The sequence below is a fragment of the Nonomuraea diastatica genome, from assembly GCF_004349015.1.
In the GTDB taxonomy this organism is placed as follows: Bacteria; Actinomycetota; Actinomycetes; order Streptosporangiales; family Streptosporangiaceae; genus Nonomuraea; species Nonomuraea diastatica.
Window position 1 is genome coordinate 1 of sequence record NZ_SMKP01000063.1, and the last position, 50,479, is coordinate 50,479.

At 70.4% G+C, this 50,479-nt stretch carries 51 protein-coding genes, 1 tRNA gene, 1 pseudogene and 2 riboswitches; of the genes and pseudogenes, 29 read left to right on the plus strand and 24 right to left on the minus strand.

The window, feature by feature from the left end; translation table 11 throughout:
* Positions 1 to 562, plus strand: a 562-nt coding sequence (locus E1294_RS52860; protein WP_165977418.1) for a hypothetical protein, incomplete at its 5' end; no start/stop codon positions are given.
* Between the two features lie 115 nt (positions 563 to 677).
* Positions 678 to 2,429 (plus strand): DEAD/DEAH box helicase, encoded by a 1,752-nt coding sequence (locus E1294_RS22255; protein WP_132511080.1) that lies wholly within the window; start codon positions 678 to 680, stop codon positions 2,427 to 2,429.
* 139 nt (positions 2,430 to 2,568) lie between these two features.
* Here E1294_RS22255 and E1294_RS22260 read toward each other — a convergent pair whose 3' ends face one another.
* The 3 genes from E1294_RS22260 to E1294_RS22270 are packed head-to-tail and all read right to left on the minus strand — an operon-like array spanning position 2,569 to position 5,355.
* Positions 2,569 to 3,078, minus strand: coding sequence for a GNAT family N-acetyltransferase (locus E1294_RS22260; RefSeq protein ID WP_165977419.1), 510 nt, complete (start codon positions 3,076 to 3,078; stop codon positions 2,569 to 2,571).
* A gap of 44 nt (positions 3,079 to 3,122) precedes the next feature.
* Positions 3,123 to 4,268: a hypothetical protein gene (locus tag E1294_RS22265; protein WP_132511084.1), complete on the minus strand. Its 1,146-nt coding sequence runs from the start codon at positions 4,266 to 4,268 to the stop codon at positions 3,123 to 3,125.
* Positions 4,258 to 5,355, minus strand: coding sequence for a helix-turn-helix domain-containing protein (locus E1294_RS22270; RefSeq protein WP_132511086.1), 1,098 nt, complete (start codon positions 5,353 to 5,355; stop codon positions 4,258 to 4,260). Before E1294_RS22270 ends, E1294_RS22265 begins: the two co-directional genes overlap by 11 nt.
* A gap of 389 nt (positions 5,356 to 5,744) precedes the next feature.
* On the opposite strand from E1294_RS22270, the gene E1294_RS22275 reads away from it, so the two are divergent.
* From E1294_RS22275 to E1294_RS22290, 4 genes are all read left to right on the plus strand, one after another.
* A complete protein-coding gene (locus E1294_RS22275; RefSeq protein ID WP_132511088.1) occupies positions 5,745 to 5,969 on the plus strand; it encodes a hypothetical protein in 225 nt (74 codons plus the stop codon).
* A gap of 185 nt (positions 5,970 to 6,154) precedes the next feature.
* A complete protein-coding gene (locus tag E1294_RS22280) occupies positions 6,155 to 6,526 on the plus strand; it encodes an STAS domain-containing protein (RefSeq protein WP_132511090.1) in 372 nt (123 codons plus the stop codon).
* A gap of 145 nt (positions 6,527 to 6,671) precedes the next feature.
* Positions 6,672 to 6,917 carry a ribbon-helix-helix domain-containing protein gene (locus tag E1294_RS22285; RefSeq protein ID WP_132511092.1) on the plus strand — a complete coding sequence of 82 codons (246 nt, stop codon included), beginning with the start codon at positions 6,672 to 6,674 and terminating at the stop codon, positions 6,915 to 6,917.
* On the plus strand, positions 6,917 to 7,339 hold the full coding sequence (locus E1294_RS22290) for a type II toxin-antitoxin system VapC family toxin (RefSeq protein ID WP_132511094.1): 423 nt from the start codon (positions 6,917 to 6,919) through the stop codon (positions 7,337 to 7,339). The genes E1294_RS22285 and E1294_RS22290 overlap by 1 nt, the downstream gene beginning before the upstream one ends.
* Positions 7,340 to 7,359: 20 nt before the next feature.
* Here E1294_RS22290 and E1294_RS22295 read toward each other — a convergent pair whose 3' ends face one another.
* On the minus strand, positions 7,360 to 7,929 hold the full coding sequence (locus tag E1294_RS22295; protein WP_132511096.1) for an isochorismatase family protein: 570 nt from the start codon (positions 7,927 to 7,929) through the stop codon (positions 7,360 to 7,362).
* A gap of 15 nt (positions 7,930 to 7,944) precedes the next feature.
* The gene (locus E1294_RS22300) at positions 7,945 to 9,228 is read right to left on the minus strand and encodes a nicotinate phosphoribosyltransferase (RefSeq protein WP_181958537.1); all 1,284 of its coding nucleotides are present in this window, start codon (positions 9,226 to 9,228) and stop codon (positions 7,945 to 7,947) included.
* A 46-nt stretch (positions 9,229 to 9,274) separates the two neighbouring features.
* On the opposite strand from E1294_RS22300, the gene clpS reads away from it, so the two are divergent.
* The 5 genes from clpS (at position 9,275) to E1294_RS22325 (ending at position 11,953) form a co-directional block, all read left to right on the plus strand.
* Complete coding sequence (gene clpS, locus E1294_RS22305; protein WP_132330654.1) at positions 9,275 to 9,568, plus strand: ATP-dependent Clp protease adapter ClpS; 294 nt, start codon at positions 9,275 to 9,277, stop codon at positions 9,566 to 9,568.
* 10 nt (positions 9,569 to 9,578) lie between these two features.
* Entirely contained in the window at positions 9,579 to 10,103 is a 525-nt protein-coding gene (locus E1294_RS22310; RefSeq protein ID WP_132511100.1) for a DUF2017 domain-containing protein, read from the plus strand.
* A gap of 10 nt (positions 10,104 to 10,113) precedes the next feature.
* Positions 10,114 to 10,515 carry a M67 family metallopeptidase gene (locus E1294_RS22315; protein WP_132511102.1) on the plus strand — a complete coding sequence of 134 codons (402 nt, stop codon included), beginning with the start codon at positions 10,114 to 10,116 and terminating at the stop codon, positions 10,513 to 10,515.
* Positions 10,516 to 10,731: 216 nt separating this feature from the next.
* Positions 10,732 to 11,004, plus strand: a complete 273-nt coding sequence (locus E1294_RS22320; protein ID WP_132511104.1) for a MoaD/ThiS family protein — start codon at positions 10,732 to 10,734, stop codon at positions 11,002 to 11,004.
* 1 nt (position 11,005) lies between these two features.
* Positions 11,006 to 11,953, plus strand: a complete 948-nt coding sequence (locus tag E1294_RS22325) for a PLP-dependent cysteine synthase family protein (protein WP_132511106.1) — start codon at positions 11,006 to 11,008, stop codon at positions 11,951 to 11,953.
* A gap of 120 nt (positions 11,954 to 12,073) precedes the next feature.
* Here the strand turns inward: E1294_RS22325 and E1294_RS22330 are convergent, their stop codons facing one another.
* Positions 12,074 to 13,792 carry a DUF3352 domain-containing protein gene (locus tag E1294_RS22330; protein WP_246083193.1) on the minus strand — a complete coding sequence of 573 codons (1,719 nt, stop codon included), beginning with the start codon at positions 13,790 to 13,792 and terminating at the stop codon, positions 12,074 to 12,076.
* A 283-nt stretch (positions 13,793 to 14,075) separates the two neighbouring features.
* On the opposite strand from E1294_RS22330, the gene E1294_RS22335 reads away from it, so the two are divergent.
* Entirely contained in the window at positions 14,076 to 14,867 is a 792-nt protein-coding gene (locus tag E1294_RS22335; RefSeq protein WP_132511108.1) for a thioesterase family protein, read from the plus strand.
* A gap of 123 nt (positions 14,868 to 14,990) precedes the next feature.
* Positions 14,991 to 15,956 (plus strand): glutamate racemase, encoded by a 966-nt coding sequence (gene murI / locus E1294_RS22340; RefSeq protein WP_132511110.1) that lies wholly within the window; start codon positions 14,991 to 14,993, stop codon positions 15,954 to 15,956.
* A 146-nt stretch (positions 15,957 to 16,102) separates the two neighbouring features.
* Here murI and E1294_RS55960 read toward each other — a convergent pair.
* A pseudogene (locus E1294_RS55960) lies at positions 16,103 to 16,906 on the minus strand (RNA-guided endonuclease InsQ/TnpB family protein); the annotation flags it as partial.
* Between the two features lie 14 nt (positions 16,907 to 16,920).
* Here E1294_RS55960 and E1294_RS22350 point away from each other — a divergent pair.
* Positions 16,921 to 17,673 (plus strand): MBL fold metallo-hydrolase, encoded by a 753-nt coding sequence (locus E1294_RS22350; RefSeq protein ID WP_132511112.1) that lies wholly within the window; start codon positions 16,921 to 16,923, stop codon positions 17,671 to 17,673.
* Here the strand turns inward: E1294_RS22350 and E1294_RS22355 are convergent.
* The gene (locus E1294_RS22355; protein ID WP_165977420.1) at positions 17,658 to 18,896 is read right to left on the minus strand and encodes an MFS transporter; all 1,239 of its coding nucleotides are present in this window, start codon (positions 18,894 to 18,896) and stop codon (positions 17,658 to 17,660) included. The genes E1294_RS22350 and E1294_RS22355 overlap by 16 nt on opposite strands.
* A gap of 68 nt (positions 18,897 to 18,964) precedes the next feature.
* On the opposite strand from E1294_RS22355, the gene rph reads away from it, so the two are divergent.
* From rph to E1294_RS22380, 5 genes are all read left to right on the plus strand, one after another.
* Complete coding sequence (gene rph, locus E1294_RS22360) at positions 18,965 to 19,684, plus strand: ribonuclease PH (protein WP_132511116.1); 720 nt, start codon at positions 18,965 to 18,967, stop codon at positions 19,682 to 19,684.
* Positions 19,681 to 20,271: an RdgB/HAM1 family non-canonical purine NTP pyrophosphatase gene (gene rdgB, locus E1294_RS22365; RefSeq protein WP_132511118.1), complete on the plus strand. Its 591-nt coding sequence runs from the start codon at positions 19,681 to 19,683 to the stop codon at positions 20,269 to 20,271. Before rph ends, rdgB begins: the two co-directional genes overlap by 4 nt.
* Before the next feature lie 46 nt (positions 20,272 to 20,317).
* A complete protein-coding gene (locus tag E1294_RS22370) occupies positions 20,318 to 21,967 on the plus strand; it encodes a molybdopterin-dependent oxidoreductase (protein ID WP_246083194.1) in 1,650 nt (549 codons plus the stop codon).
* An 83-nt stretch (positions 21,968 to 22,050) separates the two neighbouring features.
* Positions 22,051 to 23,073, plus strand: a complete 1,023-nt coding sequence (locus E1294_RS22375; RefSeq protein ID WP_246083195.1) for a toxin glutamine deamidase domain-containing protein — start codon at positions 22,051 to 22,053, stop codon at positions 23,071 to 23,073.
* Positions 23,070 to 23,339 (plus strand): hypothetical protein, encoded by a 270-nt coding sequence (locus E1294_RS22380; protein WP_132511120.1) that lies wholly within the window; start codon positions 23,070 to 23,072, stop codon positions 23,337 to 23,339. The genes E1294_RS22375 and E1294_RS22380 overlap by 4 nt, the downstream gene beginning before the upstream one ends.
* A gap of 55 nt (positions 23,340 to 23,394) precedes the next feature.
* Here the strand turns inward: E1294_RS22380 and E1294_RS22385 are convergent, their stop codons facing one another.
* The 6 genes from E1294_RS22385 to E1294_RS22410 form a co-directional block, all read right to left on the minus strand.
* Positions 23,395 to 25,884, minus strand: coding sequence for an ABC transporter permease (locus E1294_RS22385; RefSeq protein ID WP_132511122.1), 2,490 nt, complete (start codon positions 25,882 to 25,884; stop codon positions 23,395 to 23,397).
* A 1-nt stretch (position 25,885) separates the two neighbouring features.
* On the minus strand, positions 25,886 to 26,632 hold the full coding sequence (locus tag E1294_RS22390; RefSeq protein ID WP_132511124.1) for an ABC transporter ATP-binding protein: 747 nt from the start codon (positions 26,630 to 26,632) through the stop codon (positions 25,886 to 25,888).
* Positions 26,633 to 26,803: 171 nt separating this feature from the next.
* A complete protein-coding gene (locus E1294_RS22395) occupies positions 26,804 to 27,454 on the minus strand; it encodes a response regulator (protein ID WP_220447874.1) in 651 nt (216 codons plus the stop codon).
* 13 nt (positions 27,455 to 27,467) lie between these two features.
* Positions 27,468 to 28,637 (minus strand): sensor histidine kinase, encoded by a 1,170-nt coding sequence (locus E1294_RS22400; RefSeq protein WP_132511126.1) that lies wholly within the window; start codon positions 28,635 to 28,637, stop codon positions 27,468 to 27,470.
* A 251-nt stretch (positions 28,638 to 28,888) separates the two neighbouring features.
* Positions 28,889 to 29,383: a hypothetical protein gene (locus tag E1294_RS22405; protein WP_132511128.1), complete on the minus strand. Its 495-nt coding sequence runs from the start codon at positions 29,381 to 29,383 to the stop codon at positions 28,889 to 28,891.
* Positions 29,383 to 29,982: a DUF6286 domain-containing protein gene (locus E1294_RS22410; RefSeq protein ID WP_132511130.1), complete on the minus strand. Its 600-nt coding sequence runs from the start codon at positions 29,980 to 29,982 to the stop codon at positions 29,383 to 29,385. Before E1294_RS22410 ends, E1294_RS22405 begins: the two co-directional genes overlap by 1 nt.
* A gap of 137 nt (positions 29,983 to 30,119) precedes the next feature.
* On the opposite strand from E1294_RS22410, the gene E1294_RS22415 reads away from it, so the two are divergent.
* Positions 30,120 to 31,313, plus strand: a complete 1,194-nt coding sequence (locus tag E1294_RS22415) for an amino acid deaminase/aldolase (RefSeq protein WP_132511132.1) — start codon at positions 30,120 to 30,122, stop codon at positions 31,311 to 31,313.
* Between the two features lie 82 nt (positions 31,314 to 31,395).
* Here the strand turns inward: E1294_RS22415 and E1294_RS22420 are convergent, their stop codons facing one another.
* Positions 31,396 to 31,731, minus strand: coding sequence for a DUF3618 domain-containing protein (locus E1294_RS22420; RefSeq protein WP_132511134.1), 336 nt, complete (start codon positions 31,729 to 31,731; stop codon positions 31,396 to 31,398).
* Positions 31,732 to 31,882: 151 nt separating this feature from the next.
* On the opposite strand from E1294_RS22420, the gene bcp reads away from it, so the two are divergent.
* Entirely contained in the window at positions 31,883 to 32,356 is a 474-nt protein-coding gene (gene bcp / locus E1294_RS22425; protein ID WP_132511136.1) for a thioredoxin-dependent thiol peroxidase, read from the plus strand.
* Between the two features lie 158 nt (positions 32,357 to 32,514).
* A tRNA-Leu gene (locus E1294_RS22430) sits at positions 32,515 to 32,597 on the plus strand.
* 152 nt (positions 32,598 to 32,749) lie between these two features.
* Here the strand turns inward: E1294_RS22430 and E1294_RS22435 are convergent.
* The 7 genes from E1294_RS22435 to E1294_RS22465 all read right to left on the minus strand — a co-directional run bounded on the left by E1294_RS22435 (position 32,750) and on the right by E1294_RS22465 (position 40,200).
* Entirely contained in the window at positions 32,750 to 34,126 is a 1,377-nt protein-coding gene (locus tag E1294_RS22435) for an L-serine ammonia-lyase (RefSeq protein WP_132511138.1), read from the minus strand.
* A 72-nt stretch (positions 34,127 to 34,198) separates the two neighbouring features.
* Positions 34,199 to 34,588 carry a glycine cleavage system protein GcvH gene (gene gcvH, locus E1294_RS22440; RefSeq protein WP_132511140.1) on the minus strand — a complete coding sequence of 130 codons (390 nt, stop codon included), beginning with the start codon at positions 34,586 to 34,588 and terminating at the stop codon, positions 34,199 to 34,201.
* The gene (gcvT, locus tag E1294_RS22445; protein WP_132511142.1) at positions 34,585 to 35,670 is read right to left on the minus strand and encodes a glycine cleavage system aminomethyltransferase GcvT; all 1,086 of its coding nucleotides are present in this window, start codon (positions 35,668 to 35,670) and stop codon (positions 34,585 to 34,587) included. Before gcvT ends, gcvH begins: the two co-directional genes overlap by 4 nt.
* 34 nt (positions 35,671 to 35,704) lie before the next feature.
* Positions 35,705 to 35,804: riboswitch (glycine riboswitch) on the minus strand.
* A gap of 17 nt (positions 35,805 to 35,821) precedes the next feature.
* Positions 35,822 to 35,919, minus strand: a riboswitch (glycine riboswitch).
* A 67-nt stretch (positions 35,920 to 35,986) separates the two neighbouring features.
* Positions 35,987 to 36,679 (minus strand): gamma-glutamyl-gamma-aminobutyrate hydrolase family protein, encoded by a 693-nt coding sequence (locus E1294_RS22450; RefSeq protein ID WP_132511144.1) that lies wholly within the window; start codon positions 36,677 to 36,679, stop codon positions 35,987 to 35,989.
* Between the two features lie 9 nt (positions 36,680 to 36,688).
* A complete protein-coding gene (locus E1294_RS22455; protein WP_132511146.1) occupies positions 36,689 to 37,453 on the minus strand; it encodes a 3-oxoacyl-ACP reductase in 765 nt (254 codons plus the stop codon).
* Between the two features lie 19 nt (positions 37,454 to 37,472).
* Positions 37,473 to 38,819: an aldehyde dehydrogenase family protein gene (locus tag E1294_RS22460; protein ID WP_132511148.1), complete on the minus strand. Its 1,347-nt coding sequence runs from the start codon at positions 38,817 to 38,819 to the stop codon at positions 37,473 to 37,475.
* Positions 38,820 to 38,829: 10 nt separating this feature from the next.
* Positions 38,830 to 40,200: a glutamine synthetase family protein gene (locus E1294_RS22465; protein ID WP_132511150.1), complete on the minus strand. Its 1,371-nt coding sequence runs from the start codon at positions 40,198 to 40,200 to the stop codon at positions 38,830 to 38,832.
* Between the two features lie 124 nt (positions 40,201 to 40,324).
* Here E1294_RS22465 and E1294_RS22470 point away from each other — a divergent pair, with 124 nt between their 5' ends.
* From E1294_RS22470 to E1294_RS22490, 5 genes are all read left to right on the plus strand, one after another.
* Positions 40,325 to 41,029, plus strand: coding sequence for a FadR/GntR family transcriptional regulator (locus tag E1294_RS22470; RefSeq protein ID WP_132511174.1), 705 nt, complete (start codon positions 40,325 to 40,327; stop codon positions 41,027 to 41,029).
* Between the two features lie 61 nt (positions 41,030 to 41,090).
* The gene (locus E1294_RS22475) at positions 41,091 to 41,843 is read left to right on the plus strand and encodes a hypothetical protein (RefSeq protein WP_132511152.1); all 753 of its coding nucleotides are present in this window, start codon (positions 41,091 to 41,093) and stop codon (positions 41,841 to 41,843) included.
* A gap of 265 nt (positions 41,844 to 42,108) precedes the next feature.
* Positions 42,109 to 43,836: an ABC transporter ATP-binding protein gene (locus E1294_RS22480; RefSeq protein ID WP_246083196.1), complete on the plus strand. Its 1,728-nt coding sequence runs from the start codon at positions 42,109 to 42,111 to the stop codon at positions 43,834 to 43,836.
* A gap of 53 nt (positions 43,837 to 43,889) precedes the next feature.
* A complete protein-coding gene (gene hutU / locus E1294_RS22485; RefSeq protein ID WP_220447875.1) occupies positions 43,890 to 45,539 on the plus strand; it encodes a urocanate hydratase in 1,650 nt (549 codons plus the stop codon).
* A gap of 59 nt (positions 45,540 to 45,598) precedes the next feature.
* Positions 45,599 to 46,432 (plus strand): MurR/RpiR family transcriptional regulator, encoded by an 834-nt coding sequence (locus E1294_RS22490; protein WP_132511158.1) that lies wholly within the window; start codon positions 45,599 to 45,601, stop codon positions 46,430 to 46,432.
* Here E1294_RS22490 and E1294_RS22495 read toward each other — a convergent pair.
* Positions 46,412 to 47,161, minus strand: coding sequence for an ABC transporter permease (locus tag E1294_RS22495; protein WP_132511160.1), 750 nt, complete (start codon positions 47,159 to 47,161; stop codon positions 46,412 to 46,414). The genes E1294_RS22490 and E1294_RS22495 overlap by 21 nt on opposite strands.
* Positions 47,158 to 48,216, minus strand: coding sequence for an ATP-binding cassette domain-containing protein (locus E1294_RS22500; protein WP_246083197.1), 1,059 nt, complete (start codon positions 48,214 to 48,216; stop codon positions 47,158 to 47,160). Before E1294_RS22500 ends, E1294_RS22495 begins: the two co-directional genes overlap by 4 nt.
* A gap of 183 nt (positions 48,217 to 48,399) precedes the next feature.
* Here E1294_RS22500 and E1294_RS22505 point away from each other — a divergent pair, with 183 nt between their 5' ends.
* Positions 48,400 to 49,074: an SDR family oxidoreductase gene (locus E1294_RS22505; protein WP_132511162.1), complete on the plus strand. Its 675-nt coding sequence runs from the start codon at positions 48,400 to 48,402 to the stop codon at positions 49,072 to 49,074.
* A 26-nt stretch (positions 49,075 to 49,100) separates the two neighbouring features.
* The gene (locus E1294_RS22510; protein WP_132511164.1) at positions 49,101 to 50,273 is read left to right on the plus strand and encodes an allantoate amidohydrolase; all 1,173 of its coding nucleotides are present in this window, start codon (positions 49,101 to 49,103) and stop codon (positions 50,271 to 50,273) included.
* The last annotated feature ends 206 nt before the right edge of the window (positions 50,274 to 50,479 follow it).

The window sequence follows — 50,479 nt, forward strand, 5'->3', positions numbered from 1 at the left end:
GGGCAGGAGGTGGCGCCGGTGGGCGGGCGTGCTGGTGGCGTTGCCGGCCGGGGCCGGGTTGATCGTGGCGGTGGCCGTCGTGGTGCTGCGGTTCACCGCGCCACCGGCGGAGACGGGCCGGCTGAGCGACTCGCCGGCAGGGGTGTCGGTGGCGCTGCCGCAGGGCTGGCGCGAGGAGCCGGTGCCGCCCGTGACCGGGTTCACCTCGGTCATCAGGGACGACGCCGGCGCACTCGTCATGGCCAGACCGATGCCGCCGGTGAAGGACGCGGGGAAAGCCGCCAAGGACGCGGCGGAGCTCTACTCCAGGCTCCTGCTCAAAGGGGACCGCGTGACCGTCGTCGAGGACAAGCAGCTTCCGGGTGGCCACACCCGGGCACTCCGGGCGGAATATCGGGACGTGGTCAACCGGCCTGCTTTCCTGCGCGTGATGCTGCTCACACGCGGCGCCAGAGCCGTCCTGCTCGTCGGGCTGCTCCAGCCCGCCGACACCGATCGCAGGCAGGAACTCGACACGGTCATGACGAGCCTCCGGCCGGGATGGGAACCCGCCGCCTCCTAACACGTGAGGATCACCTTGGCCAGAATCCTCGGCTCACGGCACGTCTTGTCGGTGTGCCCGATTACCCTAGGGTCACTGTGAGAAAGCGAAGCACACCAACCCCAGAGGTGATGCGGTGAGCACCTTCGCCGCGTCCCACCTTTCGCCTTCCTATCCCGACCGGGCCGCCTGGGGCACCGCCCCCAAGCTGCGCGCGTGGCAGCAGGAGGCGTTCGACCTCTACTTCAGGCGCGAGCCGCGCGACTTCCTCACCGTGGCGACCCCGGGCGCGGGCAAGACGACCTACGCCCTGCGCATCGCCAGCGAACTCCTCGCCAACGGAGTGATCAGAGCGGTCACCGTCGTGACGCCCACCGAGCACCTCAAGCGCCAGTGGGCCGACGCGGCCGGGCGGGTGGGCATCAACATCGACCCCGAGTTCAAGAACAGCCAGGGCGCCACGTCGCGCGACTACACCGGGGTCGCGGTGACCTACGCGCAGGTCGCCATGCACCCGGCGCTGCACCGGGCGCGCACCGAGGCGCGCAAGACCCTGGTGATCTTCGACGAGATCCACCACGCGGGAGACGCCAAGTCGTGGGGCGACGGCGTGCGCGAGGCGTTCGAGCCCGCCACACGGCGGCTCCAGCTCACCGGCACACCGTTCAGGTCCGACGACAACCCCATCCCGTTCGTCGGTTACGAGGAGGACGCTGAGGGCTTCAAGCGCAGCGTCGCCGACTATTCCTACGGCTACGGTCCCGCCCTCGACGACGGGGTCGTGCGCCCGGTCATCTTCCTGGCCTACTCCGGCGAGATGAAGTGGCGCACGCGGGCCGGCGACGAGATCGCCGCGACCCTGGGCACCCCGCTCACCAAGGACCAGCTCTCCCAGGCGTGGCGGGCCGCGCTCGATCCGAAGGGCGACTGGATCCGCCAGGTCATGCAGGCCGCCGACCGCCGTCTCACCGAGGTGCGCAGAGGCGTCCCCGACGCCGGCGGTCTGGTCATCGCCACCGATCACGAGACCGCCCGCGCCTACGCCCGCCACCTGCGCAACATCAGCGGCGAGGGCGCCACCGTGGTCCTCTCCGACGACCCCGGCGCGTCGAAGAAGATCAAACAGTTCGCCGCGTCCGAGGACCGCTGGCTGGTGGCCGTGCGTATGGTGTCCGAGGGTGTCGACATCCCCCGCCTGTGCGTGGGCGTCTACGCCACCTCGACCTCGACCCCGCTCTTCTTCGCCCAGGCCGTGGGCCGGTTCGTCCGCGCCCGCAAGCGCGGCGAGACCGCGTCCGTCTTCCTCCCGTCGGTCCCCACGCTCATGGGCCTGGCCAACGAGATGGAGACCGAGCGCGACCACGTCCTCAACAAGCGACCGCCGGAGGACGGCCTCGACGACACCCTCCTCGAACAGGCCAACCGCGAGAAGGACACCCCCGACGTCCTGGGTGACGAGCTGCCGTTCGAGACGATGCAGACGTCGGCCACGTTCGACCGGGTGCTGTTCGACGGGGGTGAGTTCGGCACGGGGGCCGAGCTCGGCTCGGCCGAGGAAGAAGACTTCATCGGCCTGCCCGGCCTGCTCGAGCCCGACCAGGTGGCCACGCTCCTGCGCAAGCGCCAGTCCGACCAACAGGCCGCCAAGCGCAAGCAGCCGGCCGACGAGCCGCGGCAGACCCTGGCGCCGCACGAGCAGATCGCGGAGCTGCGGCGCGAGCTCAACGGCCTGGTCGGCGCGTGGAACCACCGCACGGGCCAGCCGCACGGGGTCATCCACTCCGAGTTGCGCCGCGCCTGCGGCGGCCCGCCGATCGCCCAGGCGACCGCCGAGCAGATCCAGGAGCGCATCGCCATCATCCGCCGCTGGGCCACGCAGCGACGCTAGGTGCACCGGCCAGGGGGCCGGTGACATGCCCGGCTCGTCGGTTGATCGATGAGATGACCTCCCGTTGTGGTGGGGACGCCGTCTTCACCACAACGGGGAGGGCTTCGTTCGCCTGGCGGGCGGCTCGTCTGAGGGCGGCTCATCTGAGGGAGGTGAGGCGCCTGACCATGATGCGGCACCGCTCAGGCCGGAGCTCGTGCCGGCCGTCCGGGTGGTAGACGACCTCTGTCGTGGCGACCTGCCCGTACGGCCATTCGGCGTATCCGCGGCGCAGGTAGAGCCGCTGCGCGTCCTCGTTCTCCAGCCCGACGCCCAGGGCGACCCGTTCGTGGCCCAGGGCGGAGAGCCGGTCCTCGGCCGCCCACAACAGCTCGGTTCCGATGCCCTGCTTGCGCCGCCAGGGCACGACCTCCAGGTGGGTGAGCAGGGCCACGCCCGGTAGATGGGCGCGTAATTCGGGCTCCTCCGCGGGGGCCAGCCAGACGTACACGTCGCCGACCGCCTCCAGCCCGTCCCAGGCGACGAGCAGGAGCCCGTGGCCGGTGGCCTGCTTGCTCAGCCGGTCGGCGAAATAGGCCTTCTGGCCGAGGGACCGGATCAGGGCAGGGAGGTCGGTATGGATGGCTTTGCGAATTTCGGGGGCCCCCACGGACCACAGATTCCCGGATGCCGCTCCGCTGAATCAACAGGCGTTTACCGGGACGCCCACCAGCGCAACGGCTTGGCCCCCGATCTGACCACCCACTTCATGGCGTCCGCCACGCCTGATTCGAGCTGCGGGATCCCGGCCAGGTGGCCGGCCCAGCGATGGCGGTCCGCCTTCCAGGCCCGCAGGTAGGAGACGCAGAAGTCCGGGGTGATCAGCTTGAGCCGGCCTAGCGCGGCGAGCAGCGACTCCTCCATGGCCGTGCGGTCGGTGGAGCCGGGCCGCCGCCTGACGCGGCGCAGCACGTGCTCGATGAACGCCCTGCGCCTGGCCAGGAAACCGGTCCAGTGCACCGGCCGGGTCGCGGCCTCCCAGCTCGCCCCGTCGCCGTCGAGGAGCCAGTAGACGCCCTCCGCCAGCACGTCGCCGAGCTCCTGGTCACGGGCGCGGACGGGCCGGTCGAACGGGTTGTACGCGCGCTGGGTCACCATGCCCGTCACCGCGAGCCGACGCAGCGACGTCTCGCCCAGCAGGTAGAACCAGTCCTCGTTGTAGATGTTCGGGAAGAACGACGGCCTGCGGGTGGTCTCGACGGCGAGGGCGCCGCCGCCCACGAACGAGTCCTGATCGCCGCCGGTCAGCCGATGCGCGTGGCACACCACAGAGTTGTCCGGATAACCGCCGATGTGCATGCCCACGGCGTCATAGTCGTCGAGCAGGGCCGCCGCCGCCGCGACCTCCTTGTGCCCTCCGACCACGATGTCGTCGTCCAGGAAGACGACCCGCTGCCAGCCCATCAGGCGGGAAAGGAGCAGCCCGGTGTTGCGTTTGGCGCTGAGATCGGTCGCGCGGTGGAACGGCGTGCCCTTCACCAGGGCGGAGGTCGCGAAATCCGGAAGGTTGAGCCGGGCCGTGTCGTCGACGTCGATCACGATGTAGGCCACGCCGGTCGGCATCAGGAGCGCCGCCGCTTCGTCCGGCCGGCTCCACCTGCGGCTGTGCAGGGTCACCAGCGGGCAGTCCAGCGTGACGGCCAGGCGGATCGCGTGGCCGAGCCAGCTCGGATGCCGGATCGTCGGTACGACGATCGCGTCGACGGTCCCGGACTCCGCGTGCTCGCGGTACAGGTCGACCAGGTGCCTGTGGGAGCCGTGATGATGCTCCGTGCTGGCTTGTGCAATCTCATGCTTCATGGATGGGACCCGGCCATTCGTGTAGCCGGTACGAGGCGACCGTCCAGTCGGGTGTGACGGCGACGCGGCCCTGCACCCTGACCCTCGTGAGGATGCTGTACGCCTCGGCGTCGCGGAACCGGTCACGCAGATAGGCGGTGTTCCGGTCGCGGAAGCGTGCGTCGGTGAGCGCCCGCACCACGCCGTACACGCCTCGCGAGTGCATGCCGTTGCAGATGGTCAAGGTGTGGCTGGTGTTATCGGGATTGACGCCACGGTAGAAGAAGCCGACGTCCTCTGTGAGCCGTACGCTATCGCCTGAGCTGCTGGTGACGGTGTAGTGCCTGTGCGTGTCGCCGCCTTCGTCGACCTCGAAGTACGGCCCTCTCTCGCCCTCCCAGTCGGGCACCTGCCGCACCGGCAACTCGATCCGCGAGAGCATGTACGCGGTGACTTCGTTGTAGTCGACGCCGCCCAGGAGCACCACGTGGGTGGTGAGGTCGTCGGCGCGAAGGTCCTCCGTCGCGCGCAGCGTCACGAGGCTGTGCGGGTTGGAGGCTCTGACATGGCCCCACAGCTCGAACAGGGAGTCAAGGTCGGAGTATTTGTAGAGCTCGATGTAGTCGGGGCTCGATGGGTCCGCGTAGGTGATCTTCTCCCGCTCGTCGTGGGGGATCTGCGAGCAGATGATCGTGATCGGCTCACCGTCGGCGAAGTGCCACGGCCCCTCGTGAAGGGCGTCCGGCGCCGGGCCGGAGCTCTCGGCGCTCTGGAAGCGCAGCGCGTTCTTGCGCAGCCGGGTGAGCTCGTCGAGCAGCGCGCGGTGCTCCGCCAGCTCGTCGGCCGTCATGTCCGACAGCGGGAGCACGCGGGCGTGCCCGTTGGCCAGCGATCGCCTGGTGGCGAAGAACGCGGCGTACTTCTCGAGGCGGTGCACGGGCGGGATCTTGATCAGGTGGGTCGACTCCCACGACGAGATCAGCGGAACGCTGACCCCGAACGCGTCGCGCAACTGTGCCTGGGTGACCCGCAGGCCGGGCCATCGGCTGTCGCGGAGCTCGCGCAGCCGGCGCGCCAGCGCGGTCCGCGCGGATTCGTCGCCGCTCATGCCAAGCCTCATTCAAGTGAACTTCAGTGAATATAGGCCCCGGCGGCGAAGTCGGTGAAGAAGTCGCAGCTAGGGAACCGCAATCAGGCTGCGTGCGCGAACGGATCGCACAGGGAAGCACCAGTCTAGCCACAGGGCCGTAACTGCCGGGTGGGAATGTGCGGGTTCAGAGTGGGTAAATCTCTGCACATAGAGATTCAGTTAATGAACACTGAAGTTTACTGAATAGAGGTGGGGGTGGTATCGCGGCCCGAATCCCATGAGCCGTACCAGGCCAGAGCGGCATCCCACGCGGAAAACGAGCGCAGGCACCCCTGAGGCGACAGCGAAGGGTGTCACGCGATCCCAGATTTCTTGTCAGAGCGCGTCTCCGCACCAGGGAAACCTTCATGACGACACTAGCCCTCCACCTCTCGGTGGCCACGCCCATGTCATCCGACACCCGGACCATGTCCCTCCTCATGCTGGCGACCATGATCACGCTGACGCTGGCCGCGATCCGCGGGTTGATCAAGCGTACGCGCCTGGTCGTGGTGATCAGCGGTACGAGCGCCCTGCTCGTGGTCCTCGCCGTCCTCGCCCTCGCCTACCTGATCACCTTCGGGGCGAGCTGAGGCCGTCACCGCGCGCGGCGCATCGCCCCCCCTGCGTCGCGCGCGTGCCGACCACGCCGCCGGGCCCGGTCACGCTGAGTGATTCTGTGTGTTTGGACACAGAGCAGTGACCTTCTGTTAGAAGCTCGACTCAAGCGGCAACAACCACGATTGGCTGTCTTGGGATATGCAGAAGGACTTCGCCCATGTCGTCTGAGGCCACCGGGAGGTCGACGCTGATCGTCACTTCGGGCCTCTCTCGCAACGCCGTCATCATCAGACTCGAAGGCGAGCTCGACGTCAACGGGCTGCCGGTGCTGAGAGAGCACCTGCAGCGCGTGTGGGAGCTGCCTCCGAAGCCGTTCCTGGTCATGGACCTGAGCGCGGTCTGGTTCTGCGACTCGATGGGCATGAACGAGCTTGTCGAGGTCCTGCAGCGCTGCGAGTCCAGGGACACCAGGCTGCTGCTCGGAGGGGTGCAGGGGGTGATGGAGCGGGTGTTGTCGATCACCGGGCTCCGGCACGCCTTCGAGGTCTTCGGCCACACCGACGACGCCCTGCGGCTGGCTCAGGGCTGAAAACCTGCCGTGCGGTGAAGGTCTCTAACTCCGCGTATGAGGTTGCCTCCGGCAGGCGTTGACTTCCACATGACCGCGCGGCGTTGCCATGTGAGTACTCCTCGTGATCGCCGGTGCCGCAGGGGTGCCGGGTTACCGTGGAAAGGTGCCTGAAGTGAGCCTGTACCTGCCCGAGGACGTCCTGAGCCGGGTCGCCGAGGCGGCCCGCGCGCACGAGATGACCGAAGGGGACTACATCCGCGAAGCGGTCACACGCGCTCTCGCAGAGGAGGTCGTCGGCGAACGCCCTCGTCCCAAACTCCCGCTGTTCCCGCTGAGCGGGGAGAACCTCACGGCGGAACGCGTCGACGAGATTCTGGCGGAGGGGTTCGGAAAGGACGGGCTCGACTGATGCTGGTCCTCGACACGAGCGGCCTGCTCGCCGCGATCGGTCCCGAGCAACCGCACCACGAGGAGGCGCGCCAGGTGCTGCTCTCGGATCCGGGGCCGCTGCTGCTGTCGCCATACGTGCTCGCCGAAGTGGACTACATGCTCCTCAAGCTCGCCGGAGAGCGCAGGGAGCTCCAGTTCCTGCACGACGTCAGTGACGGGAGCTACGAGATGGTGTCCATGACGGCCGCGGACGTCAGGCGGACGGTGCACATCGTCGAGCGCTATCGAGGCATGTCCATCGGGCTGACGGACGCCTCGGTCGCACTCGTGGCCGGACGGCATGCCACGACCAGGGTGCTGACGCTCGATCAGCGGCACTTCCGGGTGATGAAGCCGCTCTGGGGTGATGCCTTCACGGTGCTCCCCGCCGACGCCAACTGATCGGCCCGCATCAGCCCAGATCAGCCGAGCACGGGCGTTCCGCGCAGGGCGGCGCCGGCGGCCTTCAGCTCCGCCAGCGCCGCCTCCGTGGTCGCCGGTGCCACGCCCGCTGTGAGGTCGAGCAGCACCCGCACCTCCAGCCCGTGCTTGAGCGCGTCGAGCGCGGTGGCGCGCACGCAGTGGTCGGTGGCGATGCCCGCCACGTCGACCTGGCGCACCCCACGCTCCTTGAGCCATTCCACCAGCGGCACCCCGCCGCGCGAGGTGCCCTCGAAGCCGCTGTACGCCGCGTCGTAGGCGCCCTTGCTGAACACCTCGTCCACCCCCGACAGGTCGAAGGCCGGGTGGAAGTCGGCGCCCGGCGTGCCGGCGACGCAGTGGGCGGGCCAGGTGGAGGCGTAGTCGGGGGTGTCGGAGAAATGCTCGCCGGGCGAGATGTGGTGGTCGCGGGTGGCCACCACGTGGTCGTAGCGATGGTCGGCCACGTGACGGGTGATCGCCCCCGCCACCTGCGAGCCGCCCGCGACGGCCAGGCTGCCGCCCTCGCAGAAGTCGTTCTGCACGTCGACGATGATCAGCGCGCTGCCCATACGGGCCACGATACGTCAGGCGAATTCGGTGGGGATCGCCGCATAGCCCCTGCCGAGGTGGAGGGCGTCCAGGGGGAGTGTGGTGACGGCCTCGGCGTGACGTTCGCGGGCGGCGGACAGGGGTTCGCTGCCGACGACCTCGCCGTCGCGCACCAGTTCGTGCAGCAGGGGGATGCCGCCTTCTGGGGCGAGCCCGCCGGTCGTGATCAGCTCGGTGTCGCAGTGGCCCGTCTCGTCGAGGAGCCGGTACGCCTCCTTGCGGCCCCCGCGCGACGGCTTGCCCACCGAGCGTTTGGCCACGGCCTCCAGCTTGCCCGTGGCCGTCTCCCGCGCCACCAGCTTGTACACCAGCGCCGCCGTGGGCACGCCCGACCCGGTCACGAGGGAGGTGCCGACGCCGTAGCCGTCCACAGGGGCGGCGGCCAGGGCGGCGATGGCGTATTCGTCGAGGTCGGAGGTGACGAGGATGCGGGTATTGAACGCCCCGAGGGCGTCCAGTTGCTCGCGCACCTCCTGCGCGGCCGCCGCCAGGTCGCCGGAGTCGATGCGGACCGCCCCGAGCTTGGGTCCGGCCAGCTCGACGGCCGTGCGCACCGCCTCGGCCACGTCGTACGTGTCCACCAGCAGCGTCGTCTCCGGCCCGAGTGAGGCGATCTGGGCCTCGAACGCGTCACGCTCCGAGTCGTGCAGCAGGGTGAACGCGTGCGCCGCCGTGCCGGCCGTGGGGACCCCGTACACGCGTCCGGCCATGAGGTTGGAGGTCGAGGCGAACCCGGCGATGTACGCGGCCCGCGCGGAGGCCACCGCGGCGCTTTCGTGCGTGCGGCGCGAGCCCATCTCGATGAGGGGGCGCTTGCCCGCGGCGTTGACCATGCGGGAGGCGGCGGAGGCGATGGCGCAGTCGTGGTTGAGGATGGACAGCGCGATCGTCTCCAGGAGCACGGCCTCGGCGAAGGTGCCCTCCACGATCATGATGGGGGAGGCGGGGAAGTAGAGTTCGCCCTCGCGATAGCCGTAGATGTTCCCCGAAAACCGGTAATCGGCGAGAAACGCCAGAGTGGACTCATCGACGACTCGGCGCTCGCGCAGGTAGGTGAGTTCTTCGTCACCGAAGCGGAAGCGTTCAAGCTCGTCCAGGACACGTCCCGTCCCAGCGACAACCCCGTAACGCCGTCCACCTGGCAGGTGTCTGGCGAACACCTCGAAGACGGCGCGCCTGTGCGCCGCGCCGCTCCGCAGGGCCGCCTGCAGCATCGTCAGCTCATAGTGATCTGTGAGCAACGCAGTGCTCATGGTCATTGTCACGAGTCGAAGACTACGGCCCAGATAGGGCAGACTCGGGGATGTGGGTAGCACCGCTCCAATCGCCGTTGAGCGTCCGTCATCGGACGTCCGACCCGATCTGCCTTGGGTGACCATCGTCTGGAACGACCCGGTCAACCTCATGTCCTACGTGACCTATGTCTTCCAAACGGTCTTCGGCTATACCAGGGAGAAGGCCGAGAAACTCATGCTGGACGTCCACCACAAGGGCAAGGCCGTCGTGTCCAGCGGCACGCGTGAAGAGATGGAACGCGATGTGCAGATTCTCCACTCCTACGGCCTGTGGGCGACGGTCCAGCCGGATTCGGTCAAGTGAGGCGGCACGGGTGAGTTCGGGGTTCAAGCCGGGCAAGGACGGCGGCGTCATCGCGGTCTTCGAGGCCGCGGAGGTCTCGCTGCTGCGCTCGCTCGTGTCGATGATGCTCGGCATCGTCTCTCCGGGGCAGACGAGCGACGATCCGCTGGAGCGGGCGCTCGGGATCGGTGACACGGCGGTGCCGTCCGATCCGGTGCTGGCCAGGTTGTTCCCGTCGGCGTACGACGACGAGAAGGACTCCGCCGAGTTCCGCCGCTACACCGAGGCGACGCTGCGCGACGGCAAGCGGGCGGACGCGCAGACCGTCTTCGATACCGCCGCGCCGGGCCACGCCGAGCTCACGGCCGAGCAGGCCCAGGCGTGGCTGCGCTCGCTCAACGACGTGCGCCTGACGCTCGGCATCAAGCTCGACGTGACCGAGGAGGTTCACGACGAGATCGCGATGATGTCGGAAGACGATCCCCGCTACCCGGCCTACGTCACCTACGACTGGCTGACCTACCTGCAGGACAGTCTGGTCCGGGCCCTCTGGTAACTTCCGGGGCATGCTGTCGATCTCGCAGGAACTCGCGGACAAGATCGTCGCGCATGCCCGCGCCGATCATCCCGACGAGGCGTGTGGCGTCATCGCTGGCCGCAACGGCGTGCCCGAGCGGTTCATCCCGATGGAGAACGCCGAGCGTTCGCCGACTTTCTACCGCTTCGACTCGATGGAGCAGTTCAAGGTCTGGAAGGAGATGGACGAGCGCGACGAGGAACCCGTCGTGATCTACCACTCCCACACCGCCACCGAGGCCTACCCGTCGCGCACCGACGTGTCCTACGCCTCCGAGCCGAACGCCCACTACGTCCTGGTCTCCACCAAGGACGACACCGAGGTGGAGTTCCGCTCCTACCGCATCCTCGAAGGTGACATCACCGAGGAAGAGGTAAGGTTCATCCCATGATGGTCCGGCAGGTGCAGAGCTTCCTCTTCGCGCACACCCCGGCTGTCGTCGTCTACGACTGTCCGTGAGCGATCCGCTGCGCGGGCTGCCGTCACGGCCCTGACGGGCACGGTGGCCCGGCGAGCAGATCTCCTGGTGGAACTTCCCCGGAATCCGCATCCTGCCGTCGGCGTTGCTGCCGATGGGACGACGACTGACCTGAGGAGACTGACCGCGATGGCCATCGAGGTTCGCATTCCGACCATCCTGCGCAACTACACTGACGGCGCCAAGGCCGTCAACGCCGAGGGCGCCACGCTCGACGAGCTGATCAGCAATCTCGAGTCGCGCCACCCCGGCATCAAGGACCGCCTGGTCGACCAGGGCAGCCTGCGCCGCTTCGTCAACGTCTACCTCAACGACGAGGACGTGCGTTTCCTGGGCGGCCTGGGCACGCCGCTGTCCGACGGCGACACGGTGACCGTGCTTCCCGCCGTCGCCGGTGGGTGACATGCGTTTCGACTCATTGATCGACTCGGTCGGCCGCACGCCACTGGTGGGGCTGCCGAGGTTGTCGCCCGCCTCCGACGTGCGGGTCTGGGCCAAGCTCGAAGACCGTAACCCGACCGGGTCGATCAAGGATCGTCCGGCGCTCTGGATGATCCAGGAGGCCGAGAAGGACGGACGGCTCACGCCCGGCTGCACGATTCTCGAGCCCACCAGCGGCAACACCGGCATCTCGCTGGCCATGTCGGCCAAGCTCAAGGGCTACAACCTGATCTGCGTGATGCCGGAGAACACCTCGGAGGAGCGCCGCCAGCTGTTGCGCATGTGGGGCGCCGAGATCATCTCCTCGCCCGCCGCGGGCGGCTCCAACGAGGCCGTGCGCGTGGCCAAGGAGCTGGCCGCGAAGAACCCGTCGTGGGTGATGCTCTACCAGTACGGCAACCCCGCCAACTGGCGCTCCCACTACGAGTCCACGGGCCCGGAGATCCTGGAGGACCTGCCCACCGTCACGCACTTCGTGGCCGGGCTCGGCACGACGGGCACGCTGATGGGGGTCGGGCGGTTCCTGCGCGAGCGGGTGCCCGGCGTGCAGATCGTCGCCGCCGAGCCGCGTTACGGCGAGCTGGTCTACGGGCTGCGCAACGTGGACGAGGGCTTCATCCCCGAGCTCTACGACGAGTCCGTGCTGACCACGCGCTTCTCGGTCGGCTCGGCCGACGCGCTGCGGCGCACCCGCGAGCTGCTGGCCTCCGAGGGCATCTTCGCCGGGGTCTCGACCGGGGCGGCGCTGCACGCGGCGCTGGGCGTGGCCAGGAAGGCGGTCAAGTCCGGCGAGCGCGCCGACATCGTCTTCGTGGTGGCCGACGGCGGCTGGAAATACCTGTCCACGGGCGCGTACGAAGGCACGCTCGAGGAGGCGGAGGACCGCCTCGAAGGCCAGCTCTGGGCCTGACCACAAGAGCTGCGACGGCACAGCCCGGGAGACCGCGGGCAGTGGTTGCGGGCAGCACGAGGGCGGCCGGTCCGCTGACCGGCCGCCCTCGTCCCGTGTCCGGCTTCTTCGTCCCTGCGGCTAGTTGAACAGCACCCTCAGGGAGAACGTCGCCGAGCTGTCGGTGATCGACGTGCTCATGCCGACGGCCCTGAGCACCTGCGCGTTGGCCTTGTCGTCGCCCTGCAGGGAGTTCAGGTACAAATTCTCGATCTTGTCGAGGTCGACGAAGAGCGCCGCGTTGGCCTCGTCCGGGTTGGCGATCGCCGTCTGGAACGTCTCCGAGTCGCCCAGCGTGCCCGTCTCAGCCAGCTTCTTGGCATAGTCGTCCGTCGTCGCCACGGTGAAGACGCCGTCGCCGGCGACCTTGGCGAGCTGCGGGGCGCCCTGCCCGCCGGAGGCCATCGCCTGCTGGATCTTGTCGAGGATCGCCTGGGCCTTGGCCGGGTCGGTGGCGATGCGTACGCCGCCCTTGAACTGGTTGGTGTCCAGGCCCTCGCTGTCGACCGCGAACGTGAAGTTCTTGCCGAAGAGCGTCGCGAGGTCGCCCGGAAGCTCCAGCCCGAAGCGGGTCTTGACCTGGGCGAGCATCTGCTGGACCTCGGCGGCGCCGGTGGCCGTGGCCTGCTTTTCGATGTTGGCCCAGTTCTTGGTGACGACCTGGTCGAGGCCGGAGACCGACAGCGCGCCGGCCGTGGTCGCGGGCAGGCTGCCCAGGTTGGCCGGGGGCAGCTCGCCCTCGGGCACCATGCCCTTGGCGCCACTGACGATGCCGGCGAGCTCGACGTAGGCGCTGTCGAAGCGCAGCGCGCCGGCGAACCTGGTGTCCTTGATCTGATCGAGGGTCGCGGCCTGCTCGGCGGTCAGCTCCTTCTTGGCCGCCTGCGCGATGCCGCCGACGTGGGTCCAGAACGACAGCACGCCCTGCTCGCCGACGGTGGCCATGTCGTCGTTGAAGGCGGTGTTGTCGCCCAGGCTGCCTTCGGCCTGCGCGTACTTGTCGGCGAGTTCCTGCGTGGGCGTGAGGAGCGCGTAGTCCTCGCGGAAGGCGATGCCGTACTTGTCGCCCTCCATCAGCTTGGCGATGCCGGCCTTCGCCTGCTCCTCGTCCGTGATCTGGACGGCCACCGCGAAGTCGGGCTCCTCCTTGCCGGAGGGGACGGCGGCGAAGCCGATCCTGCTGCCCAGCCACGGGTCGACGTCCTTGGCGAAGTCGACCTTGGAGTCGTCGTCCTTGGTGATCGTGTCGAACAGCGCCTTGCGCGGGTCCTCGCCGGAGAAGGTGTCCTTGGTGACGGTGAACTTCCTGGCGAGCTGGAACAGCGCCATCTTCTGGTTGGCCGCCGGGTCGAGGTCGAGCCTGGCGTAGGCGATGCTGTCGGCGGGCAGCACCTCGTGCGGCTGGGTGCCGCCACCGCCGATGGCGCCCACGGCCCACACGGCGCCGCCGCCGAGCAGCACCACCGCGAGCGCGGCGGCGACGGCGATGATCCAACCCTTGGGGCCCTTCTTGGCCGGCTCCGCGGGGCCGAAGCCTTCGGGGCCCTGCTGCTGCCAGCCGCCCTGCGCGTGCTGGTTCTGCTGCTGCCAGCCCTGCTCCTGCTGCCACCCTTGCTGGGGCTGCTGCTGTTGCCAGCCGCCCTGCTGCCACTGCTGCTGCTGCTGCGGCTGCTGCCCGTAGGAGGGCTGCTGTCCGTACGCCTGCTGCTGCCACTCCTGCTGGGGCGGCTGCTGGCCATAGCCCCCCTGGGCCTGCTGGCCGTAGGGCTGCTGCGGCGGGTACGGCTCGCCCGATGACATCGGCGTCGTCGGGGGGTTCGCCGGCTGCTGCCCCTGGTTCCAGTTGTATGCCGTGGTCCGGTCAGGGTCCTGGCCAGACGGGGGATTATTCACAGACATCACTCAACTCACAATGTGGACTTATGGCCACAGTGAAGGTAGCTGATGTTGGTAGACCGTCGCTTGCAATGCGCTGAAGTACGAGTTCACAGCCGGGTGCGCCCTTTCTGCGGCGGTACGCCCCACCGCCACGCCGCTAGAGTGGGGAAGCACCAGAACTAAGTTCCATACGAGGTGGGTGCGGATGACGAAGTTCGACGAGGCGACGCAGGCGATCAGGGTCGACGACAACACCTACGACGTGTGCCTCGACCCCGGATACGGGATCGGCGGCCCGCTCAACGGCGGCTACCTGCTGGCCGTGATCATGCGTGCGGCCGTGGAGGCCTCGCCGTTCGACCATCCCGTGACCACGAGCGCGCAGTTCCTGAAGGCGCCGGTCCCCGGCCCCGCCCAGGTCAAGATCGAGCCGCTCAAAGCGGGCAGGACGGCCGCGTTCGCCAGGGCCACGCTCGTACAGGACGGCGTGGCGCAGATCGCGAGCTCGATCACGACGGCCACCCTGCACAGGGGCGAGCCCCTCTACGCCGGCGAACCGGCCTGCGCGATGCCGAGCGTCGACGACTGCGTCGCGCTCCCCGACCCCAAACCCGAATCGGGCATGATGCTGAACGCCCAGATGGAGGTGCTCTTCGACCCGCCCACGATTGGCTGGCTGAAGGGCGAGCCCAGCGGCAGGCCCGAGTCGCGGGCCTACTTCAGGATGGCCGAGCCGCAGGACCCCGACCCGTACGTGCTGGCCCTGGCCGTGGACGCGCTGCCGCCCGTGGTGTTCTCCGCGGGTGCGCGCGGCTGGGCGCCGACCGTGGACCTTACCCTGCACCTGCGCGCCCTGCCCGCGCCCGGATGGCTCACCGTGCTCTGCGGCGGCCGGCTCGTCTCCGACGGTTGGTTCGACGAGGAGGCGGAGGTGCGCGACTCGACGGGCCGGCTCGTGGCCCAATCGCGCCAACTGGCCCGCGTCGGCAGAGGATGAGCGTGTGGTCGTGACCAAGGCACCGCCACATCAGGCCCATGTTTCCCATCTGAGCGAGCGCGGCGGGCGACTGTGAGCATTCTTACGCAGTGTTGATCGGGCAGGTCGCCTACCCTCGAAGGCGTGCCGGACGCGAGTATTGGGATCTTCGACAGCGGGGTCGGCGGCCTGACGGTCGCCCGCGCGATCATCGACCAGCTGCCCTGCGAGTCGATCACCTACGTGGCCGACACGGCCCGCCAGCCGTACGGGCCGAAGAGCATCGCGGAGGTCCGCGCCTACGCCCTGGAGGTCATGGACCACCTCGTCGAGCACGACGTCAAGATGCTCGTGATCGCGTGCAACAGCGCCAGCGCCGCCGTGCTGCGCGACGCCCGCGAGCGCTATGACGTACCGGTCGTCGAGGTGATCCAGCCGGCCACCAGGAGGGCGGTGCGCGCCACCCGCACCGGCAGGGTCGGCGTGATCGCCACGAGGGCCACCATCGACTCGATGGCCTATCACGACGCCTTCACCGCTGCGCCCGACGTGCAGCTCACCGGCGTGGCCGCCCCACGCCTGGTGGAGTACGTCGAGCGAGGGGAGACGATGAGCGACGAGCTCATCGAGGTCGTGCGCGGCTACCTGGAGCCCATCAGGGCCGCCGGGTGCGACACTCTCATTCTCGGTTGCACCCACTACCCGCTGCTCACCGGCGCGATCTCCTACGTCGCCGGCGACGGGGTGACGCTGGTCTCCAGCGCCGAGGAGACGGCCAAGGACGTCTACCGGATCCTGCACGACCGCGGCCTGGCGGCGGGAGGCGAGGCCATTCCCCGGCACCGCTTCCGCGCCACCGGCGACTCCCTGCTCTTCGCCCGGCTCGGGCAGCGCTTCCTGGGGCCGGAGATCGACGCGGTCGAAGTCGCACCGCTGGGGAATACCACCTCGAACGGCCGCTCGGCAGCACCCGTTCCTGCGCCCGTTTCCGGACCCGTGCGTGGACTTCGGAGCGGGGGGAGCGCAGCCGCCGGCGTGCCGGGGGAAGACGCCGGTGTCGAGGGGCCGAGCCGCGACGCGGAGCGTCGTATGGGAAAGGAGCCCATTTGACTTCCTCCCCACGGCTGAAGCCGGGGGATTCCACCCTTCGCAGGCTGGGGTTCCTGCTTCACCGGCGACCGCATCCGGTTGCCCGGATGTCTGACGTCACCTCCACAGGCGGACACGGCACGACCTGCCGCCGGGATGTTCTTGGCGGCGTTGACGTCCCGGTCGTGCCGGGTGCCGCAGGACGGGCACGTCCAGTGCCGCGTCGGCAGGGAAAGCTCGGCGAGCAGGCGCCCGCACGCGCTACAGGTCTTGGAGCTGGGATGCCGGCGGTCGATCGCGATCCGGTGGCGGCCCTGGGTGGCGGCCTTGTGCAGGGAATCCGCCCGGGACGCGCGGACCTCGCGGTGGGCGTGGGCGACCTTCGCCCACGCCTCGGACCGGTTGCTCGACCCGCGTTGTTTGCGGGCCGTCCTGCGCTGGTGGCGGGCCAGGTTACGCTCCCGCCTGGCCAGGCTGCGCGGGTTGGCGATCTTCTCGCCGTCGGAGGTGACCGCGAAGTCCTTCACCCCGAGATCGACCCCGGCGGCGGACCCCGTCGGCGGTGCCTGCCCGGGGTCGGCCACGTCGACGGCGAGCGGGACGTACCAGCGCCCGTCAGGGTCACGGGAGAGGGTCACCGTGGACGGATCGACCTCCGGCCACGACCACACCAGATCGAGCGGCGTGTCCGTCTTCGCCAGCCACAACCGCCAGTCACGCCGGCGGACCCCGCTGCGGGTGTGTTCGGCGCTCTGGCGGCCGTGCCGGGACGTGAACCGCGGATGGGGGGCACACCCGGCGAAGAAGCGCGCGAACGCCCGCTGCTGGTGCTGGATGCGTGGCACCTGCTGCAACGGCACCGACGACTCCTCGTTCAGCCATGCGAACTCCCCCGCGCGTTCGAGGCGGGTATGGCGCCGCTCCGCGGCGAACTCGCTTTCCTCCCCAGGGCCGAAGCCCGGGGTCTCCAGCGAAGGAGGAACCGATGAAGGTGACCATCGTCGGCTGTTCGGGAAGCTATCCCGGCCCCGACAGCCCCGCGTCCTGCTACCTGATCGAGGCGGACGGGTTCAGGATGCTGCTCGACTTCGGCAGCGGCTCGCTCGGCGCGCTCCAGCGCCACATCGGCCTGTACGACGTGGACGCCATCTGCCTGACCCATCTGCACGCCGACCACTGTCTCGACGTCTGCGGCTACCACGTGGTCCGCACGTACGGGCCGGCCGCGCCGTACCCGATCGTGCCGATCTACGCGCCCGCGGACGCGCCGCGCCGGCTGGCGGCCGCGTACGGCATGCCGGACGAGCCCGGCCTCGAGACCGCCTTCGACTTCGTGCCGCTGGAGCCGGGCTCGTTCGAGATCGGCCCGTTCAGCCTCACCGCCGGCCTGGTCAACCACCCGGTCGAGGCGTACGGCTTCCGGGTGACCGGCGACGGCAGGTCCGTGGCCTACTCCGGCGACACCGGCGAGTCGAACGAGCTGGTGAAGCTGGCCGCGGGCGCCGACCTGCTGCTGTGCGAGGCGTCGTTCGTCGAGCGCCCAGGACTGCCGCCCGGCCTGCACCTGACCGGTCGCCAGGCGGCCGAGCACGCCGCCAAGGCCGATGTCGGCCGGCTCGTGCTCACCCACCTCGTCCCGTGGAACGACCAGGCGACCGTGCTGAGGGAGGCCTCGGAAGGCGGCTTCGGCGGCCCGCTCGAGCTGGCCCGCAGCGGTGCCGTCTACGACCTGGCCTGAACCTCGCCGAAGTCGCGCATGCGCGGCAGGGGCGAGAACAGCAACGGCAGGAACGCCAGCAGCCTGCCCCCCATGAACACCCACAGGGCCTGCCGCACGCCGATCTGCTGGGCCACGAGGCCGCCGAGCAGCGCACCCAGCGGCATCATGCCCCAGGTCATGAACCGCACCGACGCGTTGACCCGGCCGAGGACGTTCTCGGGGGTCACGGTCTGCCGGTAGGTGACCTGGCCGACGTTCAGCAGGACCGAGCTCCACGACAGGCCGATCGAGGTGATCGCGAAGAACACCGCCCGCCAGTCGGGCTGCGTCATCGGCAACAGCAGGCCGAGGGGCGAGCCGATGGTGACGGCCAGCCAGGTCATCCGCGCGGTGCCGTATCTCCTGGACAGCCAGCCGCCGCTGAGGCCGCCCAGCAGGCCGCCGATGCCGCCCGACATGAGCAGCACGCCGATGAGGCCGGGCGCGAGCATGACCTCGTCGGCCAGGAACAACACCGACTGGCCGAGGACCGCGCTCACGAAGAGGTTCATGGCCGCCGACGTGATCACGAACGTGCGCATCAGCCGGTCGTCCCAGACGTACGCGAGCCCTTCGCGGATGCCGCGTATCAGCGGCGTGGGCTCGGTGGCCGCGGGCGGCTTGTCCGGCGCCTTCATCCTGCTCAGGAGGAGCACCGAGGCGAGCGCGCCGAGCGCGGTGGCGGCCAGCGTGCGCGACGCCCCCAGCAGTTGCACGAGCGCGCCGCCGATGGCCGGGCCCGACAACGATCCGCTGGAGCGCACGACCTCCAGCTTGGAGTTGGCGTCGCTGAGTTGCGTGGTGCTGATCAAATCAGGCAGGTACGTCCGGTCGGCCACGTCGTTGAAGACCTGAGCCGCGCCGACCAGCAGCGCCACCAGGAACATCATCCCGATCGTCAGGATCCCCAGCTCGGCCGCGATGGGGATGCTGCCCAGCAGCAGGAACCTGGCCAGATCGGAGGCCATGAGCACGCGGCGCCTGCGCATCCGGTCGACCCACACCCCCGCGGGCAGGCCGATCAGCAGGAACGCCGTTGTCTGCAACGCCGACAGCAGGCCGACCTCCGTGGGGCCGGCGTTTAATGCCAGCACGGCCACCAGCGGCAGCGCCACCCGCGAGATATTCGCGCCGAGTTCGTTGGCGACGTGAGAACCGAGGAACCGTAGGAAGTCAGGGTTTCGCAACACCCCCGTTGTCATTGCGTAAGGATCCATGTGTCGGACACATTTGGTCAAGAGCGTTGTGTCGCGGAGATAGGGTGATCTGCATGTCGCGACAGGATGGCCGCAACCCTGACCAGCTACGTCCCATAACCATCACGAGGCAATGGCTCACCCATGCCGAAGGATCCGTGCTCGTCGAATTCGGCGGCACCAGGGTGTTGTGCGCGGCCTCCGTCCAGGACAGTGTGCCCCGGTGGCGCCGCGGCAGCGGGCAGGGGTGGGTTACGGCCGAATATGCCATGTTGCCCCGTGCGACCAATACTCGTAACGATCGTGAATCGGTTCGGGGAAAAATTGGTGGCAGGACCCACGAGATATCGCGGTTGATCGGCCGATCCCTACGCGCTTGCGTCGATTACAAAGCGTTGGGGGAAAACTCCATTCTGCTCGACTGTGACGTGCTGCAGGCCGACGGCGGCACCCGCACTGCCGCCATCACCGGCGCCTACGTCGCGCTGGCCGACGCGGTGGCGTGGATGCGCGGGCGCAAGATGTGCCCCGGCGACCCGCTGATCGGCTCCGTCGCGGCCGTCTCCGTCGGCGTGGTCGGCTCGGTGCCGATGCTCGACCTCTGCTATACCGAAGACGTCGCCGCAGAGACCGACATGAACGTCGTGATGACCGGCGAGGGCAGCTTCGTCGAGGTGCAGGGCACGGCCGAGGGCGCGCCGTTCGACCGTGCGGCGCTCGACCAGCTGCTCGACCTGGCCGTGGCCGGGTGCGAGGAGCTCACACTCATCCAGCAGGAGGCTCTGGAGTCATGAAGATCGTGCTGGCCACCCGCAACGCGGGCAAGATCGCGGAGCTGCGCCGCATCCTGGCCGGTTTCGAGATCGTCGGCCTGGAGGCGTTCCCCGAGATCGGCGAGGTCGCCGAGACCGGCGTCACGTTCGAGGAGAACGCCCTGCTCAAGGCGCATGCCGTCGCCCAGGGCTCCGGGCTGCCCGCGGTCGCCGACGACTCGGGGCTCTGCGTCGACGTGCTCAACGGCATGCCGGGCGTCTTCTCCGCCCGCTGGTCGGGCCGGCACGGCGACGACCAGGCCAACCTCGACCTGCTGCTGGCCCAGCTGTCCGACGTGCCCGCCGACCGGCTGACCGCCCACTTCGCCTGCGCCGCCGCGCTGGCGCTGCCGTCGGGGGAGTCGCGGGTGGTCGAGGGCGTCCTGCCGGGGCGGCTCGTCACCACGCCGCGTGGCGGCAACGGGTTCGGCTACGACCCGATCATGGTGCCCGACGGCGACGACCGCACGACCGCTGAGATGTCACCCGACGAGAAAGACGCGATCAGCCACAGGGGGCGGGCCTTCCGCGCGCTGACCCCGATCGTCCGCGAGCTGCTCGGCTCGTAACCACCGTGTAAGAACCGCCGGGCACGGGGCGGCGTACCGTCGAGACGTGCAGAGGAATTCGGTGGTGCCCGCCTGGGCCAGGGCTTTGCTGGGGCTGGTCGCCGGGGGCGTGGCTCTCGGGATCGCGCAGCTCGTGGCCGCGTTCGTCGGGCCCGAGACGTTTCCCGTGCTCGCCGTGGGCGATGCGACGGTCGATCTGACGCCGGCGCCGGTCAAGGAATTCGCGATCAGGACGTTCGGCGAGAGCGACAAGGCCGTTCTCGTCGGCGGCGTGCTGGTGGTGGTGCTCTTCGGCGTCGCGCCGCTCATCGGGATGCTGGCCCTGCGCCGGCTTTCCTACGGCTTCGCGGGGCTGGCCGTGTTCGGTGTGGTGGGCCTGCTGGCGGTGCTGACCCGGCCGGAGGCGGGCGTGCTGGACGCGCTCCCGACCCTGGCCGGCGTGGGCGCGGGGGCCTGGGCTCTGGCGTGGCTCGTGCGGCGGGCGACCGGCGACGGCGAGCCCGTCCACACGATCGGCGCCCCGTCGTCCCTGCAGCCCGCCAGGGCCGGCGCGCCGGACGGCCCAGCGAGCGGCGGCGGAGACGGCGTGGAGCGGCCTGCCGTCATGTGGGTCGCGGGGGAGCCGCCGGCGTTCGACCGCCGCCGGTTGCTGACCGGCGCGGCCGGCGGCGTGGCGGCCGCCGGGGCCACCTACCTGCTCGGGCGGACGCTCGGAGGGCGGCAGACGGTCGACATCGCGCGGGCCGGGGTGGCGCTGCCCAAGCCCGCGACCCCGGCCAGGCCGATTCCGGCCGGCGCGGACCTGCGCATCGGCGGGTTGTCGCCGTTCATCACGCCCAACAAGGACTTCTACCGCGTCGACACCGCGCTCATCGTCCCCCAGGTCGATCCGGACGACTGGACGCTGCGCATCCACGGCATGGTCGACCGGCCCGTCGAGATCACCTACGCGGACCTGCTGAAGATGCCGCTCACCGAGGCGGACGTCACTCTCACCTGCGTCTCCAACGAGGTCGGCGGCCCGCTGGCCGGCAACGCCCGATGGCTGGGCGTACGCATGGCCGAGGTGCTGCGCCAGGCCGGGCTCCAGTCCGGCGCCGACATGCTCCTGTCCACCTCCGAGGACGGCTTCACCTGCGGCACCCCGCTGGACGTGGTGATGGACGGGCGCGACGCGCTGTTCGCGGTCGCGATGAACGGCGAGGTGCTCCCCGTCGACCACGGTTTCCCCGTGCGCCAGGTGGTGCCGGGTCTGTACGGATACGTCTCTGCCACCAAGTGGGTTGTGGACATCAAGGTGACCCGGTTCGACAGGGACCAGGCGTACTGGACGCCCCGCGGATGGTCGGCCAAGGGCCCGATCAAGACGCAGTCGCGCATCGACGTGCCCAAGCCCGCGGACACGCTGAAGCCAGGACGGAACACGGTCGCCGGGGTGGCGTGGGCGCAGCACACGGGGGTGGACGCCGTGGAGGTGCGGTTCGACGGCGGGGAGTGGAGGCAGGCGAAGCTGGCCGAGGTGCCCGGGCCCGACACCTGGCGGCAGTGGTCGATCGACTGGGACGCCAGACCGGGCGAGCACCGCATCGAGGTGCGTGCGACGGACGCGTCCGGCTACACCCAGACCGGCGAACTCGCGCCGGTGGCGCCGGACGGCGCGACGGGCTGGCACACGATCACGGTGAACGTCGTCTGATCCTTGTCGGGGTTTGCTCTGTTTGCCCAGGTAGAGAGGGGAACTCTGGCGGCCAATCTGCCTGACTGCACCTCCCTGCCGTGGTGACGCCTCTACGATCGGTCGTCGAGCATGACAGGAGGCAGGCCGTGTTCCGCGAGCGCAAGCCGAGTGTCCGGTGGGTCCTTCCAGAGGGGCGTTACGACCCTGTGGTGGCCGAAGGGGTGCGGTGGCTCGACTACGAGCGGGCCGCCGAGGCGCCCTCTGACGGCGGCTCCGCCCCTGCGAACCCGGCCGCCTCGGAGCGCGAACCCCCCGGCACCACCTTTGCGGATCCCGGGAAGCCGGTGGAGCCCGCGGGGCGCGAGGAACGCGGGCCACGCGGAGAACCCGCGGATCGCGGTGACTCCGGCGATCGCCGGGAGCATGGGCAGCCTGGGGATCGTGCGGGGCCGACCGGGCAGGCGGAGGCCGCCGAGCCGGCGCAGCGCCCGGAGCCGGTGGAGCTCGACTGGTTCGATCGGCCGCGGCGGCCGCCCAGGCTCGCCGACTGCCGGCCGTACGGCGTGCCGGGCGGGCTGGCCAGGCCGGACCCGCAGGTCGAGCGGGACCTGGCCGAGTCGCTGCGGCCCGGTGCCCGCTTCCCCGACCCGCGCGGCACCTGGGTGCGGCTGATCAACGGCGGCGGGCCAGCCGACGACCCGTTCCGGGCCTCCAACGCCGCCGACTGCGCGCTGGCCGTGTTGTCCACCTGGCACGGCGAGCCCGCGACGGCCGCGCCACGGCTGCCCGAGTACGACAGGATCGGCCGGCCGGTGCTGACCGGCGAGCGGGGAAGCACGGCCAGGATCGAGCGGTGGGCGGGCCACCGCCTGCAGTACGCGGGGCAGGGGCGGCACGCCTACCCGCTGATCGCGCGGCGGCTGCTCGACGCCGGGCACGGGGCGAGCGCCGTCATCGTGGTGCGCTGGCCCGGCGGCGGCTCCCACGCCTGGAACGCGGTCAACGCCGACGGCGAGGTGATCTGGATCGACGCGCAGCGGGGGCACATGTCCGTCGAGCCGCCGTACACGACGGTGACCGGGGTGTTCTGCCTGATGCTCGACCGGCAGGGGCGGCCGCGGTGAACCTGGATCAGGCCAGGTCGCTGGCGGAGGAGTACTTCAACGGGGTGCTCCCGCCCGATGAGGCGGTGCCGGTGGGGGTGTACGGGTTCGACGCGGGATATGTCGCCTGGGTGCGGGATCTCGACCCCGACGACCCGGCCAGGCTGCCGGACGTCGTGGGAGGCGGGTGCATCGTGATCGACCGGGCCACGGGCGAGGTGGTGGCCCGGCCGCTCCTCGACCCGGAGACGGTGGCCGAGTTGTGGCCCGGCCGCACATGCCGCTGAACCCCGGGTGGAGGCCGCCGTACGTACGTCCCGCCCGGGGGCTCGCGGGGACGGGTCAGCCGGCGGCGAGGGAACCGGTGATCGACGCCCGCGCGGCGCGGCGGGCCGGCAGGACGGCGGCGAGGACCCCGGCCACGCCGGAGAGCACCACGAACAGCACGACCTGCGCGACCGGCACCGAGAAGACGGCGCCGTCCAGCATGGCCATGGTCGCGGCCCACCCGAAGACGCCTCCGAGCACGACGCCCACCAGCGCCCCGATCAGCCCGAGCATCAGCGCCTCGACCGACAACATCCCGCGCAGTTGCCGCCGGGTCAGGCCCAGCGCCCGCAGCAGCGCCGACTCCCTGGTGCGCTCGTGCACCGACAGCGAGAGCGTGTTGGCGATGCCCAGCAGCGAGATCAGGATCGCCAGCCCCAGCAGGCCAGTGATGATCATGAGCAGCATGTCCAGCGTCTCGTCGAACTGGCCGCGTACCTCCGTCGAGCTCGACACCTGCACGGTCGGGTAGGGCGCCGCGGCAGCGTCGACGACCTCGCGCGCCCGTTCGGGCGGCACGCCGTCCCCGATGCGGATCATCACCCGAGAGTCGGGCGTCGCGCCGAAGTACGTGTCGAAGGCCGTCTCCGCCACGGTGGCCGGCGGCAGCGCCCCCTGGTTCCCGTCGAGCAGCGCGACCACCTCCAGCGGCACCGTCCCGGCCTCCGTGGTCCTGAGCCGTACCGAGTCGCCGACCTGCACGCCCAGGTCCTCGGCCACGCTGTCCCGCAGCGCCACCCGGCCCGCGCCGAAGTCCGCCATGGAGCCCGCGGTGACGTAGGGCTCGACGGGCCCGTGGAACGTGCCGGTGATCACGTGCCGGCCGCCGATCGTGGCCTCGATCTGGCGGATCTGCACCACCGAGGCCAGCTCCGGCGTGCCCCGCAGGCTCTCGGCGACGGACCTCGGGATGGCGGAGTCGCGGCTCTGGTCCATCAGCGAGTAGTCGATGGGGAACTGCTCGTCGAGCTTGGCCGTCATCGTCAGCCTGGTGGACGCGGTGACCACCGAGATCAGCGTCATGAGCGTCACCCCGATCGTCAGCGCGACCGTGGTGGTCGCGGCCCGCTTCGGGTTGCGTCCGGAGTTGCCGACGGCCAGGCGGCCCGGCACCCCGAACAGCCTGCCGGGGATCCAGCCGACCAGTGCGCTCAGCGGCCTGACCAGCATCGGGCCGAGGATCAGCACGGCCAGGAACGTCAGCGAGCCTCCGGCCATCACGACGAGCAGCGAGACATCCCGGCCGGCTTCGAGCACGAACACGCCGGCGGTGGTGGCGCCGAACCCGGCCACCAGGAAGAAGGCGGCGAAGAGCCCGCGCCGCAGGCCCGCACGGAACGTCTGCTCCTCGGCCTGGCTGCGCAGCGCCGCGACCGGCGGGACGCGGGTGGCGGACCTGGCGGGCAGCAGGGCCGCGCACACCGTGACCACCAGTCCGACGGCCAGCCCCGCCGCCACGGTGACCGGTGAGAGCGTGACGGCGGCGTCGGTGGGCAGCGGGACGTCGAGCGCGCCGAGCACCGTCAGCGTGAGCGCGGCCAGGCCGTACCCGAGCAGCAGGCCCAGCGCGGAGGCGAGCACGCCGACCACGGCCGACTCCAGCAGGATCGAGCCGAACACCTGCCCCCGCGTGGCGCCGATGCACCGCAGCAGCGCCATCTCCCTGGTGCGCTGGGCGACGAGGATGTTGAACGTGTTGTAGATGACCAGGGCGGCCACCATCATGGCCACGACGCCGAACAGCAGCAGGCCCAGCGTGAACATGCGTGTCTCCACCCCGGCCGCCCTGGCCAGGTCGGCGGCCAGCTCGTCGCCGGTCTTGACGGTGTACGAGCCGCCGACGGCCGCCGCGACGGCCTGCTTCAGCCCGGGGGCCGAGCCCGCGACGTCGATCTCACGGTAGCCCTTGGCGTCCGTCATGCGCTGCGCGGTGGCCGTGGTGAAGCCGACCGCGCCGGTGAAGGAGAGCTCCTGGTCCACGCCGGTGTCGAGGAGACCGACGAGCCTGAACCGGTGCTCGGCCTTGCCGGCGTCGAGCACGGTGATGGTGTCGCCGAGCCGGAAACCCTGGGCCCTGGCGGTGTTCTCGTCGAGCACGGCGGCCCGGTCGTCGGTGCCGGGTCCGGTGCCGGCGACGATGTCGGCGCGGTCGAGCGGGCCGGAGACGATCGAGATGGCCGTGGTGGGCAGGTTCCCGACGGTCTTGCCGTCCTTGCCGATCAGCGGCGCGGCGCCGCGGACCAGGCCCTGCGCGTCCGTCACGCCGTCCAGGGCGCGGATCCGCTCCAGCATGCGCTCGGGCAGCACGGAGCCGGCGCTCCTGGGCAGGACGGCGACGTCCACCTTGCCCGCGTCGGCGGTGACCCGCTGGGCGAAACCTGCCTCGACGGTGTCGTTCAGCACGAACGTGCCCGCGATGAACCCCACGCCCAGCATGATCGCCAGCGAGGTGAGCAGCAGCCGGAGCGTGTGGGCGCGCAGCCCGGCCAGAGCCGTCTTCAGCACCTCACGCCTCCAGCTTCACGAGCGTGTCCAGCACGGTCTGCGGCGTCGGCGCGGCGATCTCGGTGACCAGCTCGCCGTCGCGCAGGAACACCACGCGGTCGGCGTACGACGCCGCGACCGGGTCGTGCGTGACCATGACGATGGTCTGGCCCAGCTCGCGCACCGACGTGCGCAGGAACGACAGGATCTCCGCGCCGCTGCGGGAGTCCAGGTTCCCGGTCGGCTCGTCGGCGAAGATCACCTGCGGCTTGCTGATGAGCGCCCTGGCCACGGCCACGCGCTGCTGCTGGCCGCCGGACAGCTCGGCCGGCCGGTGCGAGAGCCGGTCCGTCAACCCGACGGTCTCGATGACCCGGTCGAACAGCGGCTGATCGGCCTGGCGGGCGGCGATCTCCAGCGGCAGGCGGATGTTCTGCTCGGCGGTCAGCGTGGGCAGCAGGTTGAACGCCTGGAAGACGAACCCGATCCGCTCGCGGCGCAGCAACGTGAGCTGCCGGTCGGACAGGCCGGTCAGCTCCACGTCTCCGAGGTGCACGGTGCCCGACGTGGCCGTGTCGAGGCCGGCCAGGCAGTGCATCAGCGTGGACTTGCCCGAGCCCGACGGGCCCATGATGGCGGTGAACGCCCCGGTGGCGAAGGCCACGCTCACCTCACGCAGGGCGTGCACCCGGGCGTCGCCCTGGCCGTACACCTTGGTCAGATCCGTGGCCACGACAGCGGTCGCGGCTCGGCGTTCGGTGAGTGTCACCTGTACTCCTTCTTCCTGCGGGGACACCCCGCACACCCCGACATAGCGGCAGAGAATCTTCTTCTCGGACACCCGCCGGCGGGTGCTCGACGCGACCAACGCTAGGGGTGGAGATTCCGGGATCCCTGGGCCCTGAGGAGGGACTTCAAATGCGCCCGCAGATGACCCCGGTCAGACTTTCGGCCGATGGGACGGCATCACCAGCCCGGCCTCGTACGCGTACACCACCACCTGCGCCCGATCCCGCAGGCCCAGCTTGGCCAGCACCCGGCCCAGGTGTGTCTTCACCGTCGCCTCCGCGACCTGCAGCCCGGCCGCGATCTCCCCGTTGGACAGGCCGCGCGCCACCATGAGCAGCACCTCGCGCTCGCGCGGCGTCAGATCGTCCGCCGCCGCCGGCTCCTGGCTCGGGAGCTGCGCGGCGAACGCGTCCAGCATCCGCCGCAACGTTCGCGGCGACACCGCGGCGTCGCCCGCGTGCACGAGCCTGATGGCGTTGACCAGGTCGGCCGGCGGCACGTCCTTCAGCAGGAACCCGGCAGCGCCCGCCTTGATCGCCGCGAACACGTACTCGTCGAGGTCGAACGTGGTGAGGATCAGCACCTTCGCCCCTTCGATCAGCCGGGTGGCCTCGACGCCGTCCATGCGGGGCATGCGTACGTCCATGAGCACGACGTCGACCTCGGTGGCTTCGAGGACCTCCAGCGCGGTGACCCCGTCGCCGGCCTCCGCCACGATCTCGATGTCAGGCTGCGCCCCCAGCACCATCCTGAACCCGGCCCGCAACAACTCCTGGTCGTCGACGAGCATCACGCGTATCACCCGGCCGCCTCCTCTACGCCGCTTCCGCCATGGGCAACCGGGCCAGCACCTCGAAGCCGCCGCCCCGCAGGGGGCCGGCCGAGATCGCGCCGCCGTACATGCCGACGCGCTCGCGCATGCCGATCAGGCCGTGCCCGTCGGGGCTCCTGGGCGCCGCCGCGCCCCGGCCGTCGTCGGTCACGCGTACGAGCAGGTCCGGGCCGGTGAAGTCGATCTCCACGTCCGCCCGCACGCCGGGGCCGCCGTGTTTGAGCGCGTTGGTCAGCGCCTCCTGCACGATGCGGTAGACCGCGAGCTGCCGGCCCTCGGGCAGCTCGGCGGGGCTCCCGCCGATGCGCAACCGCGCGGGCACGGCCGATTCGCGCACCATCTTCTCCAACTCGTCCAGGCCGGGCTGCGGGGTGTAGTCGGTGCCTGCGCTCTCGTTCTCGCGCAGGACCCCGACCAGCCTGCGCATCTCGGCGAGGGCGGCCCTGCCGGTCTTGGAGATGGTCCTGACGGCCAGGCGGGCCTGCTCGGGATCGTTGTCGAGGGCGTAGCCCGCGCCGTCGGCCTGGACCACCATCACGCTGACGTTGTGCGCCACGACGTCGTGCAGTTCCCTGGCGATCCTGGCGCGCTCGGCGGCGGCCGCCATCCTGGCCTGCTGGTCCCGCTCGCGCTCGGCCCGCTCGGCGCGCTCCTCCAGCCCTTCGAGATAGTGCCTGCGCGTCCTGGCGTACAGTCCGCTCAGCCAGATCGTGACCACGAGGATCGAGCCGCTGAAGAACATGCCGAACGTGGGCACCAGCCAGTTGATCATCAGCAGCAGCACCCCGACCTCCGCCACGAGGAGCGCCGCCAGCGCCCAGCGGAACGAGCACCGGTAGGCCACGCCAAAGAGGGCGATCAGCACCGCCAGGTTGGCGGGCATCGGGCCGACGTCCGCCAGCCACTGGAAGAAGCTGACCAGCGCGATGATCGCGAAAGACAGGCGCGGCCGGTCACGCCACACCAGCGGCACGACCAGCGCCGCGGAGACTCCCAGGTACGAGGCCGCGCCGAGGTGGACACCACCGCCCGGCGTGCTCTGCCCGGCGTACTGCACCGCCGTGAGCAGGCACAGCGCGCCGAGCGGCCCCACCCGCAGGATGGCGGCCGCCTTCTCGTGGCGCCTCGACCACTTCTGTACGCTCCCGAACACATCCTCACGATATGTACCTATAGTGGGGCCTTGGTCAGCCTAGAGTGTGAAGTGCGAGTACGACCCAGGTCTGACGTGTCCGCCCACTTACGCCCGGCTTACGGGCGATCGGGCATTCTTGGTCATCGGGAGCGCCCCTCGTGGGTGAGTAAAGGGAGATCGTGATGGCGGATCATGATCAAGACGCCCGGGTCGCGCGGTGACGAGAAAACGCCGCGCGACCCAGTAGCCCGAGCCGAACCCGCCGGTGACTAGCGGCGGACGTGCAGCCGGACCACGGTGCTCATCTCGTCGTCGCGGATCTCGCGCCGGATGCGTCCCACGATGTCCTGGTCGAGCTTGCCCACCACCGAGCCCATGTCCGCCTCCGACGGGCAGGTCACGCTGATACGCAGGCCGTCATCGCCGACCCGCACCCTAGCCTTGCCCAGGCCCTCCACGTTCTTCAGCCCGACGAACAACATGGCGGTGCCCGTGCCGTTGGGCGTGCCGCGGCGGCCCCAGCCCAGGCAGAGCAGCAGCCAGCGCAGCGAGACCAGCGACAGGAGCAGCAGGGCGAAGGCCAGCAGCCACATGCTCCACGGCTCCTCGGCCAGCGTCCGGTGGAGTTGCGTCGGCAGGACCTTCGCCTTGGGCGGCAGATCGGGGAGGCGGCCCTCGCCGCGCAACCACGCGTACGTGCCCAGCCCCGCCAGCACGGTGCCCGCGACCGCCAGCCCGACACGATTGCCGGCGTACTGCCGCATCACAACGCCTTCCTGCGGAGCCGGACCACGACCTCGCCGGTGCCGAGCGTGCCCACACCCGCCAGCCGGTCGCCCACCGCGGTGCCGACCTGCCTGAGCATCGCCCCGGTGCTCTCGGCGTCGGTCACGACGGTGACCTCGATGGTGCGCCTGCGGAGGCGTACCCGGGCCTTGTCCACGCCCGCCACCTGCTGGGCCGCGGCGGCGAGTGTACGGCGCAGGCCCGAGGGGGTGATGCCGATGACGATCAGCGGGTCGGACGTCTCCACCGCGACCAGCCTGGACCTGCCCGGAACGACGGCCAGCAGCACCATCAGCACGCCGGCGCCCGCCACGACCAGGGCGGCGGTGGACAGCTTCGGCCACGCGGTCCTGCCCGCCAGCTCCACCACCTCGTTCACGGGCACCCAGCCGAGCGGCGCGCCGAGCAGTCCCGACACCAGCTCCGCCGTGGTCAGGCCCATCCCCGCGGTCAGCGCGATCGCCACGACGGCCCCAGGGGCGGTCCGGGCCGGCCTGAGCGCCCTGTTCGCCCTGCGCAGTCCGGTGAGCCGTGGGGTGGCGGCGGCGCCGGGCAATATCTGCTGAAGCGTGGTCATCACAAGGACAGACGTACAGGGGGGCCGCATGACCTGAACCGCGCCCTCGCCGCCGATTTGCCCGATCATTACGGGGACGAGGACTAATATGAAAGCCGCTCATATTCATTTGCCTGATATGTCGTTACGCTGCTGGTATGGATGCCCGCCACCGCTACGACCGCGCCACCGCGGCGCTCGAGCCTCCGTTCGCGATCCTCGACCTGGCGGCCATGCGGGCCAACGCGGCTGACCTCGTACGCCGGGCGGCGGGCAAGCCGATCCGGGTGGCGAGCAAGTCGGTGCGCAGCCGGCCGCTGCTCGAACGCATCCTGGCCATGGACGGCTTCCAGGGCGTCATGGCCTTCACGCTGCCCGAGGCGTTGTGGCTGGCCGGGCACGGCTGCACGGACGTCCTCGTCGCCTACCCGACGGCCGACCGGCGCGCGCTCGCCGAACTGGCCGGGGACACGGTCGCGGCCGGGCGCATCACCGTGACCGTCGACTCGCTCGCGCACCTCGACTTCATCAAGACGGCCGTGGACGGGGTGCGGCCTCGGGCCGAGCTCCGGATCTGCCTCGACATCGACGCCGGATACGTCGCCCTGGGCGGGAAATTCCGAGCGGGAGCTCTCCGCTCCCCGATCCGCGAGCCCGAGGAGGCCGCAGACCTGGCCGCCGCCATCACCAAACGCCCAGGGTTCCGCCTGGCCGGGCTCCTGGCGTACGAGGCCCAGATCGCCGGAGTCGGCGACGACCCTCCGGGCAACGCCCTCCTCACCCGTGCCATCAGAGTCATGCAGGCGTGCTCCGCCCGGGAGCTCATCGTCAGGCGCGGCCGCGTCGTGAACGCCGTCCGCCGGGTCGCCGACCTCGAATTCGTCAACGGCGGCGGCACCGGCTCCATCGAGCGCACCGTACGCGAGAAGGCCGTCACGGAGGTGGCGGCGGGATCCGGGCTTTTCCACCCGAAGTTGTTCGACTTCTACCGCGGCTTCACCGGCCATCCGGCCGCCCTCTTCGCCCTGCCGGTCGTACGCCGCCCGGCTCCGGACGTCGCGACCGTGCTCGGGGGCGGCTATCCGGCCTCGGGCGCGGCCGGCGGGAGCCGCCTGCCGCAGGCGTACCTGCCGGCGGGGCTGCGCTTCTCCCCGGACGAAGGCGCGGGGGAGGTGCAGACGCCGCTGCTCGGCCAGGCCGCCGACGACCTGCGGATCGGCGACCGGGTGTGGTTCAGGCACGCCAAGGCGGGCGAGATGTGCGAGCGGTTCGACACGCTCCACCTCGTCGACGGCGACACCCTGGTCGGATCGGTGCCGACGTACAGAGGCGAGGGCAAGACCTTCCTCTGACCTCCGGCGTCACGCGCCGGGCGTCCTCGGCCGGTATGTGGTGCGTCGGGCGTACCGGGGCGTCTTCGCGGTGTGCGGAGCGTCAGGCGCGCCGCCTGCGGCGTCGCCGCCAGAGCACGATGGCCGCCCCCACGACCAGCACCGCCCCGACACCGATCAGGACAGGTCCCAGGTCGGGCCGCTCGTCCTCCCACGCCTGCTCGGCACCGTCGTCGTAGGCGACCGGCCGCGGCGCCACCCCGAGCGCGTCGCCCACGGACGCCACGAAGTGCCCCGCCCTGCTCTTGACGTCGGTCACTGTGCGTTCGGCGACCCGCTTGGGGCTCACCCGGTCGGCAATGGCGTCGACCGTCTGCGCCAACTCAGCGCGCGTCCGCGCGATCCGCCGCTCCAGCTCGTCAGGATCGGTGTCAGCCATGGCGTCTCCTCTCGACCGTACGCGTGGCCGCGCCCGCTTCGTGTGCCGTGCGGGCTCCGTCGGTAGTGGTCGTGATCAGTCTGTCAGGTCGGCAGGCCGTACGGCACGGCGGCCGGGCCGGTAGGTTTGCGGGAAGAAGTCAGGAGGGCCCATGACAGAGACCAAGCTCGCGCCCGGCGACGCCGCGCCCGAGTTCGTGCTACCCGCCGCCGACGGAACCACCGTTTCCCTCGGCGACCACCGCGGCAAGCGGGTGATCCTCTATTTCTACCCCGCCGCGATGACGCCCGGCTGCACCAAGCAGGCGTGCGATTTCCGTGACAACCTCAGCCAGTTGACCGCCGAGGGTTTCGTGGTCCTCGGCGTGTCGAAGGACAAACCGGAAAAGCTCGCCAAGTTCGTCGAGCGTGACGCGCTGACCTTCCCGCTGCTCTCCGATCCCGACCTCGTCGTCCACGAGGCGTACGCCGCCTATGGCCCCAAGAAGTTGTACGGCAGGGAGATCGTGGGGGTCATCCGCTCGACGTTCGTCATCGACGGCGACGGGAAGGTGGAGCAGGCGCTCTACAACGTGAAGGCGACGGGGCACGTGGCGTCGTTGAAGAAGAAGCTGGGCCTGGCCTGAGCCCGCTCGCGGGCCCTGCGGAAAGGGCCCACGCCCTTCTCTGTGCCCTTGTCTGCCTCCTTTCTCCCGGGCCATCCTCTGGCCGGCCTCATCACGGATGCGCTTCGTCCTCACCCAGAGCGCTAAACTGTCTGAAGCCCGCTTTCGGCGGGGACTACGCGGGCGTGGCGAAATGGCATACGCGGCAGGTTTAGGTCTTGTTGGTGGAGACACCGTGGGGGTTCGAATCCCCCCGCCCGCACAACTGAAGCGCCGAACGGGCTGCGGCCTTTCCTGGAGCCTTTCTCCAAATAGGCCGAGCATTTCCCGGCTTACGTGACAAATCACCACCCGCGTGCCCGCTCCTCGCCGTGGGAGCGGGCCTGCACGATGGCCGGGCTGATACAGGGAACGTCAGCACTCGATCACGTTGACGGCCAGGCCGCCGCGTGAGGTCTCCTTGTATTTGTCGAGCATGTCGCGGCCGGTGTCGCGCATGGTCTTGATCGCCTTGTCCAGCGCCACGAAATGGCGGCCGTCGCCGCGCAGGGCGATCCTGGCCGCGGTGATGGCCTTGTTCGAGGCGACCGCGTTCCGCTCGATGCACGGGATCTGCACGAGCCCGCCGATCGGGTCGCAGGTCAGCCCCAGGTTGTGCTCGATGCCGATCTCGGCGGCGTTCTCGACCTGCTCCGGCGTGCCGCCGAGCGCCTCCGTGAGGCCCGCCGAGGCCATGGAGCAGGCGGAGCCGACCTCGCCCTGGCAGCCCACCTCGGCGCCCGAGATCGAGGCGTTCTCCTTGAACAGCACGCCGATCGCGCCGGCCGTGAGCAGGAAACGCACCACGCCGTCCTCGTCCGCGTGGGGGACGAAGCGGGTGTAGTACGTCAGGACGGCCGGGATGATGCCGGCGGCGCCGTTGGTGGGCGCCGTGACGATGCGGCCCCCCGCGGCGTTCTCCTCGTTGACCGCCAGCGCGAACAACGTCACCCAGTCCATGGCCTGCAGCGGGTCCTTCTCGGCCGGCTCCGACTGCAGGCGGCGGTGCAACTGGTTGGCGCGGCGCTTGACCTTGAGCCCGCCGGGCAGGACGCCCTCCTTGGAGATGCCGCGGCGCACGCACTCCGACATGACCTGCCAGAGGCGCAGCAGCTCCGCGCGGACCTCCTCCTCGGTGCGCCCGAACGCCTTCTCGTTCTCCAGCATGATCGCCGACATCGACAGGCCGGTGTTCGTGCAGTGTTTGAGCAGCTCTTCGCCGGTCGTGAAGGGGTAGGGCAGGACGGTGTCGTCCGGCTTGATGCGGTCGGCGCCGGTGGCCTTCTCGTCCACGACGAAGCCGCCGCCGACCGAGAAGTAGACCTTCTCCCTGAGCGGCTCGCCCGCCGCGTCGTAGGCGGTGAAGCGCATGCCGTTCGGGTGCTCGGGCAGCGTGATCTTGCGTTCGAAGACGAGGTCCTGGCCGACGACGAAGGGGATCTCGTGGCTGCCGTACAGCCGGACGGTGCCCGACTCGCGCATCTCGGCCAGGCGGCCTTCGATGGTGTCGACGTCGACCAGCTCGGGCTTCTCCCCGGACAGGCCGAGCAGAACCGCCTTGTCGCTGCCGTGGCCCTTCCCGGTCAGGCCGAGCGAGCCGTACAGGATGGCCTCGACGCGGGCCACGCCCGGCAGCAGGCCGTCCTGGTGCAGCCCGCGGGCGAACTTGTGTGCGGCGGCCATCGGGCCTCCCGTGTGGGAGCTCGACGGGCCGATGCCGATCTTGAAGAGGTCGAAGACGCTGATCGCCATTGATGATGCGCCCTTCATGAGTGCCGGGGCCCGGACGCGGGCCCCGGCGTCAGCCGATGAGACCTGGCAGGGTCAGGACTCGCCCGAGGTGAGCGCGGCGTACTCCTCGGCGGACAGCAGGTCCTCCGGGGCGCCTTCCATGCGCACCCGGAACATCCAGCCCTCGCCGTACGGGTCGCCGTTGGCCAGGCTCGGGTCGTCCGCGAGGGCCTGGTTGACCTCGGCGATCTCGCCGCCCACGGGCGTGTAGATCTCGCTGACCGACTTGGTCGACTCCACCTCGCCGACGGAGTCGCCCGCCTCGACGATCGAACCGACCTCGGGGAGCTGCACGAAGACGACGTCACCAAGGGCGTCGGCGGCGTAGGCCGTGATGCCGACGGTCACGGTGAGGCCGTCCTCGACCCCGGAAACCCACTCGTGTTCCTTGGTGTAGCTCAGGTCGTCAGGGATGTTGCTCACTTGTTCCTCCTGTAAAAGGGCAGCTCGACCAGGTCCATGGGTTCATGGCTGCCCCGGATGTCCACAGCCAGGCCTGAGTCGGCTCCGGTGTCCACGTAGGCCAGCGCGATGGGCTTGCCCAGGGTCTGGGAGGGCGCACCGCTGGTGACCTCGCCGACGACGGCGCCGTCCTTGGTGACCGGGTAGCCGTGGCGCGGCACCCGGCGGCCCCGGGCGACCAGACCGACGAGACGGCGCCGCGGGGGGTCGTCCTTGACCGCCTCCAGCGCCGACCTGCCGACGAAGTCGCCCGGCTTGTCGAATTTCACCACCCTGCCCAGCCCCGCGTCGAACGGAGTCAGCTCGGCGCTCAGTTCGTTGCCGTACAGGGGCATGCCGGCTTCGAGCCTGAGCGTGTCGCGGCTGGACAGGCCGGCGGGCTTGAGCCCGTACGGCTCGCCCGCGGCCACGAGCGCGTGCCAGAGCGGCACCGCGTCCTGGTTGGCCACGAACAGCTCGAACCCGTCCTCCCCGGTGTAGCCGGTGCGTGCGATGAGCGCCTGCCGCCCGTCGACCAGCCCTGCCAGGCCCGCGTAGTACTTGAGCCCGGCCAGGTCGGCGTCGGTGAGCGTGGTGAGGATCTCCTGCGAGCGGGGTCCCTGGACGGCGATCAGCGCGTACTGCTGCGAACGGTCATCGACCACGGCGTCATACGCCTTGGAGCGGCTTTCCAGCTCCTCGGCGACTTTTTCGTAGTTCGAGGCGTTTGCCACGACCATGAACTCCTCGCCCCCGAGCCGGTAGACGATGAGGTCGTCCAGCACCCCGCCTCGCCCGCTGACGATCATGGTGTATCTCGCTCGTCCGGGCGTCACGGCCGACATGTTGCCGACCAGCGCGTAGTCCAGCGCCGCGGCGGCCTGCGGCCCGGTCACGAAGATCTCGCCCATGTGCGAGAGGTCGAACAGCCCGGCGGCCTCGCGGACGGCTCTGTGCTCCGCGGACTCGCTCCCGTACCGGAGTGGCATGAGCCACCCCGCGAAGTCGGTCAGCGTCGCGCCGAGGCTTTCGTGCACGTCTCGTAGCGGAGTAGGTCGGGACATTTATCGCACCTCAGGACAGGATCGGATGCCAGCATCCTCCCCCTCTGTCATCGATGCCTGAGAGCTTCGCCCGAGTTTTGCCGGACTTTCACCTTCGGCGAGGCCCTGCGGGCCTGCTTTCCAGAGGTCACCTTCCGGGAGGATTCTCCCGGTCAGCCGTGCGGTCCTTTGCCTTGAGAGGTTCGCGGGGAGGGCTTGCTCCTTCAGGGACCCTGACCGGCTGTCAGGGTGCTCTCCCGCACGGTTTGCTGGTGTGTCCCGCCAGCCTAGTAGTGATTTGGGGGTCTTGTCGCGTTCTGCCCGTCGCCCTCATCCGTCAGCAGGCCGCCACCAGGGCCTCGAAGAGGGCGTGGTCCTCGGCCGCCTCCGGGTGCCACTGCGCCGCCACGGTGAACGGCCCCGAGTCCAGCTCCACCCCTTCGACGGTGCCGTCGGCGGCGGTCGCGGTCACGGTGAGGCCGGGGGCGAGGCGGTCGACGGCCTGGTGGTGATAGTGCGGCACCGTCACGGGTGCCGTGCCCAGCGCCTTGGCCAGGCGGGTGCCGGGGACGGGGGTGATGGGCAGGTGACCGAAACGTCCGGGCGCGGGGGAGTGTCCCGTGTGGCCGACCACGTCGGGCAGGTGCTGGTGGAGGCTGCCGCCGAGGGCGACGTTAAGCACCTGGAGGCCCCGGCAGATGCCGAGGAAGGGCAGGTGGGCGTCGAGGGCGGCGGCCAGCACGGCGAACTCGGCCTGGTCACGAAATTTGCGGATATAGCCGGTACGTTCCTCCGGCGTCTCGCCGTACCTCGCCGGATCGATGTCGCCGCCCCCGGCCAGGACGAGCCCGTCCAGGCGGCTCACCACCTGCGCGGCGTCCCCCGCGGGCGGGAGCACGACCGGCTGGCCGCCGGCGCGGACGACCTGCTCGACGTACATGTACGGCAGGAGCGCGGCCGGCATGTCCTCCCAGACCGTGAACGTCGCCGGCTCCACGTAACACGTGACCCCGATGACGGGACGTCGCACGATGACCCCCTAGAGCGGCGTGACGTAGGCGCCGGAGATGCCGCCGTCCACCAGGAACTCGCTGCCCGTGATGAACGAGGCGTCGTCGCTGGCCAGGAATGCGACCGCCGCCGCGATCTCCGACGCCTCGGCGAAGCGCCCGACCGGGACGTGCACCAGCCGCCGCTGGGCACGTTCAGGGTCCTTCGCGAACAGCTCCCGCAGCAGCGGCGTGTTCACCGGCCCCGGGCACAGCGCGTTCACCCGGATGCCCTCGCGCGCGAACTGCACGCCCAGCTCGCGCGACATCGCCAGCACCCCGCCCTTGGACGCCGTGTAGGAGATCTGCGAGGTCGCCGAGCCCATGACGGCCACGAACGACGCGGTGTTGATGATCGAGCCCTTGCCCTGGCGCCGCATGTACGGGATCGCGTGCTTGCAGCACAGGTAGACGCTGGTCAGGTTGACGTCCTGGACGCGGCGCCACGCGTCGATGCCGGTCTCCAGGATCGAGTCGTCGTCGGGCGGCGAGATGCCGGCGTTGTTGAAGGCGATGTCCACGCTGCCGTAGGCGTCGAACGCCGTACGGAACATCCGGACGACGTCGTCCTCGACGGCCACGTCGGCCCGTACGAAGAGGCCGCCGACCTCGTTGGCGGCCTTGACGCCCGCCTGCTCGTCGAGGTCGGCGCAGACCACCTTGGCGCCCTCGTCGGCGAACCTGCGCGCGGTGGCCAGCCCGATGCCGCCACCCGCGCCGGTGATCACCGCCACCCGATCCTGCAACCGCTTCATGTGCACGTCGCTTTCTACCTCATTCCCAGGAGATGAAGACGTTCTTGGTCTCCGTGAACGCCGCCAGGGCGTCGGGGCCGAGCTCCCGGCCCAGCCCTGACTGCTTGAAGCCGCCGAACGGGGTCCAGTAGCGGACCGACGCGTTGGAGTTCACCGACAGCGCGCCCGCCTCGACCGCTCGGGACACGCGGAGCGCGCGCCCGACGTCGCGGGTCCAGATGGAGCCGCTCAGCCCGTACGGGGTGTCGTTGGCGATGCGCACGGCGTCCGCCTCGTCCTCGAAGGGCGCCACCGACACGACCGGCCCGAAGATCTCTTCGGTGAACGTACGGTCGGTGACGTCCGGAGTGAGCACGGTCGGCGGGAACCAGTAGCCCTTGCCGCCGGGGCACGACCCCTGGAGGTAGGGGGCGCTCTCCTGGACGAAGCCGCGCACGCGGTCGAGGTGTTCGGCGCTGATCAGCGGGCCCATCTCGGTGCTCTCGTCGAGGGGGTCGCCGACGACGACGCCGCGTACGGCCTCGGTGAGGCGCTCCATGAACGCGTCGTACACGCTCGCCTGGACGAGCAGCCGGGACCTGGCGCAGCAGTCCTGCCCCGCGTTGTCGAAAACCGCGTAAGGGGCTGCTTGTGCCGCTCTGTCGAGATCGGCGTCCGCAAAGATGATATTTGCGGACTTGCCGCCTAGCTCCAGCGTGACCCGCTTGACCTGGGCCGCCGCCTTGGCCGCGATCTCCTTGCCCACCTCGGTCGAGCCGGTGAACACGATCTTGGCCACGTCAGGGTGCTCCACCAGCCGGGCGCCCGCGACCTCCCCTACCCCGGGCAGCACCTGGAGCACCCCTTCGGGGAGGCCCGCCGCCAAGGCCAGCTCGGCCAGCCTCAGCGCGGTCAGCGGAGTCCACTCGGCCGGTTTGACGATCACCGTGTTGCCGGCCGCCAGCGCCGGGGCCACCCCCCACGACATGATCAGCATGGGGAAGTTCCACGGCACGATGACGCCCACCACGCCCAGCGGCTCCTGGAAGGTGACGTCCACGCCGCCGGGCACCGGGATCTGCTTGCCGTGGTCGCGCTCGGGCGCCCCGGCGTAGAAGTGCAGCACGTCGCGTACGGCGCCGGCCTCCCAGCGGGCGTTGCCGATCGGGTGCCCGGCGTTGGCCAGCTCCAGCCGTGCCAGCTCCTCGCCGTGCTCGCCCACCAGGTCCGCGAACCTCCTCAGCAGCCGCGCCCGGTCGCCGGGCGACACCTGCCGCCAGGCGGCGTACGCCGTCCTGGCACGCTCCACCGCCCGGTCGACCTCGGCCGGGTCGGCCGCCTCGACGTCGGCGACGACGTCCTCCGTCGCCGGATTGACGATCTTCATCGGTCACCCGTCACATTCGCTCGAAACCACGGAACATCTCCCAGTCCGTCACCGCCGCGTCGAACGCCGCCAGCTCCACGCGCGCGTTGTTCGCGTAATGCTCGACGACGTCCTCGCCGAACGCCTCGCGCGCCAGCTTCGACCCCTCGAACAGAGGGAGCGCGTCGCGCAGCGTGTGCGGCACGGTCTCCGCGCCCGAGTCGTAGGCGTTGCCCTCGAACGCGTCCTCCAGTGCCAGCTCGCTGTCGATGCCGTGCAGCCCGGCCGCCACCAGCCCCGCCACCGCCAGGTACGGGTTGACGTCGCCGCCCGGCACGCGGTTCTCGATCCGCAGCGACGGCCCGTGGCCGACGAGCCTGAGCGCGCAGGTGCGGTTGTCGACGCCCCACTTGATCGCCGTGGGGGCGAAGCTGCCCGGCATGTAACGCTTGTAGGAGTTGATGTTGGGGGCGTACAGGAGGGTGAGCTCGCGCAGGCAGGCCAGCTGCCCGGCGATGAAGCGGGCGCCGAGCTGCGAGAGCCCGTACGGCCCCGGCCCCGCCATGACGGGGTCGCCGTCGAGGCTCCTGAGCGAGATGTGGATGTGGCAGGAGTTGCCCTCGCGCTGGTTCGGCTTGGCCATGAAGGTGATCGATTTGCCCTCCTGGGCGGCGATCTCCTTGGCGCCGTTCTTGTAGATGGCGTGGTTGTCGCAGGTCCGCAGCGCCTCGGCGTAGCGGAAGGCGATCTCGTGCTGGCCCAGGTTGCACTCGCCCTTGGCGGACTCGACGTAGAGCCCGGCGCCCTCCATGTCCCGCCTGATCCGCCTGAGGAGGGGCTCGATGCGGGCGGTCCCCAGCAGCGAGTAGTCGACGTTGTAGAGGTTGGCGGGCGACATGTCGCGGTAGCCGCGCTGCCACGCCTCCTCGTAGGTGTCGTCGTAGACGCAGAACTCCAACTCGGTGCCGACGTACGCGGCCAGCCCCCGCTCGGAGAGGCGGGCTAGCTGCCTGCGCAGGATCTGGCGCGGAGAGGGCGGCACGTCGCCGCCGCCCTCCCAGGTCAGGTCGGCCATCAGCAGGGCGGTGCCCTCCTGCCACGGCACCCGGCGCAACGTCGTCAGGTCGGGTTTCATCACGAAGTCGCCGTATCCGCGGTCCCAGGACGACATCGTGTATCCGGCGACGGTGTTCATGTCCACGTCGACCGCGAGCAGGTAGTTGCACCCCTCGGAGCCGTGGTGCAGCACCTCGTCGAGAAAATAGCGGGCGGACAGTCTCTTGCCTTGCAACCTGCCCTGCATGTCGGCGATCGCGAGGAGCACGGTGTCGATCCGCCCGGACGCCACCTCGTCGCGCAGATCGCTGACGGAAAGGTATCCGGTGCTCGCTCCATCGCTCACGCTACGCCGCTCCGATCTGCGCTGACGCGCTTCCCCGTTGATTGGGCTAGTCTTAGACCATTGATGTGTATGGCGGGATCCCTTGTCAAGACCTGAGGACACGTTGGACGAGTCGGCGCGTTTGATGACGGTGCTGCGCCCGGTCCGGGCCGGCAACGCCTTCGAGGAGACCGTGGAACGCCTGCTCCAGGCGATCAAACTCGGCCTGGTCGCGCCGGGCGACAAGCTTCCCCCCGAGCGCGAGCTGGCCGTCACGCTCGGCATCAGCAGGGTGACGTTGCGCGAGGCCATCCGCGCGCTGTCCGACGCGGGCTACCTCGACGTGCGCAGGGGCCGCTACGGCGGCGCGTTCGTCACGTACGCGCCGCCCGAGCCGGACGCCGGTCACCTGCGCGAGGCCGTCAAGGAGATGGGCATGGCCGACCTGTCGGACGCCCTCACGTTCCGCCTGGCGGTCGAGTGCGGGGCGGCCCAGGTGCTGGCGACGTCCCGGCCGGCGGAGCAACAGCGGGTGGTGCTCGTCCGCCGGCTCGCCGACGTGAACGAGGCCGGCCTCGACGACTACCGCCGGCTCGACACCGCCTTCCACCTGTCGATCGCCGAGCTGACAGGCTCGCCCCTGCTCGCCACGACCTGCGCGGACGCCCGCTCGCGGGTCAGCGACCTGCTCAACGCCATCCCCATGCTCCAGGTCAACCTCGACCACGCCGCCGTGCAGCACCAGGCCATCGTCGACGCCATCCTGGCGGGAGATCCCGACGCGGCCCGGCAGGCGGTGGCCGAGCACCTGGAGGGCACGGCGGCCCTCCTGCGCGCGTTCCTGGCCTGAAGGTCCGCCGCCGGTTGCGCGCATATGGGGCTCATGGGCTCGTAGCATCAGTTCCAGAATCATGGGGAACTGGTTTCAGCACACCATCATCGCCACGGGACGGCTGCCGCTGTTCTGCTACTTCGTGGCGCTCATCGTCGCCTTCATCGCCACGCGCATCAACGTCCGCCTGATCAGGGCGAAGATCGGCTGGTTCCGCAACGTGAGCGTGGGCGAGATGCACATTCACCACGTCGTGTTCGGCGTCGTGCTGATGATGGTCGGCGGGGTCGCCGGCCTCATCGTCTCTCCGGAGTCGCAGGTGGGCACGGCGGCCGCGGCGTGCGTGTTCGGCATCGGATCGGCGCTGGTGCTGGACGAGTTCGCGCTGATCCTGCACCTGCACGACGTCTACTGGGAGGAGGAAGGGCGCACCTCGGTGGACGCCGTCTTCATCGCGGTCGCCGTCACCGGCCTGCTCCTCATGGGGCTGCGCCCGCTCACCTGGGACTACGGCACCCCGTTCAACCCCGCCGTGCTCATCATCGCCAACCTGGTGCTGGCCGTCGTCACCCTGCTCAAGGGCAAGATCTGGACCGGGATGGCGGGGTTGTTCGTCCCGCCCATGTTGCTGGTGGGCGCGCTACGCCTGGCGCGGCCTGGCTCGCCCTGGGCCCACTGGTTCTTCGCCAAGCAGTCACCGCGCAAGATGGCCAGGGCGATCCACCGGGAGGAGCGCTGGCGGCGGCCGGTGATCAAGGTCAAGATCGCCTTCCAGGAGTTCCTGTCAGGGCGGCACGACCTGCCGTCCACACGGCGCGGGCGGTTGAGGTGACCGCCGCGCTTGAGAAGAGGCGCACGGGTGCACCGATGGTCCGAGCGGAAACCTCGACGTCGCCTCGGTTGCCGGACATCGACTGATTTCCTGCCATAAAGCGCTCGCGCGGCCACAAGGTTCCGAGGTCACATCGCGGTCGTCTCCTCCTCACGGAGGAGACGTCAATCAAAGTTGACATACTTAGGTCGTCAATTTAGGTTGACCGTGGCGGATCGGTGCCGATCGAGGGCTCCCGTTCGTTGGAGCAAAGTCGAGAAATGTCGTGAAAGGGGTTGCGGTGGTCAAGGAGTTGCTCGCCTACGTACGCCCGCACAGAAGGATCCTGATCCTGGGCGGGCTGCTGGGCCTGATCGGCTCGGTGGCGGGTTTGGCGATGCCGTTGCTGGCCAAGTACGTCGTCGACGCGTTCGGCCAGAACACGTCGATGGCCGGGCCGCTGTTAGGGCTCACCGTCGCGGTGCTGGTCGGCGCGGTCGTGTCGGCCGGTGGCAGTTACCTGATGGAGCGCACGGGCGAGGGCATCGTGCTCGGCGCCAGGCGCGGGCTCGTGGACCGGATGTTGCGCCTCAAGGTCGCCGACGTCGACCGGCTCAAGCCCGGCGACCTGATGTCGCGGGTGACCAGCGACACGACGCTGCTGCGCGCCGTGCTGACCAACGGCATCGTCGAGTCGGTGAGCGCGGCGTTCATGCTGGTCGGAGCGATCATCATGATGGCGGCCATGGACGGTGTGCTGCTGCTGATCACGCTGCTCGTGGTGGTGGTGATCGGCGGGCTGGTCGCGTTGATCATGCCGAAGATCCAGCGGGCCCAGACGCACGCCCAGGAGGCCGTGGGCGAGATGGGGGCCGTGCTGGACCGGGCGCTGCAGGCGTACAGGACGGTGAAGGCGAGCGGCGCGGAGGAGCGGGAGATCGCCGAGGTGGGCGAGGCGGCGGTGCGCGCCCGTGACAGGGGCCTGCAGGTCGCCGGATGGACGTCGCTCGCGGGCGTGGCGACGTGGATGGCGGTGCAGATCGCGTTCCTGTGCGTGCTGGGGGTCGGCGGGTCGAGGGTGGCCTCCGGCACGCTGGAGGTGTCGTCGCTGATCGCGTTCCTGCTCTACCTGTTCTACCTCGTTCCGCCGATCGGGCAGCTGGTCCAGGGCGGTGTGCAACTCCAGCAGGGACTGGCCGCGCTCAAGCGGATCAAGGAGATCGAGGAGCTGCCGGCCGAGCCGACCGAGCCGGTCCGCGTCGCCCAGGGCAGCGTGGAGCCGGTGGGGGTGACGTTCGAGGACGTGGTGTTCCGGTACGGCGACGACCGGCCGATCGTGCACGACGGGGTCACCTTCGAGGTGCCGCCCGGCGGCCTGACCGCGCTGGTGGGGCCGTCGGGGGCGGGGAAGTCGACGGTGTTCGCCCTGCTCGAACGCTTCTACGACCACCAGGGCGGCACGATCAGGATCGGCGGCCGCGACATCCGCGACTGGCCGCTGGGCGAGCTGCGGGCCGCACTCGGCTACGTCGAGCAGGACGCCCCCGTGCTGGCCGGCACGTTGCGGGAGAACCTGCTCTTCGCCGCCAGGGACGCCACCGACGAGGAGCTGCGCCGCGCGATCGCCCGCACCCGGCTCGACGACCTGGTGGCCAGACTGCCCGAAGGGCTGGAGACGGCGGTCGGGCACCGCGGCGTGCTGCTGTCCGGCGGCGAGCGGCAGCGCGTCGCCATCGCCAGGGCGCTGCTGCGCAAGCCCAGGCTGCTGCTGCTCGACGAGGCCACCTCGCAGCTCGACGCGGTCAACGAGCTGCGGCTGCGCGAGGTCATCGCCGAGGTGGCCGCGGAGACCACGGTGCTGGTCATCGCGCACCGCCTGTCCACCGTGACCAACGCCGACCGGATCGTGGTCATGGAGGGCGGAGGCGTACGCGCGGTCGGCACGCATGACGAGCTGGTCGGCCTGGACGACCTCTATCGCGAGCTGGCGGCCACCCAGTTCCTGGTGAGTTAGCCGATGTAGTCTGCGGGTGACATAGATGAATGCTCTCATTCAGGAGGGTCACCATGAGCCGCAGCGTGCGCGCGCCGCGAGGCACGACGATCACCGCCAAGGGGTGGCCGCAGGAGGCGGCGCTCCGCATGCTCCAGAACAACCTGGACCCGGAGGTCGCCGAGCACCCCGAGCAGCTGGTCGTCTACGGCGGCTCGGGCCGCGCGGCACGTGACTGGCCGTCGTTCGACGCGCTGGTCAGGACGCTGACGACGCTTCAGGGCGACGAGACCCTGCTGGTGCAGTCGGGGCGCCCCGTGGGCGTGTTCCGCACCCACGAGTGGGCGCCCCGGGTGCTCATCGCCAACTCCAACCTGGTGCCCGACTGGGCGAACTGGGAGGAGTTCCGGCGGCTGGAGGCGGCCGGGCTCACCATGTACGGCCAGATGACCGCCGGCTCGTGGATCTACATCGGCACGCAGGGCATCCTGCAGGGCACGTACGAGACGTTCGCGGCGGTCGCCGACAAACGCTTCGGCGGCTCGCTGGCCGGGACGATCACGTTGACGGCCGGGCTCGGCGGCATGGGCGGCGCCCAGCCGCTGGCCGTCACCATGAACGGCGGCGTGGTCATCTGCGTCGACTGCGATCCGCGCTCGGTCACCCGCCGCATCGAGCACCGCTACCTCGACGTGGCCGCGGAGTCGCTGGACGAGGCGCTGCGGCTGGCCTACGAGGCGCGCGACGCCCGCAGGCCGCTGTCGATCGGGGTGGTGGCCAACGCCGCGGAGGCGGTGCCCGACCTGCTGGCCCGCGGCGCGGAGATCGACATCGTCACCGACCAGACCTCGGCCCACGACCCGCTGATGTACCTCCCGGAGGGAGTGGCCTTCGAGGACATGGCGGCCGAGCGCGACAAGGACCCGGCCGGGTTCACCGAGCGGGCGCGGGCCTCGATGGCCCGGCACGTGACCGCCATGGTGGGCTTCCAGGACGCCGGCGCGGAGGTGTTCGACTACGGCAACTCCATCCGGGGCGAGGCCCGGCTGGCCGGCTACGAGCGGGCGTTCGACTTCCCCGGGTTCGTGCCGGCGTACATCAGGCCGCTGTTCTGCGCGGGCAAGGGCCCGTTCCGGTGGGCGGCGCTGAGCGGCGACCCGGCGGACATCGCCGCCACCGACCGGGCGATCCTGGACCTCTTCCCCGAGAACGAGGCGCTCGCCAGGTGGATCAGCAAGGCCGGTGAGCAGGTGCACTTCCAGGGTCTGCCCGCGCGCATCTGCTGGCTGGGCTACGGCGAGCGCAACCTGGCGGGCGAGCGGTTCAACGACATGGTGGCGTCCGGCGAGTTGAAGGCGCCCGTCGTCATCGGGCGCGACCACCTCGACAGCGGGTCGGTGGCCTCCCCCTACCGCGAGACGGAGGCCATGGCCGACGGGTCCGACGCGATCGCGGACTGGCCGCTGCTCAACGCCATGCTCAACACCGCCTCGGGGGCCGCCTGGGTGTCCATCCACCACGGCGGCGGGGTCGGCATCGGGCGCTCCATCCACGCCGGCCAGGTCACGGTGGCCGACGGCACCGCGCTGGCGGCGGAGAAGCTCGACCGCGTGCTGACCAACGACCCGGGCACCGGGGTCATGCGGCACGTGGACGCGGGCTACGAGGAGGCCGCGCAGGTGGCCGCCGACCGCGGTGTCCGCGTCCCGATGCGGGAGTCCTGAGCGTCCCCTGTGAACGGGGTGAGGGATGAGAACGCGGGGCGGGTGACGTTGGAGGTGGCGTGGCGGACGGATATCAGGGTGGGCTGAGCGTGCTGCTGGACGGCCGGCGGTTGTCGCCCGTGCAGCGGAGGATCGCCCACTACCTCAGTGAGCACCTCGACGAGGCGATCTTCCTGTCCAGCGTCGAGCTGGCCGAGCGGGCCGGGGTGAGCCAGCCCTCGGTGACGAGGTTCGCCATGGTGCTGGGGTTCGCCGGATATCCCGAGCTGCGGCAGGCGCTGCGCCCGCTCGTGCTGGGCGTCGGGGTGCAGGCACCGCAGGAGAGCCTGCTGCGCGGCGCCATCGACGCCGAGATCCGCAACCTCGCGCTCGTCAGGGAGCGGCTGCCGGCCTTCCCCCTCAAGGAGCTGGGCGAGCAGCTGGCCGCCACCGAGCCGCTGCCCGTGGTGGGCCTGCGGGTCTCCTGCGGGCTGGCCACCACCTTCGCCTACTACGCCCGCCGCATCCACCCCGACGTGCGGCTGCTCACGCACGGCGGGTCGGAGCTGGCCGACGGGCTGCACGCGGCCCGCCGGGCGGGGGCCGAGTGGGTGGTGGCCGTGGTGCTGCCGAGATATCCGGTCGAAGTCGTGCAAGCGCTGGAGTACGCGGCGAAGCTGGGGCTTCGGGTCGCCGCCATCACCGACAGATCAGACTTCCCCGCGGAGGTCGTGCTGGACGCCCCCGTCGGCGACCGCCTCGTGTTCGACTCCCACGCGGCGCCGCTCGCCCTGGCCATGGCCCTGGTGGAGGCCATGGCCGACGCGGCGCCGCTGCGCACTCAGGCGCGCCTGGAGGAGTACGAACGGATGACCGACGAGACCGGCACGTTCCTAACCGGCGATCCTGCGTAGCGAGCGCATCGACCAGATCGTGGTGAGCACCGCCAGCACGATGAACAACCCGAACGCGACCGGGATCGACGAGTCGGACAGCTGCCCGGCGAACAACGCCCGCCCGGCCTCGACCGCGTGATAGAGCGGGTTGACCGGGGCCAGCACCTTCATCCAGTCGGGCGCGAACGAGATCGGCACGAACAACCCGGCCAGCAGCATGATCGGCAACATGAACAGGTTGAGCGTCTGCGACATGCCGTTCTCGTCGCGCACGGTCAGCGCCAGCCCCTGCGACAACCCCGAGGCGAACAACCCGGTGGCCGCCATGAGCAGCAGCACCAGCACCAGCTCGACGCCCCCGATGCGCACGCCCATCGCGATCGCCACGACCAGCACCATGATCGCCTGGCACACCAGCACGACCATGTCCTTCGCCACCCGCCCGAGCACGATGGCCGGCCGCCACGCGGGGCTGACGGCGTAGCGCTCGAGCGAGCCGTTGCGCAGTTCGGCGATCAGGCCGAACCCGGAGAACAACGAACCGAAGACCGCGATCATCATCATCGCCGCCGGCGTGAACATGCGCAGCGCGTCGACGGTGGTGCCGCCCGGCGTCATGGTCTTGAGCAGCGGCGCGAACATCAGCAGATAGAGCACCGGCTGCATGATGCCGAACAGCGGCCAGACGGGATTGCTGAACGACTTCTTCAACTCGTAGCCGGTGAACAGGACGGTGTGGCGGATCACGAGTCGGCTCCAGCGTCACGAAGGGTGCGGCCGGTCTTGGCCAGGAAGACGTCGTCGAGGGTGGACCTGTCGAGCGCGATCGAGCTCAGCCCGATCCCCTGCTCCTCCAGCGCCCGCAGCAGCGCGGGCAGCGTGTGCTCGCCGTCGTCGACGTAGACGCGCAGCACGTCCTCGTCGACGCGGGTCTCGCGGGCCAGCGGCTTGAGCGTGTCGGCGGCCCGATCGAGGTCGTCCGCCCTGAGCGTGATCACGTCGCCGGACACCTGCCGCTTGAGGTCGCCGGGGGTGCCCTCCGCCACCACCTCGCCGTGGTCGACGATCATCAGCCGGTCGCACAGCACGTCGGCCTCGTCGAGGTAGTGGGTGCTGAGCAGCACGCTCGTGCCCGCCTCGCGCAACTGCCTGATGCGCTCCCACAGGTTGGCGCGGTTCTGCGGGTCGAGGCCGGTGGTGGGCTCGTCGAGGAAGAGCAGCGGCGGGCTGTGCACCAGCCCGATCGCGATGGCCACGCGCCGCTTCTGCCCGCCGGAGAGCGTACGGCCCGGGCGGTCGGCCATCTCGGTCAGGTCGAAGCGCTCCAGCACCTCGGCCGCGGCCTGCTTCGGATCGGCCACGTTGTGGATCTTGGCGGCCATCACGATCTGGGCCCTGGCGCTCGTGGTGTCCTCCACCCCGCCGGCCTGGCTCACGTAGCCGAGGTTGCGGCGCACGGCGGCGGGCTCCTTGAGCAGATCGTGGCCGGCGATGACGGCCTTGCCCGCGTCGGGGGCGATCAGCGTGGCGAGCATGCGGATCGTGGTGGTCTTTCCGGCGCCGTTGGGGCCGAGCACGCCGAAGATCTCGCCCTTCTTCACCTCCAGGCTGACACCGCGTACGGCCTCGACCGTCTGTGTGCCTTTCCTGCTTCTGGTGGTGAACGTCTTGCGCAGGCCGTCTGCCTGAATGATCATGGGGGATTCCCGCTCCTTATAGGGCGACTCGTCCGCCTCGACCTGCTCGGCCCGGTCGAGCCGGGCTCGCGGCATGGCTCTGGTCAGGCGGAGTTTCTCGCCCACGTGCCGGGGGCGCCGTGGCGTCCTCTCGGGCGCCGGAAACGTGTCGGAAGGTCTCCGCGCTCATCGTGAGCTGACGCATCCTGCCATACAAGGCGCCCAGAATCTCCCCTTTTTCAGCACGTCCATGAATATCGGCGGGCCGACGGCTCCAGCGGGCCCTGGCAAGGTCAATAAGCTGAGCCCATGAGTGAACGACCGACGGCGCTGGTCACCGGCGCTTCCCGGGGCGTCGGCGCGGCCGTCGCCAGGGCCCTGGCCCCGACGCACGACGTCATCCTCGGCGGCCGCGACGAGGCGGCGCTCGCCGCGATGGCGGCCGAGCTGCCCGGCGCGCGGCCGTGGCCGGTGGAGCTGACGCGGGTGACCCAGGCCGACGTCGAGCACGTCGAGCGGCTCGGCGTGCTCGTGCACTGCGCCGGGATCAGCGTGCTGGGCCGGATCGCCGACCAGCCCGCCGACGTGTGGCGCAGGACCATGGACGTCAACGTCGTCGCCGTCGCCGAGCTGACCAGGCTGCTCCTGCCCGCGCTCAGACGGGCCGGTGGCCACGTCGTCTGCGTCAACTCGGGCTCGGGCCAGCGGGTGAACCCCAGCTGGGGCTCCTACTCCGCCAGCAAGTTCGCGTTGAAGGCCCTCGCCGACGCGCTGCGCCTGGAGGAGCCCGAGCTGCGGGTCACCACGGTCTACCCCGGCCGTACGGCCACCGAGATGCAGCGCGGCGTACGCGAGTTCGAGGGCGGGGAGTTCGAGCCGGAGCGATACCTCACGCCGGAGAGCGTGGCGCGGGCGGTGCTGGCCGCCGTCGCCGCGGGTCCCGACGCCCACCTCACCGAGCTGACCATCCGGCCCCGGGGGTGAATGGTTCCATTCACTAGAGTGGGGTCATGCTTGAACCACTCGCGCACGTAGGACGAGATCCGGCGACCGGCGGCTACGTCAGAGACGCCTGGTCGCCGGCCGACCTGGAGCTACGCGAATGGTTCACGGGCGAGGCCGCGCGCAGAGGGCTCGGCCTGCGCGAAGACCGCAACGGCAACCTGTGGGGATGGTGGGGCGAGCCCTCGCCGCGGCGGCCCGGTGTGGTCACGGGCAGCCACCTCGACTCGGTGCGCCAGGGCGGCGCGTACGACGGGCCGCTGGGCGTCGTCTCGGCCTTCGCCGCGCTCGACCTGCTGAAAGCGCGCGGCGTCACCCCCGCCGTGCCCGTCGGGGTCGCCTGCTTCACCGACGAGGAGGGCGCCAGGTTCGGCGTCCCCTGCATGGGGTCGCGGCTGCTCACCGGCCTCCTTGAGCCCGAGCGGGCGCTCGGGCTCAAGGACGACGACGGCGACACGCTGGCCGACGTCATGGCCGGGGCGGGGCGCGAACACCGCACGATCGGGCGTGACGACGAGACGCTGGCCATGATCGGCACGTTCGTCGAGCTCCACGTCGAGCAGGGCCGCGGCCTCGTGACGGAGGGCCGCCCCGTGGGGGTGGCCAGAGCGATCTGGCCGCACGGGCGGTGGCGGTTCGACTTCCGCGGCCGGGCCGACCACGCGGGCACCACCCGGCTGGCCGACCGCGACGACCCGATGGTGCCGTTCGCCCGCATGGTGCTGGCCGCGCGCGAGCTGGCGGCGCGGCACGGCGTGGTGGCCACGGTGGGCAAGGTCCGCGTCTCGCCCGGCAACGCCAACGCGATCCCCGGCCTGGTCTCGGCCTGGCTCGACGCGCGCGGGGCCGGCGAGGCGGCCGTACGCGCCCTCGTCGCGGACCTGACGGCCGAGGCGCCGGCGGACGTGCGGGAGGAGTCGTGGACGCCGGTCGTCGACTTCGACGTGGCGCTCCGAGACCGGCTGGCCAGGGTGGCCGGAGGCGACACGCCCGCGCCGATCCTGGCGACAGGAGCCGGGCACGACGCGGGAATCCTGGCGACGGCGGGCGTCCCGAGCGCCATGGTGTTCGTCAGGAACCCCACCGGCGTGTCCCACTCTCCCGACGAGCACGCCGAACGGGCAGACTGCGAGGCGGGAGTCGTGGCACTCGCGAACGTGCTGGAGGATCTGTGTCGCTGACCGAGACGAAGTCGAGGTCCTGATGAGGAAGCGGACGGCCATGCCTTTCGGAGGGGTCGCGGGCGGCGATGCCTCCCGTGTGTCTGCGGTGCCTTCTGGAGGAGTTACGGGGGGCGAGGCTCTGCGTGGGTCTGAGTCTTTTGAGGGCGAGGCTCCCCTTGGGACTGGGTCTATGGGGGGGATCGCGGGGGGCGAAGTCCCCCGCG

Excerpts from the sequence above, each read along its gene's own strand:
- E1294_RS22335 (WP_132511108.1), top strand. The coding sequence starts at position 14,076 with ATGACGAAGTTCGACGAGGCGACGCAGGCGATCAGGGTCGACGACAAC.
- rdgB (WP_132511118.1), top strand. The coding sequence starts at position 19,681 with ATGAAGATCGTGCTGGCCACCCGCAACGCGGGCAAGATCGCGGAGCTG.
- bcp (WP_132511136.1), top strand. The coding sequence starts at position 31,883 with ATGACAGAGACCAAGCTCGCGCCCGGCGACGCCGCGCCCGAGTTCGTG.
- E1294_RS22330 (WP_246083193.1), bottom strand. The coding sequence starts at position 13,792 with ATGTCATCGGGCGAGCCGTACCCGCCGCAGCAGCCCTACGGCCAGCAG.
- E1294_RS22280 (WP_132511090.1), top strand. The coding sequence starts at position 6,155 with ATGTCGTCTGAGGCCACCGGGAGGTCGACGCTGATCGTCACTTCGGGC.
- E1294_RS22460 (WP_132511148.1), bottom strand. The coding sequence starts at position 38,819 with ATGAAGATCGTCAATCCGGCGACGGAGGACGTCGTCGCCGACGTCGAG.
- E1294_RS22300 (WP_181958537.1), bottom strand. The coding sequence starts at position 9,228 with ATGACCATGAGCACTGCGTTGCTCACAGATCACTATGAGCTGACGATG.
- E1294_RS22325 (WP_132511106.1), top strand. The coding sequence starts at position 11,006 with ATGCGTTTCGACTCATTGATCGACTCGGTCGGCCGCACGCCACTGGTG.
- E1294_RS22355 (WP_165977420.1), bottom strand. The coding sequence starts at position 18,896 with ATGACAACGGGGGTGTTGCGAAACCCTGACTTCCTACGGTTCCTCGGT.
- E1294_RS22455 (WP_132511146.1), bottom strand. The coding sequence starts at position 37,453 with ATGAAGCGGTTGCAGGATCGGGTGGCGGTGATCACCGGCGCGGGTGGC.
- hutU (WP_220447875.1), top strand. The coding sequence starts at position 43,890 with ATGAGCCGCAGCGTGCGCGCGCCGCGAGGCACGACGATCACCGCCAAG.
- E1294_RS22470 (WP_132511174.1), top strand. The coding sequence starts at position 40,325 with ATGACGGTGCTGCGCCCGGTCCGGGCCGGCAACGCCTTCGAGGAGACC.
- E1294_RS22505 (WP_132511162.1), top strand. The coding sequence starts at position 48,400 with ATGAGTGAACGACCGACGGCGCTGGTCACCGGCGCTTCCCGGGGCGTC.
- E1294_RS22290 (WP_132511094.1), top strand. The coding sequence starts at position 6,917 with ATGCTGGTCCTCGACACGAGCGGCCTGCTCGCCGCGATCGGTCCCGAG.
- E1294_RS22265 (WP_132511084.1), bottom strand. The coding sequence starts at position 4,268 with ATGAAGCATGAGATTGCACAAGCCAGCACGGAGCATCATCACGGCTCC.
- E1294_RS22410 (WP_132511130.1), bottom strand. The coding sequence starts at position 29,982 with ATGACCACGCTTCAGCAGATATTGCCCGGCGCCGCCGCCACCCCACGG.
- E1294_RS22475 (WP_132511152.1), top strand. The coding sequence starts at position 41,091 with ATGGGGAACTGGTTTCAGCACACCATCATCGCCACGGGACGGCTGCCG.
- E1294_RS22275 (WP_132511088.1), top strand. The coding sequence starts at position 5,745 with ATGACGACACTAGCCCTCCACCTCTCGGTGGCCACGCCCATGTCATCC.
- E1294_RS22315 (WP_132511102.1), top strand. The coding sequence starts at position 10,114 with ATGCTGTCGATCTCGCAGGAACTCGCGGACAAGATCGTCGCGCATGCC.
- E1294_RS22270 (WP_132511086.1), bottom strand. The coding sequence starts at position 5,355 with ATGAGCGGCGACGAATCCGCGCGGACCGCGCTGGCGCGCCGGCTGCGC.
- E1294_RS22435 (WP_132511138.1), bottom strand. The coding sequence starts at position 34,126 with ATGGCGATCAGCGTCTTCGACCTCTTCAAGATCGGCATCGGCCCGTCG.
- E1294_RS22510 (WP_132511164.1), top strand. The coding sequence starts at position 49,101 with ATGCTTGAACCACTCGCGCACGTAGGACGAGATCCGGCGACCGGCGGC.
- E1294_RS22320 (WP_132511104.1), top strand. The coding sequence starts at position 10,732 with ATGGCCATCGAGGTTCGCATTCCGACCATCCTGCGCAACTACACTGAC.
- E1294_RS22350 (WP_132511112.1), top strand. The coding sequence starts at position 16,921 with ATGAAGGTGACCATCGTCGGCTGTTCGGGAAGCTATCCCGGCCCCGAC.
- gcvT (WP_132511142.1), bottom strand. The coding sequence starts at position 35,670 with ATGTCCCGACCTACTCCGCTACGAGACGTGCACGAAAGCCTCGGCGCG.
- rph (WP_132511116.1), top strand. The coding sequence starts at position 18,965 with ATGTCGCGACAGGATGGCCGCAACCCTGACCAGCTACGTCCCATAACC.
- E1294_RS22420 (WP_132511134.1), bottom strand. The coding sequence starts at position 31,731 with ATGGCTGACACCGATCCTGACGAGCTGGAGCGGCGGATCGCGCGGACG.
- E1294_RS22295 (WP_132511096.1), bottom strand. The coding sequence starts at position 7,929 with ATGGGCAGCGCGCTGATCATCGTCGACGTGCAGAACGACTTCTGCGAG.
- E1294_RS22405 (WP_132511128.1), bottom strand. The coding sequence starts at position 29,383 with ATGCGGCAGTACGCCGGCAATCGTGTCGGGCTGGCGGTCGCGGGCACC.
- E1294_RS22415 (WP_132511132.1), top strand. The coding sequence starts at position 30,120 with ATGGATGCCCGCCACCGCTACGACCGCGCCACCGCGGCGCTCGAGCCT.